We start from the raw sequence: 55503 nt of genomic DNA, 5'->3' as shown, positions 1-55503 counted from the left end.
CAGCACCTCTAGCCGGGTCGCCCGCAACCAGACAGGTCCCCATCCGGGTGCGGCCCTGTATAATGGCGTTTTCCCCGTTACGGAGTCTGTCATGTCATTGGAAACTGCCCCGCCCGAGGTCCAGCTCGCGGTGGATCTCATCGAACTGCTGGAGACCAACCGGATTGAGCCGGCCCTCGCCCTGGCGGCGCTGGCCATCGTCTCCGCGGACTATCAGCGCAAGCTCAACGAAGGCAAGGAGTGCTGAGCAAGGTTGCCTTGCCCACCCCATTTTGCCTAGGAGGTGTCATGACAGATCCCATCCGTTTTGAAACCGGCCGCCCCATGCAGCTTGCCGGCCTGCGCCGTCACCATGCCTTCGCCCACGCCGACTTCGGCGGCCAATGGCGCGATTTCAGCGCCCTGGGTCCGCTGCCGGGCCAGCTGGGTGAGCATGCCTACGGCGTCATCTGCGGCGTGACCGCCACCGAGTGCGAATACATGTGTGCGGTGGAGGTCGCCGCGCTGGAGGTGCTGCCCAAGACGCTGGGGCGGATGCGCATCGAGCCCCAGACCTATGCCGTCTTCCTGCACCGGGGGCATGTCTCGACCATGCCGCACACCTGGCAGCTGGCGTTGGAGTGGCTGGCGCAGTCCGCTTACCAGTCGGCCCACAAGCCAGACTTCGAGCGCTATGGCGCCGCCTTTGACCCGGACACCGGCAGCGGCGAGGTCGAACTCTGGCTCGCCGTGCTGCCGCGCCAGGCCATCGCCTGAACATACCGCGCTCTGCCCTGGTAAACCGGCCAGGTTTAACCCAGACGAGGGGCTGACTCGGCGCACGGGCGGTGCAAGGATATGGCTCCCCTACTGCCCGAGAGTTGTTATGGATAACCAGGAATGTCTCGACCAGGCTGGTCTCTGGAGCCGCTCCGCCCGCATCATGACGCTGGCCTGCCTCATCGTCTTCATGGCCCAGATGGCCACCACCGTTTACCTCCCCTCCCTGCCCGTGGTGATGACAGATCTCGCCATGACCCGGCAGGGGGCCGAGCTCTCCATCTCGTTGTTCGTCATCGGCGCCGCCCTGCCGGTGCTGTTCTGGGGCGCCGCCGCCGATCGCTACGGTCGCCGGTTGCCTCTCGCCCTGTCACTGCTGCTGTTTGTCGGCCTCAGCCTGCTGCTGGCCACCACCAGCCAGGGGCCGCTGCTCTTGATCCTGCGCACCCTGCAAGGGGTAGCAGCCGGCGGCGCGGCCATCATCGCCCGCATCCTGGTGCGGGATCACTGGCACGGCGATGAGCTGGCGCGCCGCCTCTCGGTGCTCTCCATCGCCTTTATCACCGCCCTTGGCGGCGGTCAGTGGATAGGCGGCCTCATCAGCCGCTATGCCCATTGGCAGCTGGGATTCGTGCTGATGGCCGGGGTCGGTGTGCTGGCGCTGCTCTTGATGAGCAGCCTGCCGCTGCAGGGGCCCAACCCGGCGGCGACGGGCGGCGGCATGTGGGCCCGTTACGCCAGCCTGCTGCGCCGCCCCGGCTTTTTCTGGCCGGCCTGCGCCGGTGGCATCGGCTTTGCCATCACGGTGACCCTGCAGGAGGTGAGCCCCTTCGTGCTGCAGCAGGGGTTTGCCCTCCAGGTCACCACCTTCGGCAGCCTGGGGTTGCTGATCGGTATCGCCTACTTCGCCGGCGCCATGACGGTCAACCGACGGGTCGCCAGGGTGGGAGGCCGCCAGCTGATGCGCCAGGGGGCCGCGCTCATACTGCTGGCGGCCGGCGGCATGCTGCTGCTCTGGGCTCTGGGCGCCCTGCAGGGCAGCGGTGGCTTGGTGGCCATGATGACCTGCTACTGCCTCATCATCTTCGGGCAGGCGGTGCTCTTTCCCAACAGCATGGCGCTGGCGGTGAGCGATGGCCGCGAGCACGGCGCCTACGCCATGGCTCTGTGCGGCTTCCTGCAGCAGGGGGTGGCCGGGGGGGCTGCCGCCGGCGCCACCCTGGTGAGCCATCACGGCGCCTGGGCTCCGCTCGTCTTCACCCTGGCGCTCATCACCCTGCTCATCGTGCGCACCAAGGTTAGCTAAGCAGGCCCCTGCCTGCGTCCCCTCACCGCTCAGCGGGCCCCATCACCCGATCACACAGGCTGATGAGGGCCTCGCAGAGGCGCGTGAGCGGCTCGCCGCGCTCCGCCCCCAGGTGCAGCGCCAGCTCCACCGCCGCCACCGCCGGCCAGTGGGTCAGCTCCTGCTGATCCGGCTGCAGCAAGCGCCGGGGCAGCAGGCTGACCCCGATCCCGGCGCTCACCGCCCCCTGCAAACTGGCCAGGCTGGCACTGACGTAGGCGATGCGCCAGCGCCGCCCCATCCCATCGAGCACCTCGGTCAGCTGCCGTCGATAGAGCCCTTCGCTCGGGAACACCGCCAGTGGCAGGGGATCCCGCTCGCTGGCGGGCCAGGCACGGCTGTCGACCCAGGCCAGCGGCTCGCGCCAGCAGGCGCACGGCGCCCCCTGTCCCCGCGCCTGTTTGACCAGCGCCAAGTCCAGCTCGCCGGCCTCGAAACGCTGCCAGATCTCGTGGCTGAGGCCGCTGTGCACCTCCAGCCGCACCTGCGGGTAATCGCGGGCAAAGGCCGCCAGCACAGGGGCGATGGCGCCGGCGGCAAAATCCTCCGGTACCCCCAGACTCAGCTGCAGGCTGGCCTCGGCCACCTGCTCCTCGGCCCGGGCCAGCAGGGCCAGGATGCTGCGGGCCAGCCCCAGCAGCTTCTCCCCCTCTGCCGTGGTCACCACCTGGCGACCGGAGCGATCCAGCAGCGGGCAGCCGAGCTGCTGTTCGAGCCGCCGCATCTGCTGGCTGATGGTGGACTGGGTGAGGTGCACCCGTTCACCGGCGCGGGTAAAACTGCCGCTGTCGACGATGGCGACAAAGCTGCGCAGCAAGAGGGGATCCAGCATGGTGACTCCATTTACAAAACCACTGGATATCATTCTATCATTTAATTTCCCCATGGCTGGCTTCCCCGCTAGGCTGGTCTCCTCCCCTTGCCTCGAGGATCCGTCATGCCCCACTCCCTTGCCGAACCCGCCGGCTCACGCCTGATCGCCTCGCTCACCACCAACCCCACTCATCAGGAGTGGCTGGAGCAGGCGTTGCAACTGGCCCTCCACAACCGCCGGCAGGGAGGCAGACCCTTTGCCGCCCTGCTGGTACAAGGCAACCAGCTGGTGACCAGCGCCGTCAACGGCATGCACCAGGATGGCGACCCCACCCGCCACGCCGAACTGGAAGCCCTGCGCCAGGCCAGCCAGGTCGGGCCGCTGGCGGGCGCCATCGTCTACGCCAGTGGTCACCCCTGCCCCATGTGCCTGAGCGCCCTGGTGATGAACGGCATCGCCGCCGTCTATTACGCCTTCGATAACGAGGATGCGGCCCCGTTCGGCTTTGACAGCACTGCCGCCTACCGCAAGCTGGGCCTGCCCCTCGCGCCGCCCCCCCTGCCGCTTATCAAGCTGCCGAGCCCGCTGGCCGCCGCCGAGCTCTATGGTGCGCAAAGTCATGCTTGAGGCCCGCATCGATACGCGCCAGCAGCAGGCCCTGCTGGTGCTGGTGATCCTGATCGGGCTCAACCTGCGGCCGTTTCTCACCGCCATCGGCCCTCTCAGCCGCGACATTGCCGAGGCGCTCGGGCTTGGCATGGACACCCTGGCCTGGCTGACCCTGCTGCCACTCTGGCTCATCGGTGGCGGCGTGCTGCTCACCCCGGCCCTGCGCAGTCGCAGCGGGCCGCGCCAGTTGCTGGGGGCGGCCCTGCTGCTGCTGGGAATGGGCAGCGCCATGCGCTTCGAGGCGGCCAGCGGCGCCCTGCTCATCGCCAGCGCCGCCCTCTGCGGGCTAGGCTCGGCCCTGGTGCAGGGGGTACTGCCCGGCCTCATCAAGCAGGCGTTCACGCAGAAGGTACCGCTGGTGATGGGCATCTTCTCGGCCTGCATGATGGGGGGCGGGGCGCTGGGTGCCAGCCTCACCCCGCAGCTCGCCGCCCGGCTCGACTGGTCCCAGGCGCTGGCGCTGTGGAGCCTGCCGGTGCTGCTGGCCATGGGCTGGCTCGGCTGGCGGGTACGGCTGCCCGCAGCGCCGGTGGCGGTCTCCGGCGGTGGCGAGCAGCGCCTCATCAGCCTGCCCCGCAGTTGGCTGCTGATAAGCTGCTTTGGCATCATCAACAGCGGTTACGGCATCGTCGTGGCCTGGCTGGCGCCGGCCTACATGGCACAGGGCTGGAGCCCCCAACAGGGAGGCGAGCTGGTGGCCTGGCTGGCACTGGCCCAGACCGTGAGCGGCCTCGGCCTGCCGCTGCTGGCCGCCCGCCGGCTCGACCGGCGCCCCTGGATGGGATTGGCCATCGCCATGCAGCTGGCCGGCTTTGGCGGCCTCTGGCTGGCGCCGACTGCCGCCCCCATCCTCTGGTGCATGCTGTGCGGCGCCGGGCTTGGCGGCAGCTTCTCCCTCATCATGGTCATCGCGCTGGATCACCTGCCGGATCCGCGCCGCGCCGGCACCCTCAGCGCCCTGATGCAGGGGTTCGGCTTCATGCTGGCGGCCACCGGCCCCTGGGTAGCGGCCCGCCTGCATCACCTGAGCGGTGACTTCGCCGCCGCCTGGCAGTGGCAGCTGGCCGGCCTGGTGTTGATGAGCCTGCTGGTGCTGCGCCTGGATCCGCGCCGCTACCCGCGTGCCATGAAGCTGGCCACAGCCTCTCCTGCTCCTGCCCCCATCAACTGATCTGTGCTTGCCTCCTCTTTCCCGAATGAGGAGGCAAGCTCACCCCCCTGCTATTCCTTCCCATCCTTTGCTCGCTTTCCGGTATCGGGCCAGCTGAGCAAACCATCAGCAAATCACTTCATATCCATTTGATTTGTAACACATTAAATCTTCCCATATGGAGGGTTGTGCTGCCATATGAGCCCATTAAGGTAAGGCACTCAGACGAGAATTAATCTCGTTTCGTCTGACAGGGAAGAGGCGGTATTCATCAGGGAGGAGAGCGCCACGCGCCAGTGGCTTTGCTATCACACAAAGGAAATCACATGCAGACAAACACAAAATGGGCTTCTCTACTCGGTGGCTTGGCCATGCTAGGCGGTGCCATCTCACCGGTCATGGCCGACGAGTCATTCAACCTGTGGCAGGAGTGCGCCACCCGCTGCACCCTGGATCTGGCCCAGGGGGTGCGCGCCAGCCAGCTCGATGTCGCCAGCCTGCTGGGTGACCAGGCGGGATCAGGGGTACTGCACTACTCCATGGTATTGGAAGAAGGTGGAGACAGCCTCAAGCTGGCCCTCGGCAATGCGCTGACCCTGCGCACGGATGGCACTACCATCACCCTGACCAGCGCCACCGCGGGCAAGGGCCCACGCACCTACAGCTATACCCGCCAGGGACGCGGCAACTGGTCGCTGCACTGGCTGGTTCCCGTCGGCGACGATGCCCCCGCCAGCATCAAGGTCTTCTTCCATGAGCTGGATGCAGGATCCGAGGTGAGCCATATCTCCCCCATCTACAGCATCGAAGTGAGCGACGACCTGCTGCGCACCATGGCCAGCAACTCGACACTCTTCGTCAGGCACGTGGAAAACAACGAGATCAATCGCAGTCTTACCCTCAGTGCGGCTGGGGTCGGCTTCGTGGCGGCGCCCACCCAGCACAGCCGTCAGAAGCGCTGGAGCGAGTGGCATACCGGCAAGGTGCTGTGCCTGCTGGATCCGCTGGATGCGGTCTACAACTACCTGTCGCAGCGTACCTGCAACCTGGGTGATACCTGGGAAGGCAAGGTCTACCGGGTATTGGCCGGGGCACCCGCCTCTCACGACACCCATATCGTGCCGACCGCCATCAGTCATCGTCTGCACTTTGCCAAGGGAGACGGTCTGGCGGCCCTCACCACTCATCAAGTTTGCGCCATCCCCCTTGAATCCCTGGCCAGAAGCCGTCAACCCAGAGGCTGGGAAGAGCTCAGCCAGTGCGGCTATCCGGTCCACAATCTCGTCACCCTCTATCTGCTGACCCGCCTGCCATGGTCCCAACTTGATACCGTGATCACCCAGGCGCTGGCCAATACCACGCCAGAGGATGGCTCAACGCCACGAGGGCAGCTGGCGCAAGCCATTCGGGAAAACCCGACCCAGGCACGGCTGGCCCTGAGCATGGCGGCCGCCCAGAGCGATGCCTTCAGCCACCAGCAGGCGGGCAATAGCCAAGAGCAGGCCGCCAGCGCTGACGTGGTCAATCTCACCTGCCCCGCCGCCGATCTCAACTGCCTGGCGCCAGCCGACAGCGCCGATGCCCTGCAGGAGCGGGACTATCCGAACGGTGCCAGCTTCCTGGGTGACGGGGACGAGGTCAGCTTCAGCACGGCCGGTACTCGCAACTGGTCGGTGACCCGCCTGGAGCAAGCCCATCGCCAGCTGCTGGCGCGCGGTTATCTCTTCGTCGGTTATCACGGCACCTTCCTCGAAGCTGCCCACAGCATAGTGTTTGAGGGGGTGCATGAACGGGATCAATCCTCCATTGCCCCCTGGCAAGGATTCTATGTCGCCGGCGATCCGGCCCTCGCCTACGGTTACGCTCAGGATCAGGAAGCGGATGCCCGTGGCCGCATCCGCAATGGCGTGCTGCTGCGGGTGTATGTGCCGCGCGCCGCACTGCCCCGCCTCTACGCGACCCAGCAGACATTGGCCGATCCCGGCGCCGTCGATGAGGTCGGCCGCTTGATCGGTCACCCCCTGCCGCTGCAGCTGGAGGCCATCACAGGACCGGAAGAGGAGGGCGGACGCCTGGAAACCATTCTGGGTTGGCGGTTGGCGGAGCAAGCGGTAGTGATCCCCTCCACCATACCGACCGATCCGCGCAATGTCGGCGGCGATCTGGATCCTGCCAGCGTGCCGCAGGAAGAGAGCGCCATCAGCACCCTGCCTGATTACACCACTCAGCCCCGCGAAGACCTCTGAATCGCGGTTCATAGATACAAAAACACCGGCCTGTAGCCGGTGTTTTTCACTGTCAACGCGGGGGAGTGAGAGGGCGCCTAGCGCCCCTTCTTCTGCCGCCCACCCTGACCGGCGCGCGGCTTGCCGGCGGCCGGTTTGGCCCCCTTGTTCGAGGCGCCTTTGCCTGCGCTCCCTTTTGCCAAGCCGCCTTTGCCCGTAGCACCCTTGCCTGCCGGGGTCCGTTTCTCGAACGCCTCCGGGCCAGGCACGTTGGGGCGACCGCCAATCTCGTGATCGTCGTCGCGCCGTGGCCTCTTGCCCGGTGCCGACTTGCCAGCTTGCGCGGTGGACGCCTTGGGTTTACCGCCCTGCCCGGCGGCAGCTTGGCCCCCTTTGGCCGGTTTCACCTCGGAGGAGGAGTCCTCAATCAGCTTGAACAGCTCGATCAGCTCGTCACCGTCGAGATCGCGCCACTCGCCCACCGGCAGCCCCTTGAGGCTGACGTTCATGATGCGGATACGCTCAAGCTTGGTCACCTCGAAGCCGAAGTGCTCGCACATGCGGCGGATCTGGCGGTTCAGCCCCTGCACCAGGGTGATGCGAAACACGAACGGCGCCTCTTTCTTCACCTTGCACTTCTTGGTGACGGTGCCGAGGATCGGCACCCCGGCCGCCATCCCTTTGATAAAGTCGTCGGTTACCGGCTTGTCGACGGTCACCAGATACTCTTTCTCGTGATCGTTGCCCGCCCGCAGGATCTTGTTGACCAGATCGCCGTGGTTGGTCAGGAAGATGAGCCCCTGGGAGTCCTTGTCGAGGCGGCCGATGGGAAAGATGCGGGTACTGTGGTTGACGAAGTCGACGATGTTGTCCTTCTCGCCCGCCTCTGTGGTGGAGACGATGCCCACCGGCTTGTTGAGGGCGATGAAGACCAGGCTGTCCGCCTCGCGCGGCTCGATCACCTGGCCGTTGACCTTCACCAGATCCCCGGCAAACACCTGATCCCCCACCCCGGCCCGTTTGCCGTTGATGAAGACACAGCCCTGCTCGATGAAGCGATCGGCCTCGCGACGCGAGCAGATGCCGCTCTCGCTGATGTATTTGTTCAGACGCATGGATTCATCAGCCAGCATGGGTCACCTGCCAGCGGCCCACGGCCTGCTCATGTCTCATCAGAGCGCGGGATGGCCGGCTCACCAGGTCAAAATTGTGCATATCACTCCATCTTTAAAACCGGCCTAGGTCGGCCTTGTCAGCAAAAAACGCCGGCACATTAGCACATTGCTCTGCCGCACACGCAGGATAGTTACACCCGCCCCCTCCCGCTTCCCGCAAAATGCGCGCCGCGTCACGCCAAAACGGCGCGCAATGCGTCTCCATATAAACGGCGCCGCAGGCGGCAAGTGCCGCCACAAAAGCGCCTTATCCCCACCAGGACAATGCCCAATGCCTCACCCCCTGGCGCCCCTCATCAACCTCATCCCGGCCTGCTGCCTGTACTTATCATCTTGTTTCCATTAGGCTTTAAGCCAGCTTTCGAGCTTTAGTACGGCTGCCGTGGACGCGGGGCCGCCCCTCTTTATATCAGTGCCAAGGACTCTGCCATGCTGGCTCGCACCCGCCGCCTCGTTCGCCGCCTTCTTCTCAGCCTGCTGGGCTTGCTGCTGCTCGGCTGGGCACTGATCGCCTACTTCGCCTGGCAGGCCGAACCGCTGCAACCCTGGCACACCCTGGTTCCGCCCGAGTTCAGCGCCGAGCAGCTCGATGGCAGCGACTGGCAGGCCTATCTGGCCCACGAACAGCAGCTGTTCGAGCTGGTGACCAGGGAGGTAGTCGCCAGAACGCCGCCGGAGCAGCAGCTCGACAGCAATCGCTACTATCAGGATGCCCCCATCAATCCGGCTCATTTTGAGACTGACTGGAACCGCTCCTATCTGCTGCGCCCGAGCGGCGAGGTGAAAGGGGTGGCGGTGTTCCTGCACGGTTTGACCGACTCCCCCTACAGCCTGCGCCACCTGGCCCAGCGCTACCGCGAGCAGGGCTTCATCGCCCTGGGGCTGCGCATTCCGGGCCACGGTACCGTGCCGGCCGGGCTGGTCGACATCGACTGGGAGACCTGGCTGGCCGCCACCCGGCTGGCGGTGCGCGAGGCCAGGGTACTGGCGCCAAGCCCGCTGCCACTGCATCTGGTGGGGTTTTCCAACGGCGGCGCACTGGCGGTGAAATATGCGCTCGATGCGGAAGGTGACAAGACAGGGGCACTGGCAAGGCCCGATCGGCTGGTACTTATCTCCCCCATGATAGGGGTGACCCGCTTTGCCCGCTTCGCCGGCCTCAAGGCGGTGCCCGCCCTGCTGCCCGCCTTTGCCAGCGCCGCCTGGCTCGACACCATGCCGGAGTTCAATCCCTTCAAGTACAACTCATTTCCGGTCAACGGCGCGCGCCAGTCCTACCGGCTGACCCACGCCATCCAGCAGCAGGTGCGTGAACAGGCCGCCAGCGGCGAGTTGGCGGCCTTCCCGCCCACCCTCACCTTCCAGTCGGTGATGGACTACACCGTCAGTACCCGCTCCATCATCGCCGATCTCTATCACTTCCTGCCTGCCAATGGCAGCGAGCTGGTACTGTTCGACATCAACCGCGGCACCCTGTTCGGCCCGCTGTTGAGCAGCGCCTCCGAGCTGGCGCTGAGCCACCTGCTGCCGCGCCCGCCGCTCTCCTACCGGCTGACGGTGGTGGGCAATCAGGCTCCCGCCAGCACCCGCACCCAGGCCAGCAGCTTGCCGGCCGGCGGTGGGCCTGAGCAGATCCAGCCCCTCGACATCGACTACCCCAGGGAGATCTACTCCCTCTCCCACGTGGCCCTGCCCTTCCCGATGGATGACCCCCTCTATGGCATGGCGCCACGGCCCGAACAGCGTGAGCAATACGGCATCAATTTGGGGGGGTTGGCCCTGCGCGGTGAGCGCGGGGTGCTGATCGTCAACCCCGGCGCCCTCACCCGCACCTCCTCCAACCCCTTCTACCCCTATTTGCAGCAGAAGGTGATAGAGACGCTGACAGCGCCTGCCCAACCGCCGGCCGGCAAGCAGCCAACCCCGGTCTGGGACAGCGAAGACGAGGCCGCCTATCAGGCGGAGCGGGAACAGTTTCTACAGGATGCGCAGGAGAGCGAGGCTCCCTTCTAGGGCCCTTGCCAGGGCCCGTTGAGGCTGTGCGTCAGTATGGTGCTGACGTAGGCCCCCTCAGTACTTGCTCAGGCAGGGCGGCATCCACCGGCCGTCACCCGATGCCAAGCGCCATCAGGGATAACGGCTGATCTCAATCAGGTTGTGATCCGGATCCAGGCAGTAGACCGACTCGATGGGGCCGCAGGCCCCGCTCTTGGTTACCGGCCCCTCCACTATCTCCACCCCGTGGCAATGGAGCTGGGCGATGACCTGTTCCAGCGGCCAGCGGGTGATGAGGCAGAGATCTCCCGAGCCCACCTGCGCCCGGTTGCGCGGCTCCTGCCCGAGCAGTTGCAGATTGATCTTCTGGTTGCCAAAGCGCAGGGCCCGGCGCCCCGCCCCAAAGGTAATGGCTTCCATGTTGAGCACCGAGCTGTAAAACGCGACGGCCCGCTCGATGTCACTGACCGTCAATACCAGATGGTCGATATGGCTGATCATGTCCCCTCCTGGCTGATGTGTGTCGATAGCGCTGGCCAGACAGACTGGCCTGTGGGCCCCCTAATCATACCCAATTGCCCACCTGGCAAATGTGCCGAATGGCGCAAAGATGGCCGAGCAGAGCCGCTAGCTGAGTGAAGGCGGCGGTGGCTTTCACTGTTGGGTACCACACGCCTGATCACGCTGGGCCAGCAGGGTTTCATCATCACTGTCCATCGCGGCCAGAATGGCCTGATTGCAGGCGCGCTCAGCCTGCCGGGCCGCATCCGGTTTGCTCTCGCGAATGTCGGCGATCATGGGGCGGTAGTTGACTGAAGCGGCACAGTACATAGCGCGATACTGGGGCTGCTGCGAGTGGCTGTCGTCCTGGCGGGACAACTGATCGCACAGCTTGCCAAATAGCGCCGCCGCCTTGACGGTGCATTGGCTGAAGCGCCGTGCATCCTGCTCGTAGCTGCGGCAGACGCTTTTCGGCTGCAGCTGCCAGAACTGGAAGGCAAAGGGGATTTGTTCCCCCTCATACTCCACCACCAGCGACTTGAGCTCAGTGCCATAAATATCCGATACCTGCTGCTGTACCAGATTGAGATAAGCCGAGAAAAGATAAGAAACCGGATCCATCACCACCTCCTTGTGGTTACCACTGCCGAGTTGTATCACGGAAAATCGGGGCAATTTTCAAACGAGTAACAGGCGACAACAGCTTACTGATTTGGTTGGAAAAAATGATACTCTTCTCGCCACCCTCATGTACAACGTTCAAGGCCAGTGTTCGATGCAACAATGTGGTATTTATGAACAACTCATTACTCAACTGCTGACATCTCGACTCGACCGCGAGCGCTTTTACGTAGGGGAACGCCAGCTTGAACCTGCCGAAGCGGCAGTCTGGTTATCGCGATTTCTGAGCCGGGTTTTGGAATATGCAGTGGGTTCGGTAACTGGAGAGGATCAGCTGCAACGGCAGATTGAGCTGGCTAACCAGTTATTACTTTGGCTAAAGGATCGCACACAAGATCCAGACTTTATTGGCGAGAACCTCATCGATAGTCAGGGAAAAATTCTGACGGCGCTCTACCAGTTGGATAACCCCATCTCTGCCAATTTAAAGCAATATGCCGAGGATATTTTCCCTCTGACCGGTCTAACGCAAAGTGAGCTGTTCTGCGGCAGCAATGCGGGTTTGTCGATGGAGTCGGAGATTAAACGGGAGATATTATCGGCAGATAGCATCTGTTGGCTGGTCTCATTTATCAAATGGGCAGGGATCCGTATTTTCCGTCATGAGCTGGAGGAGTTCACCCGTAGCGGCCGCCAATTAAAAGTAATTACTACCTCTTATATGGGTGCAACCGACGCCAAGGCAGTTGAATTTTTAGCCAGCCTCCCCAATACCGAAGTCAAACTCAGCTATAACACCCAGCGCGAGCGGTTGCATGCCAAAAGTTATCTATTTTGCCGAAATACCGGCTTTCATACCGGCTATATAGGTTCATCCAACCTCTCTCATTCTGCCCTCACCAGCGGCTTGGAGTGGAACCTAAAAATCACCTCGCAAGAGATCCCTCATATTATCGATAAATCCCTGAGTACCTTTGAAACCTATTGGGAGTCCGATGATTTTGAGCTGTTTGATGGTAAGCTCGAAAGCCGTACAAAATTGCAGCATGCGCTGCAAGAGGCCCGTGGCGATGGGGACAAAAATAGCCCTGCCTATTTCTTTGATATCGCGCCGTTTCCCCATCAACAGGAGATCCTTGAGCAATTGGCGATGGAGCGCACTTTACACCAGCGCTTTCGTAACTTGGTGGTGGCGGCCACCGGTACAGGGAAAACCCTGATCTCCGCTTTTGATTTTGCGCGTTTTCTGAAAACCAAACCCGACGCAAAGTTCCTGTTTGTCGCCCACAAAGAGGAGATCTTGCGCCAAGCATTAGCCTCGTACCGCGGTGTGCTCAAGCAATCCAATTTTGGCGAACTCTTGGTCGGCGGTGCCGTGCCTACTCACTACCGTCAACTATTTGCCTCGGTGCAATCATTGAATAACCAGCTGGCTAATTTACGTCTTAGCCCAGACTATTTCGATTACATCGTCATCGATGAGGTTCACCATATTGCTGCGGTCAGCTATCGTGGTCTGCTCGCCGCCTTTGAACCTCACATTCTGTTGGGATTAACCGCAACGCCAGAGCGCCATGATGGCAGCGATATTCTCGCTGATTTTTGTGGTGTCATCGCAGCGGAGATCCGATTGCCAGAGGCCATCAATCGTCGCCATCTCTGCCCGTTCCAATATTTTGGTATCGATGATGATACTGACTTGCGCCAAGTGACCTGGAAAAATGGTCGTTATGACATCACTGAGCTCACCAATATCTATACCCACAATCAGCAGCGGGTACAGAAGATAGTTCAGAGCCTCGATGAGATCGTCACCGATATTACCAAGATCAAAGCGCTGGCATTTTGTGTTAGCCGTGAACATGCCGATTTTATGTGCAAGGCATTTTTATTGAAGGGCATCAAGGCTGACATCCTCACCAGCGATAACCGAGACGAGCGGCATAGCAAACAACAGGAGTTGCGTACCGGCGTTATCAATATTCTCTGCGTGGTGGACATCTTCAACGAAGGTGTCGATATCCCGGAAGTCGATACCTTGCTGTTTTTACGACCAACGGAAAGCCTCACCATTTTCTTGCAGCAATTAGGGCGGGGCCTGCGGCTGGCGAGCGATAAAGAGTGCTGCACCGTGTTGGACTTTGTTGGGAATGCCCATGCGGAGTATGACTTTGCCCAGAAATTCCGGGCACTGGTGGGTAAAACCAATAAGGCGATCAGCCACGAGATCAAACAAGGCTTCCCTCACGCCCCCTTGGGCTGCCGCATCGAACTCTCAAAACAGACCCAAGAGTTAATTCTGAGCAATATCAAGAGGGCGACTCTCAATACCTCACGCCTCATGGGCCTGATCCGCCGTTTCTCACAGGATTGCAATTTACCGCTGACACTGGCGAATTTTTTGAAGTTCTACCCTCACATCAGCCTTGAGGAGATCTACAAACGCGGTAACTGGAGCGCCTTGGTCAGACAGGCCCGCAACCACACCGTTTCTGAAATGAGCGATGAGAAGCTATCTACCCTCTATACCCGGGCTATCAGAACCCGGCTATTGGGTTGTGATGCGCTCCATTACTTGAACTTCTTACAAACCTTGGTGGAAAGCGCCTTTACCTTAACGCCTGAGCACAATGAACGTATGGCCTTGATGTGCCATTACGACTTCTGGCAACAGAGCGGCCCCAACGCAGGCTTTAGCTCCTTGGCGCACAGCCTGAAACAACTCAATCAACCAGAGTTGAGGGCCGAGCTGGCAGATCTGTTGCCCATGCTGGTCAACCGGGTACAACACGAACAAAGCGCCATGCCAAACCTTCCGGGTAATCCGCTGCAACTGCATGCTCGCTATGCCAGAGAGCAGGTGCTGGTTGGCTTTGGCGCGACCACCTTCGCGCAGCAACCCACGGCTCGCGAAGGGGTGTATGTCATCGCAGAGCAAAATATCGAGTTGCTGTTCGTGACCTTGAACAAAGCGGAACAGCACTTCTCCCCCACTACCCGTTATCACGACTACGCCATCAACGAGTCGCTGTTTCATTGGCAGAGCCAAAACAGCGCTCGCCCAGAACGGGGTAAGGGGCTGAGTTACATAAACCACAGAGCAGAGGGTAAGCGCTTGTTTCTGTTCGTCCGCGAGCAGAGCAAAGATGAATTTGGCCGCACCCTTGGCTTTGTGAACTTTGGTGAGGTGGAGTACGTATCCCACACTGGCAGCCAACCGATGAACATTAAATGGCGTCTCAGTACCCCGATGCCGCCATTTATGTGGAAGGATGCAGCAAAATTGGCCGTTGGCTAAACGACTAAACAACAAACGGCTCGCCAATGGCAAGCCCTTTTGGTTGGGGTCAGCAGGGGATCCGCTCGATGCGGCCGCCGCTCAGTTTGAAGAAGGCATCCTGCGGCAGTTCCTGCAGCCAGGTGGTGGTGTAGTCCAAATCCGCATAGGCGCCGCGCAACATGGCGCCAAACAGCCCGTGAGAGACCACGATGGCGCGCTCGGCGATGTGCTCATCCTGCAGCCAGCTCAGCGCCCGCCCCTGAATGCTCTGAAAACTCTCCCCCGCGGGGGCCTGCAGGTACCAGTCTGGCTGCTCCAGATCGAGCTCGGGGTGGGCCGCCAGCAGCTCGGGCACCCGGCGGCTCTCCCACTCCCCCATCCCCAACTCCACCAGCCGCTCGTCCCAGACGATACGCGCTTGGTCCAAGCCAAGCTGCTGGCACACTCGCTCCGCGGTCTGGCGCGCCCGGCCGAGGGGGCTGGCGTAAATGGTCCAGTCGGCGGGCTCGGCCAGCAGCTTGGCCAGACGGGCCCCCATGGCGAGGGCTTGGGCTTCGCCCTTGGCGGTCAGTTCGGAGTTGCAGCGCCCCTGCAGTCGCAGTTCGGCGTTGTAACGGGTCTGGCCGTGGCGCAGCAGATAGAGGGTACGGGACATGGTTTCTCCAGCAGGTTCAACGAGATAACAAAAACAAGAGAGGCATGGTAGCAGATGTGCCGGGGCAGCCAAGGCACAGACGGGGGAAAGAAAAAAACAAAACGGGTCAATGGTGACCCGTTTATGCCGGCAGGCTCCGTGCTCAGCCCTTCTTGATCTCCCGCAGATAGCGGTAGATGGAGTGAACCGAGATGCCGAGCTGGCGAGCCGCTATCTGGGCGCTGTCCTTGAGCTCGAAGATGCCGAGCTCATGCAGCTGGTTGACCATGACCCGGGTCTTCTGGGATGGGGGCACCGCCTCGTTGCCGCGCACCTCGGCACTGACGGTGTCGATGGTGCTGTTGAGGGCCTCGTCGATGTTGCGGGCAAACACCTCAGGGGTGGCGTGACCATCGTGGCCATGCAGACACTCCGGCATCATGGTGCGCAGCACGGATTGCAGCGGGGCGTCCATGTCGGTGTTGATGCAGAGCAGACCGATGGCCTGCCCCTCGCCATTGCGAATGACGGTGGTGAGCGAGCGCAGCGTCTTGCCGGTGGCGCACTTGGTCATGTAGGGGCTGGAGATATCCTGCCCGCTCTTGAGTTTCATCATCGCCAGGTTGGTGATGGGGGCTCCGACGCTGCGCCCGGTGATATGGCCGTTGGCAATCTTGATGATCGACGGATTGCGCGCATCCAGGCTGTGCAGCAGCACCTCGGTGTGCTGACCATACATGGCGGCGATGCCGTCCACGATGATCTCCATCGCCTTGAGGATCTCGAAATCGGTCTGACTCAGCTCTTGCAGCTTCACATTGAAACCTTATAAAAGGGCCGCCGACCCGGGCAAGGGCGGCAGCCGACAGGGACACTCAGGCGGACATGATATCAATAATGGTGCTGTCTGTGGCAGACATGCCGTCTTTGACCATCTGGCCCACGTTGCGAATGGTCTGCTCCACGTTGCCCGCCACGATCCCCAGCCCCGATACCCCGTGGCTGTTGAGCGCCATCAGGAAGCCGCGCACCGCCGCCCCGGAGGAGGTGCTCACCTTCATGGCGCAGGAGGCCTTGGCGCCGTCGCACACCATGCCGGCGCTGTCGCTCAGCACGTTCTGGATGGCGTGGCAGGATTGCTCGAAACTGCCGCCCGCCAGATAGACCATGGCCATGGCCGCCGCCGCGCTGGTGACCGTGTTGCCACAAAAGGCCGACAGCGGCGGATAGTGAGACTTGATGTAGATGGCCCCCAGGTGGCTCATGATGAGGGCGCGGGCCAGCTGCTCTTCGCTGGCGCCAAAGCGCTCGGCGATGACCACCACCGGGATGGTGGCGGCGATGCCCTGGTTGCCGCTGCCAAAGTTGCTCATGGCCGGCAGGCTGGCGCCCCCCATGCGGGCATCGGAGGCCGCCGCGGTGCGCATCACGATGCGGTTCATCACGTCCTCGCCGATGAGACCGGCCTGGATGTTCTGCTGCATGGTGCGGCCGATCTCGAGGCCATAGGGGTTGTTCATCCCCTCGTCGGAGAGTTTGCCGTTGAGCTCGGAGGCCTGCAGGATAAAGCGGATCTGCTCGAACTCCACTTGGGTGGCGAACTCATGAATGGCGGCGATGCTGATGTCGACCCCGTCGCAGATGGCGCCGGTGGCGCCGCCCTGGCCCTGCTCGGCCGTGAAGGTCACTTCATCATTGCGGCGCTGCTCGACGATGCGGGTATGGCCGCCGCACAGGGTCACCTCGGCGCTGTGCTCGGTGCCCTCTGTATCAAGGCCTAACAAGCGGACCCGGCAATAGATGAACTCGGGGGCCGAGGTGCGGCTCACCTGCACCTGGCCTGCATCGATCAGCGCCTGCGCCTCTGCGACCTGGGCCGGCGTGATGGCGGCCAACACCTCCAGCCCGGCCTCGGCGTTGCCGCCGAGAGCACCGGCGGCAGCGGCAATGGCCAGCCCAATCTTGCCGGTGCCCGGCACATAGACCCCCATGGAGTTCTTGTAGAGGTTGTCCGACACCACCACCTCCAGCCGGACGGGCTTGCAGCCCAGTTGCCGGGCGGCGACGGCGGCGGCATAAGCGGCGGCGATGGGCTCGGTACAGCCCAGCGCCGGTTTGACAACCTGTTGAATAATCTGCAGATACTGCTGCCACGCTTGCTTCATCAGAACACCCTTTCTATCAACATTAACCAGCGATGTGAGCGATCGCTTCCACTTCAACCCTGACACCCATCGGCAGATCCTTCACGGCAAAGCAGCTGCGGGCCGGACAATCTTTCAGGAAATAGCGTTTATAAACCTCGTTGAACGCGGCAAAATCACTGATCTCGGCGAGATAGCAGGTGGTCTTGAGCACGGTACCCAGGTTGCCGCCAGCGGCTTCCAACACATGCTTGAGGTTCTCCAGCGCCTGACGGCTCTGGGCCTCGATGCCCCCTTCCACCACGCCGCCCTGCTGTTTGCACACCGGCAGCTGGCCAGAGGTAAAGATGAGGTCGCCATAGGCTGTGCCATGGCTGTAGGGACCGATGGCATCGGGTGCGGCATCCGCCACTATGATCTTTTTCATATCGCCACTCCTTAAAATGCAATTATTTTTGCAATCATTTGTAATCAACAGTCTTGTCTTGTTCAACATTATTTGCTCATTAATCATTTCATTCAACAAAAACCTGCAAAAACAGCGATAAATTCGGTAATAGTGCAAATGGAAAGCGTGATCAGCCTCCCTTTTTGGGTACAAGAGCGATAAAAGGCATTGTTTCGCAACTTTTCATTCAACTATATTTGCACTTGATTTTTACCCCTACAAAAACAAGGTATTTTATGGACGCGCACAGTACGACACTCACCCGGCCCGTGATGGGCACGCTGGAATGGAAAGAAGCGGTTCGTTTTGACAGCACCGACTGGGGCTGGGTCATCATGAGCATCGGCATGGCCATCGGGGCGGGGATCGTCTTCCTGCCGGTGCAGGTGGGACTGATGGGGCTGTGGGTGTTTCTGCTGTCGGCGGTGATCGGCTACCCGGCCATGTACATGTTCCAGCGCCTCTTCATCAATACCCTGGCCACCTCACCCGAGTGCAAGGACTACCCCAGCGTCATCAGTGGCTACCTCGGCAAGAACTGGGGCGTGCTGCTCGGCGCCCTCTACTTCGTGATGCTGGTGATCTGGGTATTCGTCTACTCCACCGCCATCACCAATGACAGCGCCTCCTTCCTGCAAAGCTTCGGGGTCACCCAGCAACTGCTCTCCGAGAATCCCTTCTACGGGCTGGTGCTGATCTGCGCCCTGGTGGCGCTGGCCTCGCGCGGCGAGAACCTGCTGTTCAAGATCTCCACCTTCATGGTGCTGACCAAGATCAGCGTGGTGGCAGTGCTCGGCCTGATGATGGTGGGCAAGTGGGATGCCGCCAACATCACCGCCATGCCGGCCAGCGGTGACTGGCTGAAGGATGCCATCGTCATGCTCCCCTTTACCCTCACCTCCATTCTCTTCATCCAGAGCCTGAGCCCCATGGTGATCTCCTACCGCTCGCGGGAAAAATCCCTGGAAGTGGCCCGCTTCAAGGCGATGCGCGCCATGAACATCGCCTTCGGCATCCTGTTCGTGGTGGTGTTCTTCTACGCCGTCTCCTTCACCCTGGCCATGGGCCACGAGCAGGCGGTCAAGGCCTCCGAGGAGAATATCTCGGCGCTGGCCATGGTGGCCCAGGGCATGCCGGGCCAGACCCTCAAGCTGCTCAGCCTCACCCTCAACATCTTCGCGGTGATGACCGCCTACTTCGGCGTCTATCTGGGCTTTCGTGAAGCCTGCCAGGGGCTGGCGATGAACCTGCTGCGCCGGGTGATGCCGGAAGATCGCATCAACAAAGGGCTGGTGGGCAAGGGGATCATGGTGTTCACCGTGCTGCTCTCCTGGGGAGCCATCGTGCTCAATGCCCCGGTGCTGAGCTTCACCTCCATCTGCAGCCCCATCTTCGGCATGGTGGGTTGCCTCATCCCGGCCTACCTGGTCTATCAGGTGCCAGCGCTGCACAAGTACAAGGGGGTCTCCCTCTACATCATCATCGTCACCGGTCTGCTGCTCTGCGTCTCGCCCTTCCTCGCCTTCAACTGATCTGCCGGCACCCTGTGTCATCGGCGGCGGGCCACCCTGAGGGTGGCCCGCCTGTTTGACCCATTCAGCCCCCTTCCTGAGTGAAAAAGCCAAGAGGATCACAACTTCCACCGCCCTTCCAACCGAGCCTCCCCGGCGAGGAGTAATATCCAGCCATCCCGCTACACGCCCCCCTCGGGGCCCGAGGCTTCATATGAAATGGATATTCATGCCCGCCATCCGGCTCGGCAATCAGCTCTCCTTCAAGTACAAGTTTTTGCTCTGGTCATGCCTGATGCTGCTGCCGCTGGCCTACAGCATGACCAACCTGCTGGGTCGGCTGCAGGACGACAATGCCCAGGCCCGCAAGGAGCTGGCCGGCGTAGTCAAGCTGGCGCCGCTGCCCGCCATCGAGCAGGCCCTGCTGAGCCATCGCAACCTGGTCACCCGGCACGGCTATGAGCAGAATCCGGTCGACGAAGAGGAGGTCAAGGCCGCAGCCCAAGCCGTCGATGCGAGCCTGGCCGCCTTTGCCGCCAGTGGACAGCAAAACCCCACCTTTGATGCCCTCGCCCAGGGCTGGGCCGGCCTGCAAAACGAGGCGCTCGGGCTCGAGGTGGATCAGAGCAACCTGCGCCACGACAAGCTGCTGACCGAGGTGCGCCACCTCTACAAGAGCATTACCGCCGCCAGCAGCCTGGTGCAGGATCCCGCGCTCGGCACCTACTACATGGTGGTGCTCGCCAGCGAGCGGCTGCCGCAGCTGCGCGACCTGCTGGCCCAGGTGCGGGACAGGGCCGCCACCATCGCCGACTTCGGCCTGTTTCAGGCGCAAGGGTATAGCGCGCTGCGCTTTCGCCTCGACCTCATCAACGCCACCCTGCAGGAGCTGGAGGCCGACCTGACCCTGCTCTACGAGATGGCGCCCACCTATCGCAGCGAGCTGGGCCAGCAGACCGACGCCCTGCTGCAGCAGGCCCATCAGGGGGTCGACACCCTGGAAAACAAGATGATGAAGGATCAGCAGGTGCAGCTCTCCAGCCAGGATGTGCTGGCGCTGGGGGATGGGCTGGATGCCGCCATCACGGCGCTGGCCGGTCAGGTACGCCAGCGGCTGGAGGCGGATCTACACCAGCGCATGGCCGCCAACCAGCGCCACTTCTGGTGGGTAACCGGGCCGCTGACCGCCATCCTGCTGGTCTATCTCTACCTGATGATCGGCGCCTATCTCTCCTTGCGCGCCACCGTGGGCCGGGTGCGGGAGATCGCCGCCCGGGTCAACGCCCAGGATCTCGGCCAGCAGATCGAAATCGTCGGCCAGGATGAGCTGGCCGCCATCAGCCGGGATTACAACGTGACCCTGCAGACCCTGCGCACCCTGATGCTGCGGGTGCGGGAGAACGGCGTCAACGTGGTGGAGAGCGCCACCGAAATCGAAGCGCGGACCTGCCGCTCCCAGGAGGTGATCGCCGATCAGCAAGGGGAGACCCACCAGGTGGCCACCGCCATCAAGGAGCTGGCCGCCACCTCCCACGACATGGCGGGCAACGCCCAGCAGGCCGCCCGCATGACCCAGGAGGCGCAGGCCGTGGTGAGTCAGGGCGAGGCAGTGGTCGAGCGAACCATCACCGCCATCGACCACATCAACCGCGAGGTGCTGCGCACCGCCGAGGCCATCGGCCAGCTGGAGCAGCAGTGCAGCCAGATTGGTGGCGTCATCGGGGTGATCCGCGGCATCGCCGAGCAGACCAACCTGCTGGCCCTCAACGCCGCCATCGAGGCGGCCCGCGCCGGCGAGCAGGGGCGCGGCTTCGCAGTGGTGGCCGACGAGGTGCGCTCGCTGGCCAGTCGCACCCAGGGGGCCACGGTCGAGATCCAGCAGATGATCGAGCAGCTGCAAACCGGCGCCCGCGCCTCGGTCAGCGCCATGTCCGCCGCCAGCCGCGAGGCGCAGGAGGGGGTCGGCCTCGCTCAGGAGGCCCAGCAGGCCTTTGGCGCCATCACCGAGCGGGTGGGCAGCATGGTCGACACCAACTCGGTCATTGCCAGCGCCATCGAGCAGCAGGGGGCCGTGGTCAACGAGATAGAGCGCAACGTGGTGCGCATCTCCGATGGCAGCGACGAGGCGCTGCAGGTAGCCAACGCGGCCCGCGACGCCGCCCGCCAGATCCACCAGCTCACCGAGCAGCTGCGTGCCATGGTGCAAAGCTTCGTGCTCTGAGCCGGCGCCCGTCACCCACGCCAGCCCCTTGCCGGGCTGGTTTTTTTTGCAAATTCAGGCGGCCGGGCCGCATTGTTTTTCTTGGCGAAAAAAGTATCGACTACCCATTGTGCTATGAGAAGAAAGCGGTGTAATCTGCAGCCACAACAAGATTCGAACGTTACCCTTTTGCCTGCCACAGGCCCGGGGATCAGTTCAACGCCCGAGAAACAGTTCGACGCCCGAGAAACAGTTCGACGAAAGTTCGGCGAGAGGAAGCTCGCATCACGACACAACCGTTCAGGCGAGGTATCGCAAATGGCGAAGTACCAGTTTTTCTCTATCCCGGCCTCCAACCGGCAGCAGTACACCTTTATTGACATGGCCTCCCCCACTTTCCTGCCCGAGAAAGAGGCGCTGCTGGCGCAGGGGTTCGAGGTGGAAGAGGATTTCATCGACGCGGCCAACCCGCGCGAGGCGGTGGAGAAGTATGGCTCCAACTTCCTCTACGTGGCCGATGAGCTAGGCAAGTCGGACGCCGGTTACGCCGCGGCCATCGCCGTGCAGGCGCTCGGCAAGACACTGCTGGGGCAGAAGCGGGGCAATTGAGTAAGTAGATGAAGCGCGGCCATCGGCAAGCTGCCGATGGCCGCAGCAATATGGTTCAACCGCAGGCGAGCTGGCGGAGCATCTCGATCAACTCCTCCTCGCTGCTGGGCTCATAAGCCAGCGTCATGCTCGGCGCCGCCCCTCCCATCAGCATGTAAACGTGCGTGCTGCAGTGGTCATAGTGATACCACTTACCGTCGATACAGACGTCGGTATAACATCTCGGGTCCCTTTCAAGTTCCATACATCCATCCTTCTGTTACCTACTACCCACATCCTTTTTCGACCGTAAAGTAACCAGAGCGTTACAAACTTGATGCAGATCAAGCCAGGTTGCCGACGCCACCATTTCTCGGTAAAAGAGCCCCGAAAGGCGCTTCTTCTGCCTCAGCGATGGTCATATGCTGCTCGTTAAGTTCTCAGTCAGCCACGCCCGCCACAATGTGAGCTGGGGCAGCGGATCCTGCGCAGCCCCTCAGGCGCCCTTCACCCCATGGCGGGGCCCGGCGACAGCCAGCGCCTGGCGCCACACGACCAGGCCCACAGAGGAGGCATAGATGAGCCACTCCCACATAGATCTGAACCTGTTTCGCATCTTCGATCGCGTCATGACCGAGAAGGGGGTATCGGCCGCGGCCACCAGCCTGGAGATGACCCCCGCCGCCATCAGTCAGGCCATTCGCAGGCTCAGCGACCTCATCGGCGAGCCCCTGTTTCGCCGCGATGGCCGCGGGATCATCCCCACCAGCCGTGCCCTCGCCCTGCACCGGGAGATCCGCACCGCCCTGCATACCATGGAGCGCTCCCTGCTGCTCAACCAGGCGTTCGATCCCCTCACCAGCCAGCGCATCTTTCGCATCGCCAGCCACCCGGACCTCGATCTCCTGCTGTTGCCGGCGCTGCTCGCCCATCTGGCCAGGGTGGCGCCCCACTGCCGGGTGGAGTCGGTGCCCGGCATGTTTGAAGAGCATCTGCGTCAGCAGGCGCTGCGCCTTCGCAACATCGACCTGGTACTGGCCAGCACAGCGCTGGAAGAGACCGGCTTTTGCAACGAATCCCTGCTGACCCTGGAGCTCAGGGTGGCCTGTCGCGCCGATCATCCGCGCATCGGGGAGAGCCTCGACTTCGAAACCTTCTTTGCCGAGGAGCACGTGGTCTGGGATGTGCGCCGCAAGGACGACTGGGTCATCCGCAGCCTCAGCGAGCAGGCCCTGCCTCCCCGCAAGATTGCCTACGAGAGCAACGCCCTGCTCACCGCCCTCTCCCTGGTCAGCCAGACCGAGTGGCTCTGCGTGGTCAGCCAGTGGCATGTCGCACAGGTGCGCGACACCCTGCGGCTCAAGGATTTTCCGCTGCCCTGGGCCTCCAGTTACTGTCCCGTCTACATCAGCTGGCACCAGGCGCAGGGCCGGGATCCCGCCCTCCAGTGGTTTATCCGCCAACTGCACCTCATCAGCGCCGGCGTCCCCCTCATTTAACCACCGCTTAACTGTCGTTTATTGCCGGCTGCCATGATTGTTGCGGCCGGCTTGACTACTCTGGTGCCGACCCCGTTGCCGTGCCCTCGGCGTAATGCCGCAACGCCCGAATAACAGAGCAACGCTGACCATGTTCATGGGACATGTCGTCAGGGGGCATCTCTCGCCCTACGTTTCACTCCGGGTCCGGATAGCGCCTGCCATGGCTGGCGCCATCTCGGCTACCCGTCACTCACCCTGTTTATTACTGGGAGGCATCAGAGTCTGACTACACTTGGTCCGGCCTGCCCACCACAATCTGGAGAAAACAGATGAAGCTCAAGTTCTCGACGCACACCATTGTCACCCTATGCCTCTGTGGCTCCCTGCTGTTGCAGCCGGCCTGGGCCATCATCAACCCCAAGCCGGCCAGCGAATTTACCATCCAGGCCAACCAGAATGTGCTGCACACCCTGCCATTCAACGACAAGCAGGATTTTGAGGACGCCCGGCGCGGCTTCATCGCCAAACCGGATACCCTCACCATCAAGGATGACAAGGGCAACGTAGTGTGGGATCTGGAGCAATACAAGACCTACATCGGCCTGGACAAGACGGCGCCGGATACCGTCAACCCGAGCCTGTGGCGCAATGCCCAGCTGAACATGGAGTACGGGCTGTTCAAGGTGACCGACAAGATTTACCAGATCCGCGGCTTCGATCTCTCCAACATCACCTTCATCCAGGGTGACAAGGGATGGATCGTCTTCGACCCGCTGATCTCGCCGCAGACCGCCAAGGCGGCCCTCGCCTTCATCAACCAGACCCTGGGCGAGCGGCCGGTCACTGCCGTGGTCTACAGCCACTCCCACGTGGATCACTACGGCGGGGCCGCCGGCCTGTTCACCTCGCCGGACGAGGTGAAAAAGAACGGGGTTCAGATCATCGCCCCCGAAGGGTTCACCGAGCATGCGGTCTCGGAAAACGTCATCGCCGGCAACGCCATGGCCCGCCGCGCCGTCTACATGTATGGCGCCCTGCTGCCGCGCAATGCCCAGGGAGGCGTGAATGGCGGCCTGGGGCAGACTACCTCCACCGGCGTGCCCTCCCTGCTGCTGCCGACCCGCTTCATCACCAAGAGTGGGGAAGAGGTCACCCTGGACGGCGTGCGGATGGTCTTCCAGATGACCCCGGGCACCGAAGCGCCGGCCGAGATGAACACCTGGTTCCCGGACAGCAAGGCACTCTGGATGGCCGAGAACACCACCAACACCATGCACAACATCCTCACCCTGCGCGGCGCCCAGGTGCGCGATGCGCTCAAGTGGTCCAGCTACCTCAACGAGACCATCGAGACCTGGGGCGACCAGGCCCAGGTCAAGTTCCAGAGCCACCACTGGCCGCGCTGGGGCAATGCCAGCATCGTCGACTACTTCAAGAAGCAGCGGGATCTCTACAAGTACATCCACGACCAGTCGGTGCGGCTGATGAACATGGGCTACACGGGTGAGGAGATCTCGGAGAAGATTGCCCTGCCCCCCGAGCTCAACGACTTCTGGCCGAACCGCGGTTACTACGGCACCCTGCGCCACAACAGCCGGGCCGTCTATCAGCGCTACATGGGCTGGTACTCCGGCAACCCCTCCGATCTGGACAACCTGCCACCCGAGATGGTCGGTCCCAAATACGTCGAGTTCATGGGCGGTGAACAGGCGCTGCTGAAAAAAGCCAAGGCGTCGTTCGACAAGGGGGAATATCGCTGGGTCGCGGAAGTGCTCAAGCATCTGGTGTTCGCCAACCCGAACAACCAGGAGGGCAAGCTGCTGCTGGCCGATGCGCTCGAGCAGCTGGGCTATCAGGCCGAGTCCGGCCCATGGCGCTCCGTCTATCTGCAGGGGGCCTATGAGCTGCGCAACGGCGTACCCACCGCCGGGGCGACCGTCACCGCCTCGCCGGACACCATTCGCGCCATGAGCCCCAGCATGCTGTTCGACTATCTGGCGGTGAGGATCAATCCGGAGAAAGCGGCCGGCAAGAAGATGGTCATCAACATGGACTTCACCGACATCGGGGAGCAACACACCCTGAGCCTGGAGAACGCCGTGCTCAACCACACCACCCACTATGCCGCCAAGCCGGATGTCACCCTCACCCTGAGCAAGCAGACCCTGGACGACATCCAGCTGGGCCAGGGCACGCTGGAGCAGAAGATCGCCAGCGGCGAGATCAAGGTTCAGGGAAACCAGCAGACCTTCAGCGACTTCGTCGGCCTGCTCGACAAGTTCAACTTCTGGTTCAACATAGTGACCCCATGATGCGACGCACCCTGCGCGTGTGCATGACCCTGCTCTGCCTCATCCCCGGGATGGGGCAGACCTGCGGTTATGACGCACTCTACCCCAATCCGTTTGAACAGAGCTGGCCCGGCGCACTCGACGTTGCCATGGCGACCGCGGCAGCGGTCAATGATGACAGGGTGGCCCGTCTCCCCACCCTCACCGGCGAGGCGGGGTTTACCCGCAGCCAGGCCTGGCTGCAGACCCTGAAGAGCCGCTTCCAGCAGGCCGGCGTCAGGGGCGGCGTCTCCATCCTGCTGGTCGATTCCGGGCTCTGGTCGAGGCTGCGGGGCAAGGAGTCACTGCTGCTCCAGCTCCATACTGCCGGCCCGCACCCCAAGGATCGGATGATGCTGCTAAGCGAGGCGGCCCTCGACGCCCTGCTGGCCGGCACCCTCACCATAGAGGAGGCGCTGCGGCTGGGGGTGGTTGCCATGCCGGGCGAAGATGGCCGGCAATTGCAGCACGACTTGCACCTGGCCCTGGGCTCATGACCGTTCAGACATGAAAAAAGGGAGGCATCTGCCTCCCTTTTCTTTGCTGCCATCGGGGCAACGAACCAGCGCAAGCGCTTATTCGTCTTCCAGGTAGGCGTAGCCTTGCAGACCCAGCTCCAGCTCTTCGAGCAGGGCCTTGCGGGCCGCGTCGTCCAGCGCCGGGTGTGAGACGATCCGCTGATAGTTCTCGCGAATGACGGACGGGTCGATGTTGACGTAACGCAGCAGCTGGTCGACGGTGTCGCCGCGCACCACGTTGCGGATGTCCATCTTGCCTTCCTCGTCCAGCCACACTTCTGCGCAGTGGGTGTCACCGAACAGGTTGTGCAGATCGCCGAGGATCTCCTGATAGGCGCCCACCAGGAAGAAGCCGACGTGGCACTCTTCGTGCTCGCCGTAGACCGGCATCGGCAGAGTGCTTTCCACACCCAGACCGTCGACGTAGTGCTCCACCTGACCATCGGAGTCGCAGGTGATGTCCATCAGGATGCCGCGGCGGGTGAGCGGACGCTCGAGGCCGGCCAGCGGCATCACCGGGAACACCTGACCGATACCCCAGGCATCCGGCAGGGACTGGAACAGGGAGAAGTTGGCAAAGCACTTGTCAGCCAGTTTCTCGGAGAGCTCGTCGGCCAGCGCACGGTGGTTGCGGTTGACCGGGTTGAGCATCTCTTTGAGCGCCAGACAGGTGTTCTGGTGCAGCATCTCGGCCCAGGCGCGTTGCTCTAGGTTGAGCAGACCCATGGTGTACTGGGTGTTGACGTCACCCAGATCTGCCACCGAGTCGTGGAAGATCTCCAGCAGGGAGGGATCTTCGCCGCGCAGGTCCAGCCAGCCTTTCCACATGTTCTGCAGAATGGTCGGTGCATCTTCGTCCGGCGCGCTGATGTCATTCATCTCCACCCCTTCGGCACCAATGATGTTGGTGACCAGCACGGCGTGGTGAGCGGTCAGGGCTCGGCCGGACTCGCTGATGATGGTCGGGTGCGGCAGGTCGAACTCGCGGCAGACATCGCCGATGCCCCACACCACGTTGTTGGCGTACTCGGAGAGGCTGTAGTTGGCGGAGCAGTGGCTCTGGGAACGGGTTCCCTCGTAGTCCACGCCCAGGCCGCCACCCACGTCAACCACTTCGATGTTGGCACCGAGGCGACGCAGTTCGGCGTAGAAACGGCCGCACTCGCGGATACCGCCCTGGATGTCGCGGATGTTGGCGATCTGGGAACCCAGGTGGAAGTGCAGCAGCTGCAGGCAGTCCAGCTTGCCCAGGCCACGCAGACGCTCGATCAGCGCCAGGATCTGGGAGGCGGACAGACCGAATTTGGACATGGAGCCGCCGCTCGATTCCCACATGCCGGAGCCGGTGGAAGCGAGCTTGGCACGCACCCCGATGTTGGGCTTGATGTTGAGGCGAGCTGACTCGTCCAGCACCATTTCCAGCTCGGAGGGCTTCTCCACCACGATGTAGACCTTGTGGCCCATCAGGTTGCCCAAGAGGGCGTGGCGGATATATTCGCGGTCTTTGTAACCGTTGCAGACGATCACCGAGCCTTGCTCATGGTGATGGGACAGCACGGCCAGCAGTTCCGGTTTGGAACCAGCTTCCAGGCCAAGCCGGGGCTTGTCGCTGTAGGACTGGCTGATGGTCTCGATGACGCGACGCTGCTGGTTTACCTTGATCGGGTAAACGCACAGGTAGTCCCCTTCATAGCCTGACTTCTCGATGGCCTGACCGAAGGCGTTGAACAGCGCATCGACCCGGCTCTTGAGGATGTCGGGGAAACGCAGCAGTACCGGAGTGGTCAGCCCGGATTGACGCAGTTGTTCGATGGCATCGGAGAGCACGATCTGTGCGTCAGGGCGTGACTTGTCGGGAGCGACGGTCACATGACCGGCGTCATTGATATTGAAAAAACCCGCACCCCAGTAGGGAACGTTGTAGACCTTCAAGGAGTCCTTGCTGGACCAGTTAGTCATGGGCTATGCCTCGCAAATGAGCGGCCGGTGGCCGCCTTCGTTACCCTCAATCACATCCAGACCATCGATGAGCAGGTGTGGCGCGCCGAAGCGGCCTGCGGGCGAGCAAGGCAAGAAGTCCGGCACCGGGCGTTGACGCCGCGGGTTGACCTGAACGTTCACCTGTCGCCACCTCCCTGGTTCATCGCGGCAAGCCTAGGCTGCCTGGTGGATCTTGGGGAAGTAACGAGTCTTGATGTGGGGCTGGTGGCTTTACATCAAGCTCAACGGTATGCGGTGCTGCAACCAGCGCCGCGGTACTTTGATGACAAACGACATCAGCCACGTCGTTCGTTCATCATTCGGCAGCCGTCACGACAGCAGGGGAGGGTTTCAAGGAAGAGATGCGAAGGCGTCAGCACGCAAGCGTGTTGATAGACGACAACAACCACAGCCAGCTCACCGCCAGTGACCACCCATGACAAGGGAAGATGATGAGCCGATGGCTCACTCGGTCAGCCGGAAAATGAGAGTCCGTTGTTCTCCCTGATACCGGAGCCTAACCGGTATTAAAGAAACCATACCCTAGCAGTGTCTGTCGTTTCTGCGTGCCTCGCCCTATAGGCGTATGATCCTGCGGGAGTCTGGCGGCCTCTGCCTGCTCAGGGTTGCCCTTGGATCGGCGCGGAGTGTACACACTTACCGCCAGCGGTGACAATAAAAAATAGTGTTCAAAAACAGCTTTTCATAAGGCGATCAAATCTTGCCGCCAGCGGGCCTGGCAAGCGGGGGAAGAAGTCCCGCCACGCGCCCTTTTTCACCCTGAAAATAACCCCGTCTGGCCCGTCCTCGCCCCTCCCCCGCCACCAAGGGCATTGACGGAAAAATGAGTCCCATCACAAACCGCTTAAAAATGCGGTTGATGGACCATTTTATGCTGTCATTGATATCAACAACCACAGCCTCAACCACCTTACACCTTTCCAACCCGATCTTCGCCAAAAAATGTGGCAAAAACTGAGCTGACGCAAAAAGCCCCGCCGCCAGATTGGCCACAATGACCCTCCACCACAGGTTTGAGGCTTGCCAATGGATACCTTGCTTGAGCGTTTTCTGCGTTACGTGACTTTTCATACCCGCTCCGATGCGACCAATCCCGTCTGTCCCAGCAGCGAGGGACAGCTGGTCTTCGCCCGCGCCCTCTGTGATGAAATGACGCAGATGGGGCTGAGCCGGGTCACCCTGGACGAGCACGGCTACCTCACCGCCTGCCTGCCGGGCAACCAGCCGGACGCGCCGGCCATCGGCCTCATCGCCCACATGGATACCGCCGACTACGAGGCTGAGCAGGTGGTGCCCCAGATCATCGAAAACTATCAGGGGGGGGACATCTGCCTGGGCAAGGGTGACGAGGTGCTGGCCATTCGCGACTACCGTTTCCTGAAGAACTACCTGGGCCAGGATCTCATCACCACCGACGGCACCACCCTGCTGGGGGCCGACGACAAGGCGGGCATCGCCGAGATCCTCACCGCCATCGACCACCTGCTGGCCCACCCCGAGATCCCCCGCGGCGATGTCTGGGTCGGCTTTACCCCGGACGAGGAGATAGGCCGCGGTGCCGACCGCTTCCCGCTGGACCGCTTCCCGGCCCGCTGGGCCTACACGGTGGACGGCGGCGAGCTCGGTGAGCTCGAGTACGAGAACTTCAACGCCGCCGGCGCCACCGTGCGCTTTATCGGCAACAACGTGCACCCCGGCACCGCCAAGGGCAGCATGATCAACAGCCAGACCCTGGCCGCCCGCTTCCACGCCGCCATGCCCGCCGAGCAGACCCCGGAGTGCACCGACGGCTATCAGGGCTTCTTCCACCTGGCCCAGATGAACGGCACAGTGGAGGAGACCTGCCTGCACTACATCATCCGCGACTTCGACGACGAGGGCTTCGCCGCCCGCAAGGCCCAGCTCAAGGAGCGGGTCGCCTCGTTGCAGCTGGAGGCCCCCAAAGCGCGCATCGAGCTCACCCTGACCGACAGCTATCGCAACATGCGCAGCCAGATCGAGCCGCACATGCACATAGTCCAGCTGGCCAAGGCCGCCATGCTGGCCGCCGACGTGGCGCCAAAGATAAAACCCATTCGCGGCGGTACCGACGGCGCCCGGCTCTCCTTCATGGGGCTGCCTTGTCCCAACCTGTTTACCGGTGGCCACAACTTCCACGGCAAGCACGAATTCATCCCGCTGCAATCCATGGAAAAAGCGGTCGCCACCCTGGTGGAGCTGGTGCGCCTGACTTCGTCCTGGCGCGACTAAACCGGCCATCGTCACCGCCATGATCAAAGCATGACCAAAGAGGGGAGCCGGTTAACCGGCTCCCCTCTTTGCCATCAAACTGTCATCCCGCTGCCATGGGGCGGGAACAAAAGGGCGTCATGCTAGGGCAACGACTCATCGGAGCCCAGCCCATGTTCAGTGTCGATGCCCTGTTACAACAACACCTGCCCCGCCTGTCGGCCAACGACCTGCTATGCCCCCTGCTCCGACAAGGGCTGCGCTGGCTGCTGCACGAGCAGGCGTTTCAACGCTTCGCCGCATGCCACCCCCATCTGCGCGGACTCGACTTCGTCGAGCAGGCGCTGACCGAGCTCGACTTCGACTACCGGGTGAGCGAGGCCCAGCTCGAGCACATTCCGGCCAGCGGCCGGGTCATCATAGTCGCCAACCACCCCATCGGCTCCCTCGACGGACTGGCCCTGCTGCGCCTGCTCGGCCGCATCCGGCCGGACGTCAAGATAGTGGCCAACCAGTTGCTGGCCCAGCTGACGCCGCTGCGCCCCCTGCTGCTGCCGGTGGACAACCTGGGGGGCAAGACAGACAGGCGCGCCATCCTGGCGATGGGGGAACACCTGGCGAGCGAAGGGGCCTTGGTGATCTTTCCCGCCGGCGAGGTGTCGCGCCTCGGCCCCAAGGGGGTCAAGGACGGCCCCTGGCAATCAGGCTTCATCAAGCTGGCCCAGCGCACCCGCACCCCGCTGGTGCCGATCCATCTGGACGGGCGCAACGGTCTCTCCTTCTATCTCGCCGCCTGGCTCAACAACGACTGGGCCGGGCTGTTGCTGGTCAAGCAGCTGTTTCGCCAGCAGGGCAAGCGCATCGCCATCACCATAGGTGCCCGCATCCCGGTGAGCGGGGTGCAGGAGCTGCCCGCCAAGAGCGCGGCCCGGCTGGTGCGCAGCCACCTCTACCGAGTCGGGCGTGGCAAGCGGGGCTTGCTGGCCACCGAAGCCCCCATCGCCTTGCCGGAGGAGCGCCGCCAGCTCAAGCAGGCCATCGAATCCTGCGAGGCCCTCGGCCACACCCCGGACGGTCAGGGGATCTATCTCTACCGACGCCACGAGCTGAGTCACTCGGTGATCCTGCGCGAGCTGGGGCGCCTGCGGGAGATCGCCTTTCGGGCGGTAGGGGAAGGCTCCGGCAGACGGCGGGATCTCGACGCCTTCGACGATGACTATCACCACCTGATTCTCTGGGATCCGGCCCGGCTCGAGATCATCGGCGCCTACCGTTTCGCGCCGGTGGCCGAGCTGCTGGCCAGCAAGGGGCTCGAAGGCCTCTACAGCCACACCCTGTTCGGCTTTGAAGAGAAATTGCTGCCCAGGCTGGAGCTTGCCATCGAGCTTGGCCGCAGCTTCATCCAGCCAGCCTACTGGGGCAAGCGGGGGCTCGATTACCTCTGGTTTGGCATCGGCGCCTATCTGGCCCGCTATCCCGACTATCGCTACCTGTTTGGCCCGGTGTCGCTCTCCGGCAGCCTGCCGGCGGCGGCCAAGGATCTGCTGGTGAGCTTCTACCGCCAGCACTTTGCCCCCGAACTGGCGCTCGCTCCCTCGCGCCGCCCCTACCCCGCCACACCGCCGCTATTTGCAGGCACGGATTATGGCGCCGATATCAAGGAGCTCAAGGCTCGCCTCGACAACCTGGGCTGCGCCATCCCCACCCTCTACAAGCAGTACTCCGAGCTGTGTGAGCCGGGCGGCGTGCAGTTCATGGATTTCGGTATCGACCCCGACTTCAACCACTGCATCGACGGCCTGGTGTGGGTGGATGTGAGCCGCCTCAAGCCCCACAAGCGGGCCCGCTATATCGGCCTCCCCGCCGAAGATAAGCCGGGCACAGCTGCCGACCGTTAAGCGGACGCCACAACGAGAGAGGGAGGCCTGCGCCTCCCTCTCTTTGTCATTGATGCTGCGGTTTACTCGGCGGCCGGCTTGCGATCGGCATGACCCAGGTCGCGCTCGGGGGCAATGAGATCGCGTACCCGTTGCTTGATCTCCTTGGCCTCGGGGAAGCCCTCGTCCGCCACTCGATCCCACACCAGCACCCCGTCCACCAGGATGCGAAACTCCCCCTTGCTGGCCGGCACCAGCGCCACCTCCCCCAGCTCGCTGTCGAAGGTGGAGAGCAGCTCCTGGGCCAGCCAGGCGGCGCGCAGCATCCAGCGGCAGAGGGTGCAGTAACGGATCTCGATGCGGGGTTTGGGGGTGGGCAAGGTCGTCTCGCTCATGTGGTCACTCCATCAATGGCGGCAAGAAAAAAGAGGCTCACTGGGTGACCCCGTGGAAGTCGGCCAGCCAGTGGCTGGCAATGGTGCGCATGGTCGACTGCGGCAGGTCGAACAGGCCGGGGGCCAGCGGCTGCAACGCCAGCTGACGCACCCCTTCGATGATCTCCGCCAGCACCAGATAAACATATTCGCCGATGACGGCGCCGTGGACGAAGTTGACCGCCTCGCCCCGGTTGAGCAGGAAGATGGTGCTGCCGTCGGGACGAGTCAGTGCCAGCACGTGGGGGCACACCTCCTCGCTCGGCCAAGGCAGCTGGGAGAGACAGAACGCAAACTCGTCGTCCGCCGAGGTGACCGAGGCGACCATGGTACCGGGGCGCAGCCGCTGCAGATCCGCCAGGTCCAGCGCGCCGTTGCCGGTGGAGCAGATCACCAGCTCGGCCCGGCTGAGGGCCTCGGCCTTGCCCACCAGCTTGAAGCCATGGGAGAGCGCCTCCACCTGGCGCAGCACGTCGGTCTCCACCAGCTCCAGATGCAGGTTGCGGCACCTGAGCTCGCGAGCGATGCTGCGCCCCACCTTGCCGTAGCCGAACAGGGCGGCCTGGCAGACATTGAAGGTGCGGTTGAGGGTGCGGGCCAGGGATTCGGCGGAGTAGACCACGCTCAGGCCGATCTGGATATCCTCGGCCTGCTTGAGAGGGCTGCGCGCCACCGAGATGACCGGGGTGGACAGCACCTCCTGCTCGTAGCGTTGATGGCCGTTCTCGGTCATCTCCACCACCCCGAGGAAACGGGGGCCGAAATACTCGCTGAGGGTGGCCTGGGTTCTGGCGAAATAGCCGCCGATATCGAGAATGATGAGCCGTTCATGGGGCGCCACCAGCGGGGCTATGTGCTCTATCACCCCCTGCGGGGTATTGGTCCACTGGCGGTTGAGGGGCAGCACCGGATAGTGCTGCTGGGCCCAGGTCAGGGTCGGTCCGTGAACTGACTTGGGTTTGGGCAGGATGGCGCCGATCCGCCCGATCTGATCGAGGGCCTGGATAAACTGGGGACGATCGGGAAGCAGATGGGTAACCAGCAGGATGCAGAGACCGTCGAGACGTCCCTGCTCGGTGAAATGGCGAAAAAACAGATGCTCAGATCCTTGACTGCGCAACTGTGGCCTCCTTAGCGCGCCGCAAACAAGCAGGCAAACAGAACCCGGTCAGACCGGGTTCTGTGTGTGTCCAGATAATTGAAAATCCTTTTTATCTGAAACCACTATGGGGCTCAATCTTTATCTGTACAGACTATGACGAAGTCGGCAACTTTTGGGTTAATTGCCTGTTTTTTATGCTAAAAATCAGTAAAGAGAGGCCTCTGGCCACACCTTCCACAGACTCAGACCCGCCCCGACGCCCGCCAGCAGGATCAACAGGGCCCAGCGCAGGAACCAGGGTTTGTTGCGCAGTGCCCACTCCAGCAGCGGCAGCAGCCAGACCGGCAGCAACACCAGCAGCGGCACCTCCACGTATTGCCAGGCGAGCATCTGCATGAAGGCCAGCGCCAATGCGAGCGCCGCGGGCGCCACCTGGCTGCCGGCAAAGGCCCCGAGCAGGGCACGGAAACCGGCGAAGGCCGCCAGCGCACCGGCCAGCTGGGCAATCAGCAGGCTGCCGTCGATGCCGATCACCAGTGCCAGCCAGATGAAGCCGAGGGCAAAGCCGAGCCCCTCGCGGCTGTCACCGCGCAGTCCGGTCCATCCCAGCCAGCCAATGGCGGGCAACAGCGCCAGCCAGATGGCGGGTTCGCTTGCCAGCACCGAGGCCAGCCCCTGCCACCACACAAGTGCCCCGAGCGCGGCAAACAGCGCAAGCGCGGCCCGCTGGTCGGCCAGCTGCGCCGCCAGGGCAGGTACCAACAGGGTGAGTGGCAGCCATTGCCACGCCTTGACCGGCAGCCCGTAGGCACCGCCCAGCAGGCAGCCCACCAGCCAGAGCGCCAGGGCGCCCCACAGATACCCCAGCCGCGGCCAGCGCCACGACAGCAAAGCGGCCCCCAAAGGAGCCGCCAGGGTTTGAAGCAGGAGTGCCGCGCCCATTACTTGCGCACACCTTCGACAAACAGTGCGATGGTCATCTCGTCCGGAATGTTCGGCACCATGTAGTTCACGCCAAAGTCGCTGCGCTTGATGGTGGTGGTGGCGTTGAAGCCGCTGCGGTAGCCACCCCAGGGATCCTTGCCTTCACCGATGTGGACCAGATCGAAGGCCACTTCCTTGGACACGCCGTGCAGGGTCAGGGTGCCTTTCAGCACGCCCTTATCCTTGGTGCCCTCATAGCCGGAGCTGACGAAAGTCATCTTGGGATACTGCTTCACGTCCAGGAAATCGGGGCTGCGCAGGTGTTTGTCGCGTGGCTCGTGGTTGGAGTCCACGCTGGCGGCATCGATCTCGAAGCTCGCCTTGGCCGCTGCCGGGTTGGCATCGTCCATGCTGAAGGTGCCGCTGAAGGTGTTGAAACGACCCACCAGCTCGGAGAAGCCGAGGTGTCCCACCTTGAATTGCACCGTGGTATGCGCCGCATCGACGTCGTAATCGGCTGCCATCAGGGGCGCCGCCATAAACAGGCAGGAGGCCAGCAGGGCCTTGGTCATCTTCATCCGTTCGTTCCTTCATATTGGGGGTTCACAACAACAGCCAAGATGCTAACCTCCATACCGGACATAGATAATCAGCGATTTATTAAAATAATTATCAACTGAGAGTGAAAGATGGACCAGATTGCCGCCATGCGCACCTTCATCAAGGTGGTGGAGTGTCAGAGTTTTACCAAGGCCGCCAACCAGCTCGGCATCTCGGTCGCCATGACCTCCAAGCTGATGCAGCAGCTGGAGGAGTCGCTCTCCACCCGGCTGCTGTCGCGCACCACCCGCCAGGTCAACCCCACCGAGGCGGGCCAGTTCTACTACCAGCGCTCCCAGGCGCTGCTGGCGGAGCTCGAAGAGACCCACAGCCAGCTGACCCGCAACAACCAGCAGCCCCAGGGCACCCTCAAGCTGTCGGTGCCGATGGATTTTGGCTACCTGCATCTCTCCCCCGCCCTGCCGCTGTTTCGCGAACGCTACCCGGATCTGAAGCTGGAGATAGAGTACAGCGACCGGCGGGTGGCGCTGGTGGAAGAGGGGTTCGATCTGGCGCTGCGCATCGGCAATCTGCCGGACTCCTCCCTGGTGGCCAAGCCGCTGGCCATGATGCGGCTGGAGGTGTGCGCCAGCCCGGGCTACCTGGCCCGTCGGGGCACGCCGAACAGCCCGGAGGATCTCAAGCAGCACGACTGCCTGCTCTATACCCTGACCCAGCCGGACTGGGTATTCAAACGGGATGGCGAGCAGCTGAGCGTGCGCCCGCAGGGGCCGCTGCGGGCCAACAACGGGGTGGCCCTGACCCGGGCGGCCTGCGACGATCAGGGCATCATCTTGCAGCCCACCTTCATCGTTGGCGATGCGCTGCGCTCCGGCGCCCTGGTGTCACTGCTGCCGGAGTGGGAGAAGGGGCAGGTGGGGCTCTATGCCCTCTATCCGCATCGCCGCTTCGTCTCGGCCAAGGTGCGCTGTTTCATCGAGTTCGTGCAGGAGCGCTATCTCGCCCCCCACTACTGGGATCGCAAGGCTTAACACCTTTGCGGCGGTGACGGGATGGCTATGGTGCGGCGGTATCGGCAGGCAGCGGCAACTCGGCCACCAGCAGCACGTCGCGCAGGTTCAGCTGCCAGCGTGGCAGGCGCTGGCGCAGGGTCGCCAGCTGCTCATCGCCGAGGGCATAGGGCAGAGTGATGTGCAGGCAGTGGCAATCGAGCATGCCGGCCAGCTGCAGAGTCAGGATGAGGTTGGCCTCGTCGGTCTTGTGCTTGTTGATGCGTTTGGCCAGCTCGTGGCGAAAGTGGGTCTCCGGATCCTGGGTCATCGCCTGCCAGCCGTAGCCAAACAGCGGAATGAAGGCGCTGACGATGCCAAGGGCGGTGAGTGGCTGCTTGGGCGGGTGATAGAGGGCGTTGAGATCCAGCTCGATGGGCGTTAGATGCAGCTCACGATTGCCGGACAAAATATTATTACTCATTGGATAACCCTCTTGATTCCACTAGACTTCGCCGCATATTTGACCTGACATGCCAACGAGGTGCTGATGCTAAGCGATATCGAGATCTCCCGCCAGTCCCCCCGTCTCTCCATTCACGCGCTGGCCGAGCGCCTCGCCATCCCTTCGCACCAGCTGAGCCCATACGGCCACTACAAGGGCAAACTCAGCCTCGACCTGCTCAAGTCGCTCCCCAAACCGGCGGGCAAGCTGGTGTTGGTGAGCGCCATCACCCCCACCCCGCTTGGCGAGGGCAAGACGGTGACCACCCTGGGCCTCTCCATGGGACTCAACCACATCGGCCAGCCCAGCATCGCCACCATCCGCCAGCCGAGCCTCGGGCCCGTATTCGGGGTCAAGGGGGGCGCCGCCGGTGGTGGTCACGCCCAGGTGGTGCCGATGGAGGAGATGAACCTGCACCTCACCGGTGACTTTCACGCCCTCACCGCCGCCCACAATCTGGCGGCGGCGGCCCTCGATGCCCGCCTGTTCCATGAGCGCAAACTCGGTGACCAGTTCAGCGCCAGAACCGGCCTGCCTCGGCTCGATATCGATGCAGACAACATCCTCTGGCCGCGCACCCTCGACATGAACGACCGCGCCCTGCGCCACCTCACCATCGGCCAAGGGGGCACCGCCGACGGCGTCGAGCGCAGCGATCGCTTCGTCATCACCGCCGCCTCCGAGCTGATGGCCATTCTGGCGCTGGCGAGCGATCTGAACGATCTGCGTGCGCGCATCGGTCGCATCCAGCTGGCCCGCGACCTGCACGGCAACCCCATCACCGCCGAGCAGCTGGAAGTGGCGGGCGCCATGACGGTGCTGCTGAAAGACGCCCTGCAGCCGACCCTGATGCAGACCACCGAGCAAACCCCGGTGCTGGTGCACGCCGGCCCCTTTGCCAACATCGCCCACGGCAACTCCTCGGTGATCGCCGATCGCATGGCCCTCGGCCTCACCGACTACGTGGTGACCGAGGCGGGCTTTGGCTCCGACATGGGGCTGGAGAAGTTCTTCAACATCAAGAGCCGCCAATCCGGCCTGACCCCGGCCTGCGTGGTGCTGGTGGCGACGGTGCGCGGCCTCAAGGCCAACAGCGGCCTGCTCGACATCCGCCCGGGCCAGCCGCTGCCCGAAAGCCTGCTGGGTGAGGATCTGCCAACCCTGACGCAAGGTTGTGCAAACCTCGGCTGGCACATCGCCAATGCCCGCCGTTACGGGGTGCCGGTGGTGGTCGCCATCAACCGCTTCCCCACCGACAGCGAGGCGGAGCTGGCCTTGCTGGCCCGCGAGGCGCTGCAAGCCGGCGCCTCTGGCTGCGCCATCTCCCACGCCTTTACCCAGGGCGGGGGCGGGGCCGACGAGCTGGCCCGGGCCGTGGTGGCCGCCTGTGAGCAACCGGGCCAGGTCAAGCTGCTCTACCCCGACGAGGCGAGTCTGGACGCCAAACTGGCCACTTTGGTGGAGTGCGGCTATGGCGGGCGCGGCGTGCGACTCTCGGACAAGGCGCGCCGCCAGCTGGCGCAGCTCTCTGCCGAGGGATGGGGCCACTTGCCGGTCTGCGTGGCCAAGACGCCGCTCTCCATCAGCCATGATCCGGCCCTCAAGGGGGTACCGACCGACTTCGAGGTGCCCATCGAGGAGGTGAAGCTCTGCGCCGGCGCCGGCTTCGTCTATGCCCTGGCGGGCCCCATCATGACCATGCCGGGCCTTGGCAGCCTGCCGGCCTACCGTCATATCGATATCGACGAGCACGGCGATATCATCGGGTTGAGCTGATATCGGCTTTGATGCCTGACCAGCAGCCCCCTGCAAACGCCAGAAACGACAAGGCCCCGCCAATTGGCGGGGCCTTCTGTTATCTGCGACCAAGGGTCAGCCTCAGAGGGTGAAGCGCTGGGTCATATGGTGCAGCGTATTGGCCAGTTTGCTCAGCTCGACACAGGCCTGGGCGGTCTGCTGGGCCCCCAGGGCATTCTCGTCCGCCGCATTGTGGATGTTGACTATGCTGCGATTGAGCTCCTCGGTCACCGCATTCTGCTCCTCGGTAGCGGTGGCGATCAGGGTGTTCATGTCGGTGATCTGGGTGACGGCACCGTTGATGGTGTCGATGCTGTTGCCCGCTTCCCGCGCCAGCCCCACGCTCTCCTGCATCTGCTGACGGCTCAGTTGCATGGCGCTGCCCGCCTCGGCGGTGCGCTCCTGCAGCACCTCGATCATCTTGCTGATCTCAGCGGTGGAGTTCTGGGTGCGCTGGGCCAGGGAGCGCACTTCATCGGCCACGACCGCAAAGCCGCGCCCCTGTTCACCGGCGCGCGCCGCCTCGATGGCCGCATTGAGGGCCAGCAGATTGGTCTGCTCGGCGATGCCGCGAATAACGTCAAGCACCATGCTGATGTTGGTGCTGTCCTGCTCCAGCTGCTGCACCACGGCGCCCGCCTGCTCAATCTTGACCGACACCTCCTCGATGCTGCTGATGGCGTTGCGCACCACCTGGTTGCCCTGGGTCGAGGTGCGGGAGGCATCCTTGGCGGCGCTCATGGCGTCCGTGGTGTTGCGGGCTACCTCGTTGACGGTGGACTGCATCTCGTTCATGGCGGTGGCGACCTGGGAGACCTCGCTCTGCTGGCGGGCCATGCCGGTGGCGGACTGCTCGGAGATGGCACTCACCTCCTCCACCGCGCTGCTGAGCTGGCTCACGGAGCCGGCGATCTCACTCACCAGATCAGCAAGCGAACCCTGCATGCGGTCGATGGCGGCGCCGAGCTGACCCAGCTCGTCACGCTTGAAGCGATTGCCGCGGATCCACTCCTGCAACTCGCTCTTGCCCAGATCACCGCTCGCGATGCGCTGGGCCTGGCGGGCCAGCATCACCAGCGGATCGCGGATCTGGCGAGTAAGCACGGTGGAAAGCGCCCCCGCCAGCAGCAGACCCAGTACCAGCGCCACTATGATGCTCAGCTTGGCGCTGTCAAACGCAGCCACCACCTGGGCACGGGAGCCCACTGAGTAGCCGTGGTTGATGCGGATCAGATCCCCCACCGACTTGGCCAGGTTGGTGTAGAGGGTGATCCCCTCGCTCATGAACAGCTGCTGGGCCTCGGCCAGCTGGCCGCCATCCTGCATCTGCCGGATGCGCTGGTGCAGGGCCACGTACTTGTCCCAGTCCTGCTTGACGATGTCGAAGGTGCGCCGCTCTTCCACGTCCTCCGCCCAGATGGTGGCATCGTGCGCCTTGACCTGCCGGGCGACCTCTTGCAGGGTCTGCTCGCCAAGGTCGCGATAGTGGGCTTTCTGCTGCGGGTCGGCCGCCACCAGAAACACATCCAGTTCATAGCGGCGCAGGGTATTGATGGTCTCGCCCAGGGTGCTGGTGCGCACCACGGCGGGCAAAATGCTGTCGGTAAAGCCGATGGCGGCCCGGTTCATGTTGCCAAACTGCAGCAGCGAGAAGCCGCCGATAAAGGCCATCATCAGGCCGAGCATGGCAAAACCCGCGGTGAGTTTCTTGCCGATGGTCATGGTACTGGTATTCATGGCATGTCCTGGATATGAGTGAACAGATAACGCTCGTCTGAACCGTACGCATACGGCCCGCTGTCACCGCCTCCATGGCGGCTCATCCAGCCTTGATGAATATATGTCCTTGCATGAACGAGGCGACATTTTTTATAAGATGCCCGGCTGAGCGCAGGTCTCTTATCGACAGACCCACCCGGCCAAGAGAGCAGCCAAAGCTTGGCACCTTGAAGACTTGAACGTACTCCCGAAAGATGCGCACAAGCCATAACGGGATATATCGACCGGAGGGGTCCATCCCTTGAGGAAAATTGTCGGTGCGACCATCCGGCAGCCAGCGGGCCGTCAGGGGCAGTGAAAAAAGAGGGGAAAGCGAGGAGACATGCCGCAGTGGCGACACATCTCCTGGCAGATCAGCCTTTCAGACCGGCCAGAAACTCGGCACGGGTATCGGGCTGGGTCTTGAAGACGCCACCCAAGGAGGTGGTGGTGGTGTAGGAGGTGGAGTCCATCACGCCGCGGGCCTTCACGCAGAAGTGGGTCGCCTTGATGCTGATGGCCACATCCTTGGTGCCGAGCAGGGTCTGCAGCGCCAGCAGGATCTGCTGGGTCAGGCGCTCCTGTACCTGGGGGCGGCGGGCAAAGAACTGCACGATGCGGTTGATCTTGGAGAGCCCGATCACCTTGCCGCGGGGGATATAGGCCACGTGTGCCAGCCCGTCGATGGTGACGAAGTGGTGCTCGCAGGTGCTGGTGAGGCTGATGTCCCGCACCATGATCATCTCGTCCACCTTCATCTTGTTCTCGATCACCGTCACCTTGGGGAAGGTGGCGTAATCGAGGCCGGAGAAGATTTCGTTCACGTACATCTTGGCAATGCGGTGCGGTGTCTCTGCCAGACTGTCATCGGCCAGATCCAGCCCCAGCGTCTCCATGATGGCGCGCATGTGGCCCTCGATCTTCTCCCGCTTCTGCTGGCCGTCCAGGGTATTGGCCACCAGAGGTGTTTCGAGGCCCTCGGCCTCGAGGGCTGCCCTGACCAACAGGGCTTCCCGACTTAAGCTCGTCATCTTGTTCCTCTCCCACGCTCAGGGACTGTGATGGCCGCCTCGCTATGACGGCACTCGGTTGTGGCGCAATAGTAGACGGCGATTATTGTCATAATTCAAGCTAACTCAAGCCCGTTCCCTGACTTTATGCCAATCTGGCGGCTTTTACTTCGCCGGCGCTACCCATACGGGGGGAGGCGCGCTGCCCGGTCGCTGCCTATCTGTACAGCCAAACGGTTTTATCCTGCTGCAACCTGCCCATCGGCATGGATTTTTGGGATAATCCGCCCTTCACACCCCCTCCATCACACAATGAGGTCATGACATGGGATTTGATACCAGCGGATTACTCCCCCTGAGCGACGCCCTGCAGGGCATGCTGGCACAGCTTGACGGCTGTTGCGACAGCGAACAGTTGCCCTTGCCGCAGGCCCTTGGCCGGGTACTCGCCGCGGATATCGCCTCCCCCCTCAGCGTGCCCCCGTTCGACAACTCCGCCATGGACGGTTATGCGGTGCGGCTGGCTGATCTCGCCAACGGTGCCCCCCTCATCATGGCGGGCAAGGCCTTTGCCGGTCAGCCCTACCAGGGCGAGTGGCCCGCCGGCCACTGCGTGCGCATCATGACCGGCGCCCCGGTGCCGGCCGGGACGGATGCGGTGGTGATGCAGGAAGAAACGCAGGCCGACGGCGACAGGATCACCTTTCTGACCACCCCGGTGCCCGACCAGAACATTCGCCGCCGCGGCGAAGACATCCGCGAGGGCGCCAGCGTGCTCGGCGCCGGTACTCGCCTCACCGCCCGGGAGATGCCGCTGCTGGCTTCCCTCGGCATTGCCACCGTGCCGGTGCGCCGGCCGCTGAAAGTGGCCATCTTCAGTACCGGCGATGAGCTCAAGCCGGTCGGCTCCCCGCTTGCCCACGGCGACATCTACGACTCCAACCGCTACGGCGTGCGGGCCATGCTGGATCGCATGGGCTGCGATTGCCTCGACCTTGGCATCATCCCGGACGATCCGGTCCAGCTGCGCGCCGCCTTCCTGAAAGCCGACCGCGAGGCCGACGCCCTCATCACCACAGGCGGCGTCTCGGTGGGGGAAGCGGACTTCACCAAACAGTTGCTGGAGGAGCTCGGCGAAATCGGCTTCTGGAAGCTGGCCATCAAGCCGGGCAAGCCGTTTGCCTTCGGTCGCCTGCCCCACGCCTGGTTCTTCGGCCTGCCGGGCAACCCGGTCTCGGCCATGGTCACCTTCGATCAGCTGGTGCAACCGGCGCTGGCCAAGCTGGCGGGTCAGCGTTTCGAGCGCCCGCTGCAACTGCAAGCCATGGCCGCAGAGCCGCTCAAGAAGGCGCCGGGCCGGCTCGACTTCCAGCGCGGCATCCTGACTCAGGGGCCCAACGGCCTGGAAGTGCGCAGCACCGGCTCGCAGGACTCCGCCGTGTTCAGCTCCCTGTCGCGGGCCAACTGCTACATCGTCCTTGAGCGCGAGCGGGGCCGGGTCGCCACAGGGGAAACCGTCACCGTCGAACCGTTCGGGGGATTGCTGCTGTGAGCGAGATCCTGAGCGACGCCGAGCTCTTGCGCTACAACCGCCAGATCATCCTCAAATCCTTCGACTTCGAGGGGCAGGAGGCGCTCAAGCAGGCTCACGTGCTGGTGATCGGCGCTGGCGGCCTCGGCTGCGCCGCCAGCCAGTATCTGGCGGTGGCCGGGGTCGGCCGGCTCACCCTGGTCGATTTCGACAAGGTGGAGCTCTCCAACCTGCAGCGCCAGGTGCTGCACACCGATGAGCGCATCGGCCACGACAAGGTGGACTCCGCCGCCCGCTCCCTGCGCGCCCTCAACCCCTGGCTTGAGGTGGAAACCCACGCCGCCGTGGCCGACGAGGCGCTGCTCGATGCCCTGTTGCCACGCCACCAGCTGGTATTGGATTGCACCGACAACCTAACCATTCGCAACCTGCTCAACCAAAAGGCCTGCCAGCACGGCGTTCCGCTGGTCAGCGGCGCCGCCATCCGGCTGGAGGGCCAGATCTGCAGCTTCACCTGGCAGCAGAATGAGCCCTGCTACGCCTGCCTCAGCGCCCTGTTTGGCGAGCAGGCCCTCACCTGCGTCGAGGCGGGGGTGCTGGCTCCGGTGGTGGGACTGGTGGGCAGCCTGCAGGCGCTCGAAGCCATCAAGCTGCTGGCTGGCATGGGCAGGAGCTACAGCGGCCGCCTGCTGATGATCGACGGCCTGGGCGGCACCTTTCGCGAGATGAAACTGCCCAAGCGCCCCGACTGCCCGATCTGCTCGCACGGGTGAATCACCTCAACGAGCCTTTACGCCAACAAAAAAGCCGACCCCTGGGTCGGCTTTTTTATCCATCTTTGCTGTCTACCTACCTCAATGGGTTGAGAGGATCCGCTGCAACAGATGATTGAAGCCGGAGGGATCTTCCGCCGGCCAGGCGTGGTGGCCATTGGGCGTGTGGATGGTGGCGTTGGGCAGAGAGGCGAACTGCTCCACCCGTTTGGCGAGCGGCAGATAGTCGTGGCTGGTGGAGATGATGGCCACCGGCTGCCAGATGTTGCCGAGCCGGGCGCGCACCGACCAGCCGGGCAGCGCCTCCAGCAGCGCCTTGTAGGTTTTCTTCTTGTTGCGCACGAAACGCAGCCGGAAGGTGTGACGCACCTGGGCAAGGTCGGGGCCGGGAAAGAGCTCGCGACCGAGCCACCAGGCGAGCGGCCGCAGGCCGAACCAGCGCAGCCACTTGAGCCGCTGGGCAAAGCGCTCCTGCTCTTTTGGCGTTTCCAACAGAAATTCGCTGAAGCCGTTGACCAGCACCAGCCCCTGCACCTTGTGCGGCAGTTGCAGCGCCAGCTCCAGCGCCACCATGGCCCCCAATGACAATCCCACCACCCAGGCGGGCTCAGGCTGTTCGTCGAGCCAGTTCACCACGTCCGCCGCCAGGGTCGCCACATCGAACGGCCCCTCCTGCATGCTCTGGCCGTGACCGCGCAGATCCAGCGCCACCACCCGGTAGTGCTCGGAAAAACGTTCGATCTGTGCCTGCCAGTCGAGGCTGGAGGAGCCCAGCCCGTGCAGCAGCAACAGCAAGGGGCCCTCCCCCGCGCTGCGCAGGGCAAGACCGTTGGATTTCATCACCTGATTGCGGCGCATCAGTTCATTGCCTCTCGACTCATCCGCTGAACCATCCTGATTTTCTGCCTCTTCTGCAACCTGCTCAACCTTCGCTGACCAGGCTCACCGCCTTGATGTAGGCGTAGATCTGCTGGTTCGGGGCGAGCGCCAGCCGTCTGGCGGAGCGGCTGGTGATCCGGGCCAGCAGTATCTGCTGACCCAGCGCCAACTGCAACAGGGTCTGACCGGGGCGCACTTCGCGTTCGGCCAACAATCGGGTGGTGAGACAGTTGGAGAGGCTGGAGTGTTCGATGGGGGCGGTGGCAATCACCACGTCCCGCCCGGCCACCTTGATCTGCAGGGGGCCACCATCGTCCGGCACCTGGGTCATGGTGACCCGCAACTGCTGCTCGCCGAGCTGCAGGGTCGCCATCTGCTCCTCTTCATCGTAGTGAGAGAGGCTCGCCGCCAGCATCACCCCGGCGTCGTCGCGACTGGCGAGCGACAGATCGGTGCGGGCAAAGATCTCGCTCGGCCTCCCTTGCGCCTCCACCCGGCCATCCGCCAGCAGCACCAGCTGATCGCAGAGCAGGCTCACCTCCTCCATGGCGTGGCTGACGAAGATCATCGGAATGCCGCTCTCCTGCTGCAAACCCTTGAGCACGTGGGCCTGATGAATGCGGCTGCGTCTGTCCAACGCAGAGAAAGGTTCATCGAGCAGCAGCAGATCGGGCTCGGCCAACAGGGCCCGGGCCAGTGCCACCCGCTGGCGCTGGCCGCCGGAGAGGCCGTGAGCCGGCTGGGGCAGCAGTTCAGCAAAACCGAGCCGGGTCGCCAGCGCCTCGGGTTGCCAGCGCCCTCGCCCCTTGCGGGCCGCCAGTTGCAGGTTGCCGAGCACGCTCAGATGGGGGAAGAGGCGCGAATCCTGAAACACCAGGCCGATGCGGCGCGCCTCGGGCAGCAGATCGCTCAGCGCCCTGCCCTGCCAGTTCAACGTGTCACCCGGCGCACGGTCCAACCCGGCGATGATGCGCAGCAGGCTGCTCTTGCCGCAACCGGAGGGGCCGAACAGACCGAGGATCCCCCCAAGCTCCAGGGCCAGTTCACAATCGAGGCTAAAGGCGCCGAACGCCCGCCTTGCCTTGAGTTGCAGCGGTTTCGCCTTGCCGGTGTCGTTCATCCGAACAGCCTCCGTTGCCGGCGCTGCAGCACCCCGTACACCAGCACCAGCATCACCAGCGAGAAGCCCATCAGGCCGCCCGCCAGCAGGTGGGCGTTTTGATAGTCCATCGTCTCCACGTGATCAAACAGGGCGATGGAGAGCACCTGGGTCTCACCCGGGATGTTGCCGCCAATCATCAGCACCACCCCGAACTCCCCCAGGGTGTGGGCAAAACCGAGCGCCGCCGCCATCACGAAGCTGGGCAGCGTCATCGGCAAGATGATGTGAAAGAAGCGCTCCAGCGGCCCGAGCCCCAGGGTCGCGGCGGCCTCCAGCTCCTTGTTGCCCATGTTGACGAAGGCGGAGGTGAGCGGCTGCACCACGAAAGGGAGCGAGTAGAGGATGGAGGCGAGCAGCAGGCCAGTAAAACTGAAGGCGAGCGGCGCCCCGAAGGTGTCACGCCACCAGGCGCCCAGGCCATAGGAGGGGGAGAAGGCCAGTAGCAGATAGAAGCCGAGTACCGTCGGCGGCAGCACCAGCGGCAGCGCCACCAGGGCCTCCACCACGGGTCTGAGCCTGTGCTGGCTGCGCGACAGCCACCAGGCCAACGGCGGCGAGAGCAGCAGCAGGATGGCGGTGGTGCTGGCTGCCAGCCTCAGGGTGAGCCAGACCGCCAGCAGATCCCCTTCACTCATCGGACGCACTCCCAACGCCAGAACCAGACACAGCGATTGAGCCGCATTCCCAGATGAATTCAGGCAACGGCATGGTGTGCATCCTTATCGCAAGAGTGGGCCGGCCACTCATCAGGCAGGTGTGTTGTTGCGCCATCAGTGGGGCAGCGCATAACCCGCCGCCTTGATCTCTGCCTGACCCGGCCCCTTGAGCCAGGCCACCAGCGCCTCGACCGCCTCCCCTTTCTTCAATACCAGCCCCTGCTGTTCGATGGGCGGATAGAAGTCGGCCGGCACGGCCCAGGCTTCGCCGGTCTTGCCCGCCTCCACCAGGTTGGCCCAGGCGACGAAGCCCAGCTCGGCGTTGCCGGTGTCGACGAACTGCCAGGTCTGGCCGATGTTGGTGCCGGTCAGCAGGCGGTACTGCTTGGGATCGATCTTGAGATGATCGAGGGTCGCCATGGCGGCGGTGCCGTAGGGAGCGGTCTTCGGGTTGGCGATGGCGAGGTTGCCCTTCCAGTTGCGCAGGGTTGCCTCGTCAGGAGCCGGCCCCCCCTTCTGCCACAGACCCAGCTGGCCGATGGCGTAGGTGAAACGCTCGCTGCCCTTGCCCTCCTGTTCCAGCTTCTGCGGGGTTTTCACGTCGGCGGAGAGGAAGAGGTCGAACGGGGCGCCATGGCTTATCTGGGTGTAGAGCACCCCGGTCGCGGCAGAGGAGATGGCCAGGGTATGGCCGGTCTTGGCGGTGAACGCCTTGCCGATGCGCTCTATGGTGCCTTTGAAGTTGGCGGCCACGGCCACCTTGACCTCGTCGGCCTGCACGGCACCTGCCTGCAGCGCACTGGCACAGACCCCGGCGATCACAACGGATAACAGCGGTTTCATTCCTTTACCTCCTGAGTGGGGCCGCTTCTATCGCTCCCCAGCCAAGGGGGCGGCCCCGAAAACAGGGGCCGCGGCTCCCGATGAGCCAGCCCCCTTGAACAGGTCAAGCTTGCCAGCGGGCGGCGGCAGTGTTGTCGCTCTCCTTGGCCTCGACCCAGCGTTGTAATCCTTCGGCGGTCAGCTCTTTTTTCCAGAACGGCGCCCGGGTTTTCAAGAAATCCATGATGAAGTGGCAGGCCTCGAAGGCGGCCTCGCGGTGGGCACTGCTCACCACCACCAGCACGATCTGATCGCCGAGCAGCAGCTCGCCGATGCGGTGGATCAGGGTGCACTCCTGCAGGGGCCAGCGGCTGCGGGCCTCGGCCACTATGTCCGTCAGCGCCTTCTCGGTCATGCCGGGGTAGTGCTCGAGGGCCAGCCCCTTCACGTGCTCCCCCTGATTGAAGTCGCGCACCTTGCCGACAAAGCTGACCACGGCACCGGTGTCCTGCCGGGCGGCGAGACGGGCATATTCGTCAGCCAGCGAGAAGTCTTCCCGCTGCACCAGAATGCGATCGATCATGGTTGCCTCGCTCATCATCAACCTCCGGTCACCGGCGGGAAAAAGGCGACCTCATCGCCATCATGAAGGGGCGTATCCAGCGGCACCAGGGTCTGGTTGACCGCCACCAGCAGTTTGCCCGCTTCCAGCGCCAGCGCCCACTTGTCGCCGCGCTCGCACAAGGCGGCGCGAAGCGCCTCGGCACTGGCATAGTCACAGGGCAGGCTCAGCTCGTCGCAGGCCACCAGCTCTCTGACTTGCGCAAAAAAGAGTACCTTGATCATGCGTTTTCTCCTGCACCGGCATTCAACTGGAAGTGACCGGACTTGCCGCCCTTTTTCTCCACCAGACGAACCTGTTCGATCACCATGTCCTTTTGCACCGCCTTGCACATGTCGTAGATGGTCAGCGCCGCCACCGACGCTGCGGTCAGCGCTTCCATTTCCACCCCCGTCTTGCCCGAGAGCTTGCAGAGGGTGCGAATATGGACCCTATTTTGCGCCGCCTGGGGTTCTATCTCTACCTCCACCCGGGTCAATGCCAGCGGATGGCAGAGGGGAATGAGATCCGAGGTCTTCTTGGCCGCCATGATGCCGGCGATGCGGGCGGTGGCGAACACGTCCCCCTTGTGGTGCTGACCGCTCAGGATCAGGGCCAGGGTGTCGGGAGCCATGGCGACAAACGCCTCGGCGCGGGCTTCACGCTCGGTCACCTGCTTGTCGGTCACATCCACCATGTGGGCTTCGCCGCTCTGGTTGAGATGGGTCAGGCCGGGCTGAGGCTGCTTGGATTCGGTCGGGTTCATCAGAGGCCCTCAAAGATGGGAGACGAAGTTGCACGGCTTGGTGCGGGCATCGAGCTGATCGCGGACAAGTTTCTCCCACCCCAGCTGGCAGGCACCGGTAGAGCCCGGCAGGCAGCAGATCAGGGTGCGATTGGCGAGACCCGCCAGCGCGCGGCTCTGCATGGCGGCGCCCTTGATGTCGGCGAAGGATAGCTGGCGAAACAGTTCGCCAAAACCCTGTACTGTGCGCTCGAACAATACCCCGACCGCCTCGGGCACCCGGTTCTGTTCGTTGAAGCCGGTGCCGCCGTTGATGAGCACCACCTGCACTCCCTCATCGGCGATCCAGTCGCTCACCTGGGCGCGAATACGAAACAGATTGTCGGGGCAGAGCGCCCGGTCGGCCAGCTGATGGCCCGATTCAGCGAGGGCGGAAACCAGATAGTCGCCCGAGCTGTCATCGGCAGCGGTGCGGCTGTCGGAGACCGTCAGCACGGCGATCTTGAGGGGAATGAATGCGTTGTGTTTCTGTCCCATGGGCAGCTCCTGATGGCAAAGGACCGTGAGCAAAGAGAAGAAGAAAAGCGGCCAGGATCCCGGCTGACAGCGCTCGCTGGTGGCACGGTTCATACCCGCCCGGGCTGAACCTTTGACCTTGCTGTCATGCGCTGCGACTCACGGCGGGCCGATTCTATCAAAACTCGCACCAGAGGGGGGATTTAAAGGAGGCACAGTGGTGCTTTTGCCCTGGCCAGGCGAAATATGAACGAGGCCGGGTGAACCCGGCCTCGTTGCCGGTGCAGGCTTAGAAGCCCTTCACCCCTGTCATGTCGGGCAGCTGATGAGCAATGCCCTTGTGGCAGTCGATACAGGTGCTCTCGCCGCTGGCGAGGCTGGTGGAGTGCATCTGGGCACCCCGCTTGCCTTGCAGGGAGAAGTCCATGTACTCGAAGTTGTGGCAGTTGCGACACTCCCTCGAATCCGTGTCCTTCATCCGCTTCCACTCCCGCTCGGCCATCTCACGCCGGTGCGACTCGAACTTCTCGCGGGTGTCCACCTTGCCGGTGATCATGCCCCACAACTCCTTGGAGGCCTGCACCTTGCGGATGATCTTGTAGGTCCACTCGTGCGGCACGTGGCAATCCGGGCAGCTGGCCCGCACGCCGGAACGGTTGGCATAGTGGATGGTGTCGCGGTACTCCACGAACACGTTGTCCTTCATCTCGTGGCAGCTGGTGCAGAACTTTTCGGTGTTGGAGGCTTCCATGGCGGTGTTGAAACCGCCCCAGAAGATCACCCCGCCGAAGAAGCCCATCAGCAGCAGTACCCAGAGGGCTGCCTTCGAGGGGGACTTGAAGGTGGTCCACAGACGCTGGATAAAGCCGGGTAATTTCATCTATGGGTTCCTCAGTTCAAGGCTTCAACTGGTTTAAACGTATTTTCCACCAGCGGCTTGGCATCCGCTTGCGGCACGTGGCACTGCAGGCAGAAGTAGCGGCGGGGGGACACTTCTCCCAATGTCATGCCGTCACGGGTCTCGAAGTGAGTCGGGCTGATCTTGGGGGCCTTCATGGCGCTGGCGTTCTTGAAGCTATGACAGGCCAGGCACTTGTTGACCTTGTTGTCCACTTCATAGTTGCGGGTGTCGTGGGGGATCAGCGGGGGCTGATGCATGTACTGGCGATCGTAGAGATCACCATCCTTGCGAAAGTTCTTCATCGGGGCCGCATCGGCATCCGTCACCAGATCCGTGCTCCCCCGTTCCGACTTGATGCCCCCCGTGCTGTTGGTGATCTCGGGGACTGCCGCCATCAAGGAACCTGCCATCAGACAGGCCAGCATTGCTCCAATCAGCTTCTTCATTATTTGTTCTCCGACGTTTTCTCTGCCTTGACGGCAAAACCTACAGTGATTTCAAAAACTTGCTCCGCGCAGACATCGATGCAACGGCCGCAGTTGGTACACTCCTGAGCCGCAATCAAGGGCCCGTGACCACGCTTGGCACCGTGAACGGGGCCGCGCAGGATGGGGCGTTCCGGGCAGACCGCATAACAATCCATGCAGTTGCTGCACCGCTCGCGCCCCTTGGCAGAAATCTTGATAAACCCGACCCGGTTGACCAGGGCATAGAAGGCCCCCACCGGACAGAGGTGACCGCACCAGCCCCGCTCCACCACGAAGAGGTCGAACAGGAACAGCACCGCCAGCAAGGCCCAGCCCGCCCCCATGCCAAACAGCAGACCCCGCAGGGTGAGCGACACCGGGTTGACCAGCTCCCACACCAGCACACCGGTGATGGCCGGCGCCACCAGCACCATGGCCAGCAGCCAGTAGCGGGTGGCGCGGTTGAACTGACCGTTGCCCTTGAGACCTAGCCTTCCCCTGAGCCAGGCGGCGGCATCCGTGACCAGGTTGACCGGACAGACCCAGGAGCAGAACACCCGCCCCCCGACCAGCCAGTAACCCGCGAGCACCAGCCCGGCCCCCAGCCAGAGGGTGGGGATGGGCCAATGGCCCGCCGCCACCGACTGCAGCAGGGTCAGCGGATCCGTGAGCGGCACCGTCTCCAGCAACAGCGAGCTGGAGAGGTTGCCCTCGAGGATCCAGCTGCCCGCCAGCGGTCCCAGCAGGAACAACCCCAGCACACCGAACTGGCTGAGCCGGCGCAACAGCAGGAAGCGGTGTGACCGCCACCAACCGAGCCTGGCCGTGGCTTCGGCTCCCGGATAACGACTCATAGCCCCTCCGGTTTGCGGGTAGGCAGAGTGAGCCTGTCGCCGATGAGCGACTTGCCCGCCTTCGCCTTCTCTTCCCAGCCGAGCCGGTAGTGGTGGCCCAGTTCCCCCTTGGCGAGCTGACGAGGCACCACCTTGATGGCTGCCTCCTCCAGCACGCAGGCGTGCTCGCACTTGCCGCAGCCGGTGCAGACATCGCTGTGCACCGTGGGCAGGAACATGGCGTGCTTGCCGGTGCGCTGGTTGTGCTGCAGCTCCAGGGTGATCGCCTTGTCAATCAGCGGGCAGACCCGGTAGCAGACGTCGCAGCGCAGCCCCAGGTAGTTAAGGCAGGTCTCGTGATCGATGAGCACCGCCACCCCCATCCGCGCCTGATCGATGTCGGTCATGGCCTGATCCAGCGCCCCGCTCGGGCAGGCCGCCACGCAGGGGATGTCGTCACACATCTCGCACGGCACGGCGCGCGCCTTGAAGTAAGGAGTGCCGGTGGTCACGGGTTCAAACAACCGGGCGAGCTTGAGGGTGTCGTAGGGGCAGGCCTCGACGCAGAGCCCGCAGCGCACGCAGACGCCGAGGAATTCGGCTTCGTCGAGGGCGGCAGGCGGACGCAGCGCCTGGGCAGGCACCGCCTGCACCTGCTGGCGCGCCATGCCGCCAAGCCCCACGCCAAGCAGGCCCACGCCGCAGGCCCCCTTGGCCATGTCGGCCAGAAACTGGCGCCGACTACGACTCATCTCGCGCTCCCCGCCTTATGCCTTGACGACCTTGACGGCGCACTTCTTGTAATCCGTCTCTTTGGAGAGCGGATCGGTGGCGTCCAGGGTCAGCTTGTTGACCAGCTGGCTCGCATCGAAGAAGGGCATGAACACCAGTCCCTTGGGCGGACGGTTGCGACCGCGGGTCTCGACCCGGGTTTTCACCTCGCCACGGCGGGAGGAGACGATCACCTCTTCACCACGGCGCACGCCGCGAGCCTTGGCATCTTCCGGGTGCATGAACAGTACCGCATCCGGGAAGGCGCGATAGAGCTCGGGGACCCGGCGGGTCATGGTGCCGGTGTGCCAGTGCTCCAGCACGCGACCGGTGGAGAGCCACATGTCGTACTCTTTGTCCGGTGCCTCGGCGGCCGGCTCATAGGGCAGCGCGAAGATCACCGCCTTGCCGTCGGGCTTGCCGTAGAAGCGCACCCCCTCGCCCGCTTTCACGTAAGGGTCGAACCCTTCGCGATAGCGCCACAGGGTCTCTTTGCCATCCACCACAGGCCAGCGCAGGCCACGGGCTTCGTGATACTGATCGAACGGCGCCAGATCGTGGCCATGGCCGCGACCGAAGGTGGCGTACTCTTCGAACAGCCCCTTCTGGACGTAGAAACCAAAGTGCTCGGCCTCGTCGTTCAGCGCCCCCTTGCTCTGCTCTTTCGGGAACTGGTTGACCTGGCCGTTGGCATAGAGCACGTCGAACAGGGTCTTGCCCTTCACTTCCGGCATCTTGGCGATGAGCTCCGCCGGCCACACCTCTTCCACCTTGAAGCGCTTGGAGAACTCCATCAGCTGCCACAGGTCGGACTTGGCCCCTTCCGGTGCCTTCACCTGCTGGTGCCAGAACTGGGTGCGACGCTCGGCGTTGCCGTAGGCCCCCTCTTTCTCCACCCACATGGCGGTCGGCAGGATGAGGTCCGCCGCCTGGGCGGTCACGGTTGGATAAGGGTCGGACACCACGATGAAGTTGGCCGGGTTGCGATAACCAGGCAGCCCCTCTTCGTTCATGTTCGGGCCGGCCTGCATGTTGTTGTTGCACATCACCCAGTAGGCGTTGAGCTTGCCGTCCTTGAGCATGCGGTTTTGCAGCACGGCGTGGTAGCCCACCTGCTCCGGAATGGTGCCTTCCGGCAGCTTCCAGATCTTCTCGGCGATGGCGCGGTGCTTGGGTTCGGTCACCACCATGTCGGCCGGCAAGCGGTGGGCGAAGGTACCCACTTCACGGGCGGTACCGCAGGCGGAGGGCTGACCGGTCAGGGAGAAGGGACCGGAACCCGGCTGGGAGATCTTGCCTGTCAGCAGGTGGATGTTGTAGCAGAGGTTGTTGGCCCAGACGCCGCGGGTGTGCTGGTTGAACCCCATGGTCCAGTAGGAGACCACCTTCTTGCTCGGATCGGCATAGAGCTGGGCCAGCTTCTCGAGCTTGTCCTTGGAGACGCCGGAGAGCTTGGAGACAGACTCCAGATCGTAATCCGCCACGAACTTGGCGAAGTCGTCGAAGCTCATCGGGGTGGAATCGCCGTTGTCCGGATTCTTGGCCTTCTGCTGCAGCGGGTTGGTGGGACGCAGGCCGTAGCCGATGTCCGTGGTGCCCTTGCGGAACTGGGTGTGCTTGTTGACGAACTCCCAGTTCACCTTGTCATTCTGGATGATGTAGTTGGCGATGTAGTTGAGGATCGCCAAGTCGGTCTGCGGGGTGAACACCATGCCGTTGTCCGCCAGCTCGAAGCTGCGATGCTCGAAGGTGGAGAGCACGTGTACCTGCACGTCCTGGTGGGACAGGCGGCGATCGGAGATGCGCGACCAGAGAATGGGGTGCATCTCGGCCATGTTGGAGCCCCACAGCACGAAGGCGTCGGCCTGCTCGATGTCGTCGTAGCAGCCCATTGGTTCATCCATGCCGAAGGTACGCATGAAGCCCACTACCGCGGACGCCATGCAGTGACGGGCATTGGGATCCAGGTTGTTGGTACGCAGACCGGCCTTCATCAGCTTGGCGGCGGCATAGCCTTCCCACACGGTCCACTGGCCGGAGCCGAACATGCCGACGGCGGTCGGGCCCTTCTCTTTCAGGGTGGCCTTGAACTTCTCGGCCATGATGTCGAAGGCCTGATCCCAGCTGATGGGGGCGAAGTTGCCGTTCTTGTCGAACTTGCCATTGGTCATGCGCAGCATGGGCTGGGTCAGCCTGTCCTGGCCATACATGATCTTGGACAGGAAGTAACCCTTGATGCAGTTAAGACCGCGGTTGACCGGTGCATCGGGATCGCCCTGGGTCGCCACGACGCGCCCATCCTGGGAACCCACCAGCACGGAACAGCCGGTACCGCAGAAACGGCACGGCGCCTTGTCCCAGGTGATGGCAGTCTTGTCGGTACTGGTGATCAGATTGGCCGCCAGCGTGGGGGCACTGACACCAGCCACGGCAGCGGCTGCCGCCACCGCGTTGGCCTTCATAAAGTCGCGTCGACTCAGCTTCATGGCATATCCTCACATTGCTTATCGCGTAAGTTGTCGAGTGTATCGAACTGGTTTTGGCTCAGGGCGGCGAACTAGAACCCTGGCGTCGTTTTTCTGTGCATCCATGGCGGCCATCATGATGAGTCACGCAGGCTCGACCTTATGGCGCTACTCCTTGTACTGGGCATCGAGCTCATCGAACTGGTGGTAAATCAGGGCGGCAGAGAGCACGCCCGGCATCGCATTGATGGCATCGATGGCCGTCATGATGGGCCGCTGGCTCGGGCCTTCCAGGGTCACCACCAGCTTGCCCTCGTCACTGACGGCATGGATCTCGGCCCCCTCGAGGGCCGCGATCTGATCTGCGAGCCGATGACGCAAGGAGGGCTGGGTCAGCACCACCAGGCTCGATACATGGAACTCTTGTTTCATTGTGGCTCCTGCTTCACACACATCCTGCTTCATCTGGACTCCTCGCTGGCGGGGGCACCCACCCGGATGCTGCCGACCGGACAATCCTTCACACAGGCACCGCAACCGGTGCAGGCTGCGGCCTCGATGCTGGGGGTCGGCACCCGGCCCAGCACGGGGGAGAAATGGATTGCCCGGGGCTCGCAGCTGTCCTGGCAACGCTGGCAGAACACCTGACCCTGAGCCAGACAGCTGGCTTCAATATGGGCGATGTATTGCCAGGGCGCCTCCGTGGTCGGACGAAATATCGGCACTTTGCAAGCGGCGACACATTCCCCGCAGAAGGTGCACTCGCCGCGCAGAAAATCCACGGTCGGGAAACCGCCATCGCCCTT

The 55503-nt window shown here is 63.1% G+C and carries 54 protein-coding genes (2 of these 54 only partly in view); 21 read left to right on the top strand and 33 right to left on the bottom strand.

Annotation, left to right across the window (positions count from 1 at the left end):
* The 4 genes from I6L38_RS05175 to I6L38_RS05160 all read left to right on the top strand — a co-directional run.
* A protein-coding gene (locus tag I6L38_RS05175) for an acyl-CoA thioesterase (protein ID WP_017781751.1) crosses the window boundary here: on the top strand, positions 1–12 show its 3' end. The gene continues 459 nt to the left of window position 1, outside the view; 12 of the gene's 471 nt are visible here — the last part of the coding sequence; its start codon lies beyond the left edge, outside the window; its stop codon occupies positions 10–12.
* A 79-nt stretch (positions 13–91) separates the two neighbouring features.
* On the top strand, positions 92–247 hold the full coding sequence (gene rsmS / locus I6L38_RS05170) for a pleiotropic regulatory protein RsmS (protein WP_005299504.1): 156 nt from the start codon (positions 92–94) through the stop codon (positions 245–247).
* A gap of 41 nt (positions 248–288) precedes the next feature.
* Positions 289–756, top strand: coding sequence for a GyrI-like domain-containing protein (locus tag I6L38_RS05165; protein ID WP_216989239.1), 468 nt, complete (start codon positions 289–291; stop codon positions 754–756).
* 109 nt (positions 757–865) lie between these two features.
* Positions 866–2065, top strand: a complete 1200-nt coding sequence (locus I6L38_RS05160) for an MFS transporter (RefSeq protein ID WP_216989238.1) — start codon at positions 866–868, stop codon at positions 2063–2065.
* A 22-nt stretch (positions 2066–2087) separates the two neighbouring features.
* Here the strand turns inward: I6L38_RS05160 and I6L38_RS05155 are convergent, their stop codons facing one another.
* Entirely contained in the window at positions 2088–2936 is an 849-nt protein-coding gene (locus I6L38_RS05155) for a LysR family transcriptional regulator (protein ID WP_216989237.1), read from the bottom strand.
* Positions 2937–3041: 105 nt separating this feature from the next.
* On the opposite strand from I6L38_RS05155, the gene I6L38_RS05150 reads away from it, so the two are divergent.
* The 3 genes from I6L38_RS05150 to I6L38_RS05140 all read left to right on the top strand — a co-directional run bounded on the left by I6L38_RS05150 (position 3042) and on the right by I6L38_RS05140 (position 6983).
* Complete coding sequence (locus tag I6L38_RS05150) at positions 3042–3545, top strand: nucleoside deaminase (protein WP_024942217.1); 504 nt, start codon at positions 3042–3044, stop codon at positions 3543–3545.
* The gene (locus I6L38_RS05145; protein ID WP_216989236.1) at positions 3538–4758 is read left to right on the top strand and encodes a cyanate transporter; all 1221 of its coding nucleotides are present in this window, start codon (positions 3538–3540) and stop codon (positions 4756–4758) included. The genes I6L38_RS05150 and I6L38_RS05145 overlap by 8 nt, the downstream gene beginning before the upstream one ends.
* A gap of 344 nt (positions 4759–5102) precedes the next feature.
* Positions 5103–6983 (top strand): exotoxin A binding domain-containing protein, encoded by a 1881-nt coding sequence (locus tag I6L38_RS05140; RefSeq protein ID WP_201883028.1) that lies wholly within the window; start codon positions 5103–5105, stop codon positions 6981–6983.
* 77 nt (positions 6984–7060) lie between these two features.
* Here the strand turns inward: I6L38_RS05140 and rluF are convergent, their stop codons facing one another.
* Positions 7061–8095, bottom strand: coding sequence for a 23S rRNA pseudouridine(2604) synthase RluF (gene rluF / locus I6L38_RS05135; RefSeq protein WP_216989235.1), 1035 nt, complete (start codon positions 8093–8095; stop codon positions 7061–7063).
* Between the two features lie 471 nt (positions 8096–8566).
* Between rluF and I6L38_RS05130 the strand changes: the two genes are divergently transcribed.
* Complete coding sequence (locus I6L38_RS05130; RefSeq protein ID WP_024942221.1) at positions 8567–10150, top strand: carboxylesterase; 1584 nt, start codon at positions 8567–8569, stop codon at positions 10148–10150.
* Positions 10151–10264: 114 nt separating this feature from the next.
* On the opposite strand, the gene I6L38_RS05125 is transcribed toward I6L38_RS05130, so the two are convergent.
* Positions 10265–10633 (bottom strand): VOC family protein, encoded by a 369-nt coding sequence (locus tag I6L38_RS05125; RefSeq protein ID WP_005299484.1) that lies wholly within the window; start codon positions 10631–10633, stop codon positions 10265–10267.
* A gap of 153 nt (positions 10634–10786) precedes the next feature.
* The gene (locus tag I6L38_RS05120) at positions 10787–11254 is read right to left on the bottom strand and encodes a hypothetical protein (RefSeq protein ID WP_017781761.1); all 468 of its coding nucleotides are present in this window, start codon (positions 11252–11254) and stop codon (positions 10787–10789) included.
* A 154-nt stretch (positions 11255–11408) separates the two neighbouring features.
* Here I6L38_RS05120 and I6L38_RS05115 point away from each other — a divergent pair, with 154 nt between their 5' ends.
* Positions 11409–14552 carry a DUF3427 domain-containing protein gene (locus I6L38_RS05115; RefSeq protein ID WP_216989234.1) on the top strand — a complete coding sequence of 1048 codons (3144 nt, stop codon included), beginning with the start codon at positions 11409–11411 and terminating at the stop codon, positions 14550–14552.
* A gap of 49 nt (positions 14553–14601) precedes the next feature.
* Here I6L38_RS05115 and I6L38_RS05110 read toward each other — a convergent pair whose 3' ends face one another.
* The 4 genes from I6L38_RS05110 to I6L38_RS05095 form a co-directional block, all read right to left on the bottom strand.
* Positions 14602–15189 carry a histidine phosphatase family protein gene (locus tag I6L38_RS05110; RefSeq protein ID WP_024942223.1) on the bottom strand — a complete coding sequence of 196 codons (588 nt, stop codon included), beginning with the start codon at positions 15187–15189 and terminating at the stop codon, positions 14602–14604.
* Between the two features lie 142 nt (positions 15190–15331).
* Positions 15332–15985 carry a transcriptional regulator gene (locus I6L38_RS05105; RefSeq protein ID WP_005299461.1) on the bottom strand — a complete coding sequence of 218 codons (654 nt, stop codon included), beginning with the start codon at positions 15983–15985 and terminating at the stop codon, positions 15332–15334.
* A 58-nt stretch (positions 15986–16043) separates the two neighbouring features.
* Entirely contained in the window at positions 16044–17333 is a 1290-nt protein-coding gene (locus tag I6L38_RS05100; RefSeq protein WP_024942224.1) for a serine dehydratase subunit alpha family protein, read from the bottom strand.
* Positions 17334–17355: 22 nt separating this feature from the next.
* Positions 17356–17739, bottom strand: coding sequence for a Rid family detoxifying hydrolase (locus I6L38_RS05095; protein WP_216989233.1), 384 nt, complete (start codon positions 17737–17739; stop codon positions 17356–17358).
* Positions 17740–17996: 257 nt separating this feature from the next.
* On the opposite strand from I6L38_RS05095, the gene I6L38_RS05090 reads away from it, so the two are divergent.
* The 3 genes from I6L38_RS05090 to I6L38_RS05080 all read left to right on the top strand — a co-directional run bounded on the left by I6L38_RS05090 (position 17997) and on the right by I6L38_RS05080 (position 22080).
* Positions 17997–19292 carry an amino acid permease gene (locus I6L38_RS05090; RefSeq protein ID WP_005299451.1) on the top strand — a complete coding sequence of 432 codons (1296 nt, stop codon included), beginning with the start codon at positions 17997–17999 and terminating at the stop codon, positions 19290–19292.
* 193 nt (positions 19293–19485) lie between these two features.
* On the top strand, positions 19486–21492 hold the full coding sequence (locus I6L38_RS05085) for a methyl-accepting chemotaxis protein (RefSeq protein ID WP_201880955.1): 2007 nt from the start codon (positions 19486–19488) through the stop codon (positions 21490–21492).
* A 297-nt stretch (positions 21493–21789) separates the two neighbouring features.
* Complete coding sequence (locus I6L38_RS05080; protein WP_024942795.1) at positions 21790–22080, top strand: hypothetical protein; 291 nt, start codon at positions 21790–21792, stop codon at positions 22078–22080.
* 55 nt (positions 22081–22135) lie between these two features.
* Here the strand turns inward: I6L38_RS05080 and I6L38_RS05075 are convergent, their stop codons facing one another.
* Complete coding sequence (locus tag I6L38_RS05075; RefSeq protein ID WP_010634417.1) at positions 22136–22324, bottom strand: hypothetical protein; 189 nt, start codon at positions 22322–22324, stop codon at positions 22136–22138.
* A 313-nt stretch (positions 22325–22637) separates the two neighbouring features.
* Between I6L38_RS05075 and I6L38_RS05070 the strand changes: the two genes are divergently transcribed.
* From I6L38_RS05070 to I6L38_RS05060, 3 genes are all read left to right on the top strand, one after another.
* Complete coding sequence (locus tag I6L38_RS05070; protein WP_024942796.1) at positions 22638–23558, top strand: LysR substrate-binding domain-containing protein; 921 nt, start codon at positions 22638–22640, stop codon at positions 23556–23558.
* A 311-nt stretch (positions 23559–23869) separates the two neighbouring features.
* Positions 23870–25852: an alkyl/aryl-sulfatase gene (locus I6L38_RS05065; protein WP_201880953.1), complete on the top strand. Its 1983-nt coding sequence runs from the start codon at positions 23870–23872 to the stop codon at positions 25850–25852.
* The gene (locus I6L38_RS05060; protein WP_024942798.1) at positions 25849–26367 is read left to right on the top strand and encodes a hypothetical protein; all 519 of its coding nucleotides are present in this window, start codon (positions 25849–25851) and stop codon (positions 26365–26367) included. Before I6L38_RS05065 ends, I6L38_RS05060 begins: the two co-directional genes overlap by 4 nt.
* 78 nt (positions 26368–26445) lie before the next feature.
* Here the strand turns inward: I6L38_RS05060 and speA are convergent, their stop codons facing one another.
* Entirely contained in the window at positions 26446–28347 is a 1902-nt protein-coding gene (gene speA / locus I6L38_RS05055; RefSeq protein WP_017781770.1) for a biosynthetic arginine decarboxylase, read from the bottom strand.
* Between the two features lie 735 nt (positions 28348–29082).
* Positions 29083–29382, bottom strand: a complete 300-nt coding sequence (locus tag I6L38_RS05050; protein WP_017779231.1) for a hypothetical protein — start codon at positions 29380–29382, stop codon at positions 29083–29085.
* A 33-nt stretch (positions 29383–29415) separates the two neighbouring features.
* Here I6L38_RS05050 and pepT point away from each other — a divergent pair, with 33 nt between their 5' ends.
* Together pepT and I6L38_RS05040 are read left to right on the top strand one after the other, a co-directional pair.
* Entirely contained in the window at positions 29416–30639 is a 1224-nt protein-coding gene (gene pepT, locus I6L38_RS05045; protein WP_024942799.1) for a peptidase T, read from the top strand.
* 152 nt (positions 30640–30791) lie between these two features.
* Positions 30792–32516 carry a lysophospholipid acyltransferase family protein gene (locus I6L38_RS05040; protein WP_216989232.1) on the top strand — a complete coding sequence of 575 codons (1725 nt, stop codon included), beginning with the start codon at positions 30792–30794 and terminating at the stop codon, positions 32514–32516.
* Positions 32517–32578: 62 nt separating this feature from the next.
* On the opposite strand, the gene I6L38_RS05035 is transcribed toward I6L38_RS05040, so the two are convergent.
* The 4 genes from I6L38_RS05035 to I6L38_RS05020 all read right to left on the bottom strand — a co-directional run bounded on the left by I6L38_RS05035 (position 32579) and on the right by I6L38_RS05020 (position 35533).
* A complete protein-coding gene (locus I6L38_RS05035) occupies positions 32579–32890 on the bottom strand; it encodes a SelT/SelW/SelH family protein (RefSeq protein ID WP_216989231.1) in 312 nt (103 codons plus the stop codon).
* Positions 32891–32927: 37 nt separating this feature from the next.
* Positions 32928–34049, bottom strand: a complete 1122-nt coding sequence (locus I6L38_RS05030; protein ID WP_216989230.1) for an adenosylhomocysteinase — start codon at positions 34047–34049, stop codon at positions 32928–32930.
* A gap of 186 nt (positions 34050–34235) precedes the next feature.
* On the bottom strand, positions 34236–34973 hold the full coding sequence (locus I6L38_RS05025) for a hypothetical protein (RefSeq protein ID WP_216989229.1): 738 nt from the start codon (positions 34971–34973) through the stop codon (positions 34236–34238).
* The gene (locus I6L38_RS05020) at positions 34973–35533 is read right to left on the bottom strand and encodes a YceI family protein (protein WP_010634427.1); all 561 of its coding nucleotides are present in this window, start codon (positions 35531–35533) and stop codon (positions 34973–34975) included. The genes I6L38_RS05025 and I6L38_RS05020 overlap by 1 nt, the downstream gene beginning before the upstream one ends.
* Positions 35534–35644: 111 nt before the next feature.
* Between I6L38_RS05020 and I6L38_RS05015 the strand changes: the two genes are divergently transcribed.
* Positions 35645–36547 (top strand): LysR family transcriptional regulator, encoded by a 903-nt coding sequence (locus tag I6L38_RS05015; protein WP_010634428.1) that lies wholly within the window; start codon positions 35645–35647, stop codon positions 36545–36547.
* A gap of 25 nt (positions 36548–36572) precedes the next feature.
* On the opposite strand, the gene I6L38_RS05010 is transcribed toward I6L38_RS05015, so the two are convergent.
* Entirely contained in the window at positions 36573–36989 is a 417-nt protein-coding gene (locus I6L38_RS05010) for a hypothetical protein (protein WP_216989228.1), read from the bottom strand.
* 66 nt (positions 36990–37055) lie between these two features.
* Here I6L38_RS05010 and I6L38_RS05005 point away from each other — a divergent pair, with 66 nt between their 5' ends.
* Positions 37056–38786, top strand: coding sequence for a formate--tetrahydrofolate ligase (locus I6L38_RS05005; protein WP_216989227.1), 1731 nt, complete (start codon positions 37056–37058; stop codon positions 38784–38786).
* 102 nt (positions 38787–38888) lie between these two features.
* Here I6L38_RS05005 and I6L38_RS05000 read toward each other — a convergent pair whose 3' ends face one another.
* Both I6L38_RS05000 and folE read right to left on the bottom strand, forming a co-directional pair.
* Complete coding sequence (locus I6L38_RS05000) at positions 38889–40544, bottom strand: methyl-accepting chemotaxis protein (RefSeq protein ID WP_201988498.1); 1656 nt, start codon at positions 40542–40544, stop codon at positions 38889–38891.
* A gap of 395 nt (positions 40545–40939) precedes the next feature.
* Positions 40940–41596: a GTP cyclohydrolase I FolE gene (gene folE / locus I6L38_RS04995; protein ID WP_005299391.1), complete on the bottom strand. Its 657-nt coding sequence runs from the start codon at positions 41594–41596 to the stop codon at positions 40940–40942.
* Between the two features lie 304 nt (positions 41597–41900).
* Here folE and moeA point away from each other — a divergent pair, with 304 nt between their 5' ends.
* Both moeA and moeB read left to right on the top strand, forming a co-directional pair.
* The gene (gene moeA / locus I6L38_RS04990; RefSeq protein ID WP_139753802.1) at positions 41901–43127 is read left to right on the top strand and encodes a molybdopterin molybdotransferase MoeA; all 1227 of its coding nucleotides are present in this window, start codon (positions 41901–41903) and stop codon (positions 43125–43127) included.
* On the top strand, positions 43124–43879 hold the full coding sequence (moeB, locus tag I6L38_RS04985; RefSeq protein ID WP_216989226.1) for a molybdopterin-synthase adenylyltransferase MoeB: 756 nt from the start codon (positions 43124–43126) through the stop codon (positions 43877–43879). Before moeA ends, moeB begins: the two co-directional genes overlap by 4 nt.
* An 81-nt stretch (positions 43880–43960) precedes the next feature.
* Here the strand turns inward: moeB and I6L38_RS04980 are convergent, their stop codons facing one another.
* The 15 genes from I6L38_RS04980 to napF all read right to left on the bottom strand — a co-directional run.
* Positions 43961–44737 (bottom strand): alpha/beta fold hydrolase, encoded by a 777-nt coding sequence (locus I6L38_RS04980; protein WP_016350261.1) that lies wholly within the window; start codon positions 44735–44737, stop codon positions 43961–43963.
* Between the two features lie 64 nt (positions 44738–44801).
* Complete coding sequence (gene modC, locus I6L38_RS04975; RefSeq protein WP_216989225.1) at positions 44802–45878, bottom strand: molybdenum ABC transporter ATP-binding protein; 1077 nt, start codon at positions 45876–45878, stop codon at positions 44802–44804.
* Complete coding sequence (gene modB, locus I6L38_RS04970; protein WP_011705491.1) at positions 45875–46555, bottom strand: molybdate ABC transporter permease subunit; 681 nt, start codon at positions 46553–46555, stop codon at positions 45875–45877. Before modB ends, modC begins: the two co-directional genes overlap by 4 nt.
* Before the next feature lie 135 nt (positions 46556–46690).
* Positions 46691–47419: a molybdate ABC transporter substrate-binding protein gene (gene modA / locus I6L38_RS04965; protein ID WP_216989224.1), complete on the bottom strand. Its 729-nt coding sequence runs from the start codon at positions 47417–47419 to the stop codon at positions 46691–46693.
* A 103-nt stretch (positions 47420–47522) separates the two neighbouring features.
* The gene (gene moaE, locus I6L38_RS04960) at positions 47523–47996 is read right to left on the bottom strand and encodes a molybdopterin synthase catalytic subunit MoaE (protein WP_216989223.1); all 474 of its coding nucleotides are present in this window, start codon (positions 47994–47996) and stop codon (positions 47523–47525) included.
* Between the two features lie 2 nt (positions 47997–47998).
* The gene (moaD, locus tag I6L38_RS04955; protein WP_005299353.1) at positions 47999–48244 is read right to left on the bottom strand and encodes a molybdopterin synthase sulfur carrier subunit; all 246 of its coding nucleotides are present in this window, start codon (positions 48242–48244) and stop codon (positions 47999–48001) included.
* Positions 48241–48765, bottom strand: a complete 525-nt coding sequence (gene moaC / locus I6L38_RS04950) for a cyclic pyranopterin monophosphate synthase MoaC (RefSeq protein ID WP_010634440.1) — start codon at positions 48763–48765, stop codon at positions 48241–48243. The genes moaD and moaC overlap by 4 nt, the downstream gene beginning before the upstream one ends.
* Before the next feature lie 9 nt (positions 48766–48774).
* Positions 48775–49281 (bottom strand): molybdenum cofactor biosynthesis protein B, encoded by a 507-nt coding sequence (gene moaB, locus I6L38_RS04945; RefSeq protein WP_010634441.1) that lies wholly within the window; start codon positions 49279–49281, stop codon positions 48775–48777.
* A gap of 268 nt (positions 49282–49549) precedes the next feature.
* Positions 49550–50140 carry a cytochrome c3 family protein gene (locus I6L38_RS04940; protein ID WP_005299345.1) on the bottom strand — a complete coding sequence of 197 codons (591 nt, stop codon included), beginning with the start codon at positions 50138–50140 and terminating at the stop codon, positions 49550–49552.
* 11 nt (positions 50141–50151) lie between these two features.
* Positions 50152–50607 carry a nitrate reductase cytochrome c-type subunit gene (locus I6L38_RS04935; protein ID WP_005299342.1) on the bottom strand — a complete coding sequence of 152 codons (456 nt, stop codon included), beginning with the start codon at positions 50605–50607 and terminating at the stop codon, positions 50152–50154.
* On the bottom strand, positions 50607–51482 hold the full coding sequence (gene napH / locus I6L38_RS04930) for a quinol dehydrogenase ferredoxin subunit NapH (protein ID WP_216989222.1): 876 nt from the start codon (positions 51480–51482) through the stop codon (positions 50607–50609). The genes I6L38_RS04935 and napH overlap by 1 nt, the downstream gene beginning before the upstream one ends.
* Complete coding sequence (napG, locus tag I6L38_RS04925) at positions 51479–52213, bottom strand: ferredoxin-type protein NapG (RefSeq protein WP_216989221.1); 735 nt, start codon at positions 52211–52213, stop codon at positions 51479–51481. The genes napH and napG overlap by 4 nt, the downstream gene beginning before the upstream one ends.
* Before the next feature lie 15 nt (positions 52214–52228).
* Complete coding sequence (gene napA, locus I6L38_RS04920; RefSeq protein WP_216989220.1) at positions 52229–54718, bottom strand: nitrate reductase catalytic subunit NapA; 2490 nt, start codon at positions 54716–54718, stop codon at positions 52229–52231.
* 147 nt (positions 54719–54865) lie between these two features.
* Entirely contained in the window at positions 54866–55129 is a 264-nt protein-coding gene (locus I6L38_RS04915) for a chaperone NapD (protein WP_216989219.1), read from the bottom strand.
* Between the two features lie 29 nt (positions 55130–55158).
* A protein-coding gene (gene napF, locus I6L38_RS04910; RefSeq protein ID WP_024942813.1) for a ferredoxin-type protein NapF crosses the window boundary here: on the bottom strand, positions 55159–55503 show its 3' portion. The gene runs 165 nt beyond the window's last position; only the last 345 of its 510 coding nucleotides appear in the window; its start codon lies off the right edge, out of view; the stop codon is at positions 55159–55161.

The sequence above is a fragment of the Aeromonas sp. FDAARGOS 1408 genome (assembly GCF_019048665.1).
GTDB lineage: Bacteria > Pseudomonadota > Gammaproteobacteria > Enterobacterales > Aeromonadaceae > Aeromonas > Aeromonas dhakensis.
This window is presented reverse-complemented; position numbering and strand designations above follow the sequence as displayed.

What these genes read in the sequence shown, in the direction of transcription:
- I6L38_RS05085 (WP_201880955.1), top strand. Translation starts at nt 19,486, where the DNA reads ATGAAATGGATATTCATGCCCGCCATCCGGCTCGGCAATCAGCTCTCC.
- I6L38_RS04915 (WP_216989219.1), bottom strand. Translation starts at nt 55,129, where the DNA reads ATGAAACAAGAGTTCCATGTATCGAGCCTGGTGGTGCTGACCCAGCCC.
- I6L38_RS05130 (WP_024942221.1), top strand. Translation starts at nt 8,567, where the DNA reads ATGCTGGCTCGCACCCGCCGCCTCGTTCGCCGCCTTCTTCTCAGCCTG.
- I6L38_RS05025 (WP_216989229.1), bottom strand. Translation starts at nt 34,973, where the DNA reads ATGGGCGCGGCACTCCTGCTTCAAACCCTGGCGGCTCCTTTGGGGGCC.
- I6L38_RS05150 (WP_024942217.1), top strand. Translation starts at nt 3,042, where the DNA reads ATGCCCCACTCCCTTGCCGAACCCGCCGGCTCACGCCTGATCGCCTCG.
- I6L38_RS05120 (WP_017781761.1), bottom strand. Translation starts at nt 11,254, where the DNA reads ATGGATCCGGTTTCTTATCTTTTCTCGGCTTATCTCAATCTGGTACAG.
- modA (WP_216989224.1), bottom strand. Translation starts at nt 47,419, where the DNA reads ATGAAACCGCTGTTATCCGTTGTGATCGCCGGGGTCTGTGCCAGTGCG.
- I6L38_RS05035 (WP_216989231.1), bottom strand. Translation starts at nt 32,890, where the DNA reads ATGAGCGAGACGACCTTGCCCACCCCCAAACCCCGCATCGAGATCCGT.
- I6L38_RS05145 (WP_216989236.1), top strand. Translation starts at nt 3,538, where the DNA reads ATGCTTGAGGCCCGCATCGATACGCGCCAGCAGCAGGCCCTGCTGGTG.
- I6L38_RS05115 (WP_216989234.1), top strand. Translation starts at nt 11,409, where the DNA reads ATGCAACAATGTGGTATTTATGAACAACTCATTACTCAACTGCTGACA.
- moaE (WP_216989223.1), bottom strand. Translation starts at nt 47,996, where the DNA reads ATGAGCGAGGCAACCATGATCGATCGCATTCTGGTGCAGCGGGAAGAC.
- I6L38_RS04940 (WP_005299345.1), bottom strand. Translation starts at nt 50,140, where the DNA reads ATGAAATTACCCGGCTTTATCCAGCGTCTGTGGACCACCTTCAAGTCC.
- I6L38_RS05095 (WP_216989233.1), bottom strand. Translation starts at nt 17,739, where the DNA reads ATGAAAAAGATCATAGTGGCGGATGCCGCACCCGATGCCATCGGTCCC.
- napH (WP_216989222.1), bottom strand. Translation starts at nt 51,482, where the DNA reads ATGAGTCGTTATCCGGGAGCCGAAGCCACGGCCAGGCTCGGTTGGTGG.
- I6L38_RS05160 (WP_216989238.1), top strand. Translation starts at nt 866, where the DNA reads ATGGATAACCAGGAATGTCTCGACCAGGCTGGTCTCTGGAGCCGCTCC.
- I6L38_RS05080 (WP_024942795.1), top strand. Translation starts at nt 21,790, where the DNA reads ATGGCGAAGTACCAGTTTTTCTCTATCCCGGCCTCCAACCGGCAGCAG.
- I6L38_RS05125 (WP_005299484.1), bottom strand. Translation starts at nt 10,633, where the DNA reads ATGATCAGCCATATCGACCATCTGGTATTGACGGTCAGTGACATCGAG.
- I6L38_RS05165 (WP_216989239.1), top strand. Translation starts at nt 289, where the DNA reads ATGACAGATCCCATCCGTTTTGAAACCGGCCGCCCCATGCAGCTTGCC.
- moaD (WP_005299353.1), bottom strand. Translation starts at nt 48,244, where the DNA reads ATGATCAAGGTACTCTTTTTTGCGCAAGTCAGAGAGCTGGTGGCCTGC.
- I6L38_RS04935 (WP_005299342.1), bottom strand. Translation starts at nt 50,607, where the DNA reads ATGAAGAAGCTGATTGGAGCAATGCTGGCCTGTCTGATGGCAGGTTCC.
- I6L38_RS05090 (WP_005299451.1), top strand. Translation starts at nt 17,997, where the DNA reads ATGGACGCGCACAGTACGACACTCACCCGGCCCGTGATGGGCACGCTG.
- I6L38_RS05040 (WP_216989232.1), top strand. Translation starts at nt 30,792, where the DNA reads ATGTTCAGTGTCGATGCCCTGTTACAACAACACCTGCCCCGCCTGTCG.
- pepT (WP_024942799.1), top strand. Translation starts at nt 29,416, where the DNA reads ATGGATACCTTGCTTGAGCGTTTTCTGCGTTACGTGACTTTTCATACC.
- rluF (WP_216989235.1), bottom strand. Translation starts at nt 8,095, where the DNA reads ATGCTGGCTGATGAATCCATGCGTCTGAACAAATACATCAGCGAGAGC.
- I6L38_RS04980 (WP_016350261.1), bottom strand. Translation starts at nt 44,737, where the DNA reads ATGCGCCGCAATCAGGTGATGAAATCCAACGGTCTTGCCCTGCGCAGC.
- I6L38_RS05075 (WP_010634417.1), bottom strand. Translation starts at nt 22,324, where the DNA reads ATGGAACTTGAAAGGGACCCGAGATGTTATACCGACGTCTGTATCGAC.
- napG (WP_216989221.1), bottom strand. Translation starts at nt 52,213, where the DNA reads ATGAGTCGTAGTCGGCGCCAGTTTCTGGCCGACATGGCCAAGGGGGCC.
- I6L38_RS05015 (WP_010634428.1), top strand. Translation starts at nt 35,645, where the DNA reads ATGGACCAGATTGCCGCCATGCGCACCTTCATCAAGGTGGTGGAGTGT.
- I6L38_RS05000 (WP_201988498.1), bottom strand. Translation starts at nt 40,544, where the DNA reads ATGAATACCAGTACCATGACCATCGGCAAGAAACTCACCGCGGGTTTT.
- I6L38_RS05100 (WP_024942224.1), bottom strand. Translation starts at nt 17,333, where the DNA reads ATGAAGCAAGCGTGGCAGCAGTATCTGCAGATTATTCAACAGGTTGTC.
- rsmS (WP_005299504.1), top strand. Translation starts at nt 92, where the DNA reads ATGTCATTGGAAACTGCCCCGCCCGAGGTCCAGCTCGCGGTGGATCTC.
- modC (WP_216989225.1), bottom strand. Translation starts at nt 45,878, where the DNA reads ATGAACGACACCGGCAAGGCGAAACCGCTGCAACTCAAGGCAAGGCGG.
- I6L38_RS05010 (WP_216989228.1), bottom strand. Translation starts at nt 36,989, where the DNA reads ATGAGTAATAATATTTTGTCCGGCAATCGTGAGCTGCATCTAACGCCC.
- moaB (WP_010634441.1), bottom strand. Translation starts at nt 49,281, where the DNA reads ATGGGACAGAAACACAACGCATTCATTCCCCTCAAGATCGCCGTGCTG.
- I6L38_RS05155 (WP_216989237.1), bottom strand. Translation starts at nt 2,936, where the DNA reads ATGCTGGATCCCCTCTTGCTGCGCAGCTTTGTCGCCATCGTCGACAGC.
- I6L38_RS05070 (WP_024942796.1), top strand. Translation starts at nt 22,638, where the DNA reads ATGAGCCACTCCCACATAGATCTGAACCTGTTTCGCATCTTCGATCGC.
- napA (WP_216989220.1), bottom strand. Translation starts at nt 54,718, where the DNA reads ATGAAGCTGAGTCGACGCGACTTTATGAAGGCCAACGCGGTGGCGGCA.
- modB (WP_011705491.1), bottom strand. Translation starts at nt 46,555, where the DNA reads ATGAGTGAAGGGGATCTGCTGGCGGTCTGGCTCACCCTGAGGCTGGCA.
- I6L38_RS05110 (WP_024942223.1), bottom strand. Translation starts at nt 15,189, where the DNA reads ATGTCCCGTACCCTCTATCTGCTGCGCCACGGCCAGACCCGTTACAAC.
- I6L38_RS05065 (WP_201880953.1), top strand. Translation starts at nt 23,870, where the DNA reads ATGAAGCTCAAGTTCTCGACGCACACCATTGTCACCCTATGCCTCTGT.
- I6L38_RS05060 (WP_024942798.1), top strand. Translation starts at nt 25,849, where the DNA reads ATGATGCGACGCACCCTGCGCGTGTGCATGACCCTGCTCTGCCTCATC.
- speA (WP_017781770.1), bottom strand. Translation starts at nt 28,347, where the DNA reads ATGACTAACTGGTCCAGCAAGGACTCCTTGAAGGTCTACAACGTTCCC.
- folE (WP_005299391.1), bottom strand. Translation starts at nt 41,596, where the DNA reads ATGACGAGCTTAAGTCGGGAAGCCCTGTTGGTCAGGGCAGCCCTCGAG.
- I6L38_RS05005 (WP_216989227.1), top strand. Translation starts at nt 37,056, where the DNA reads ATGCTAAGCGATATCGAGATCTCCCGCCAGTCCCCCCGTCTCTCCATT.
- moeA (WP_139753802.1), top strand. Translation starts at nt 41,901, where the DNA reads ATGGGATTTGATACCAGCGGATTACTCCCCCTGAGCGACGCCCTGCAG.
- I6L38_RS05020 (WP_010634427.1), bottom strand. Translation starts at nt 35,533, where the DNA reads ATGAAGATGACCAAGGCCCTGCTGGCCTCCTGCCTGTTTATGGCGGCG.
- moaC (WP_010634440.1), bottom strand. Translation starts at nt 48,765, where the DNA reads ATGAACCCGACCGAATCCAAGCAGCCTCAGCCCGGCCTGACCCATCTC.